The organism is Bacillus sp. RO1 (assembly GCF_012524115.1).
Classification (GTDB): Bacteria; Bacillota; Bacilli; order Bacillales; family Bacillaceae_I; genus Sutcliffiella_A.
Window position 1 is genome coordinate 1 of record NZ_JAAZWB010000044.1, and the last position, 57671, is coordinate 57671.

The following is a 57671-nucleotide window of genomic DNA, read 5'->3' on the forward strand; positions in this document are numbered from 1 at the left end:
CAATCAACAGCTGGTGCAACCCAAAAAATAAATGTATCTTTTAAACGAAAAAAGACCCGAACTAATTTAAGATTTTAAATTAGTTCGGGTTTTATTTAGACTAAAACACTTTTGTCCCAGCCTCTTTTTCGAAGTTATGGAAGTATATATACGATTGATTTCCGTTCCAGGCGCTTGGCTTGCCTGCGGGCGGTCCGTGAGCCTCCTCAGGCTTTGCCTTCCGGGGTCTCACCTGTCCCTTCCTCCCCCGGGCGTCTGCGCGCCTTCCACTCCAATCAATAGGATGCCTTCTTTCACCTTAAGGCCAAAAAGCTATTTTACCGAGAGGATATTGGTGATGAGGACCTCTCTCCTTCTGATTTCTAGTCACTAAGGTCCTCATATGGGCGATGAAAACCTTTCTCCTTCCGATTTCTTGTCACTGATGTCTTCATACGGTCAATGAGGACTTCTCTCCTCCTAATTCCTTGTTACCGAAGTCTTCATACGGATGATGAGGACCTCTCTCTTCCTGATTTGTTGTCACGGAGGTCTTCATAACAACGATGATGCCATTTCTTCTCTAATTTCTTATCACTAAAGTCTTCACCCCGACGATCAAGAATTTCACTGAGACTATCCACAATTTTATTATTTCTTAAGCAATAAAAAAGCCGGGCAGGTAACAGTTTGCCCCGGCTTTACTTATTTCGTGCTTTTTAATGACTGCGGTGGTTCTTCCATCCAACCATTCTTAATCATCAACTGTCCACCATCTTTTGCATAATCAAAAATATCTTTAGCAATCATGGTCATCTTAGTCGGCAGATCTGAACGAAGACTGAATGATGTACCAAGTGCATTACTTGTAAGCCCGAAGCTGCTGAGCAAGTTCGTCAGGTACATCATAAGCTTTTCTGAATAAGGCGATTCCGTTGACAAAGTTGGATTCCCCCATGCAACTATTGGTGGCTGTATATCACTCTTTAGAAGTATATCGCTGAAAGTATCTATAATTTGTTTAGCCAATTCTTTTCCTTTTTCAAAGTACTTCTTCACTTCTTTGTCCTCGCTTACCTGTTCAAATCCTCTTAACAACTGAAACCCAAGTACATTGGTTTCAATACCTTGATACAAGAGAGAGAGTTCTATTGCATTTAAAGGTCTTTTCTCACTGAAAATATTAAAACCTGCCATATAGCCTTCCCCCTTAACGAATTCCACCTTTTCCGGCATCGGAATCATTGGTGGACGAGTAAGAACCCCATCTTTCAATAAGAATTGAGTCGTTTCGTTATATGTATTTTGCGATACATCCAAAAATCTTTTATATAACTCGGTGATGTCTTGTCGATAAGACATGCTGACATTTAAGGCGTTAAGACCAATAGTTATTTTCATCATTACTCTTAGGAATAGTGCATCAAAGTACTGGTCATACAATGGCTTTGTCGACGGTTTTACATCACTTTCGACATACCCGACAGGCAAAACCATATTTTCTCGATTAAAGAGTTCTGTTAGTTCATTAATAAAATATATTTCTTGATCGTAGTAGGTTTGTACCAAATTGTGTACTTCATTATTTTGATTGTTCGCAAGGAAATGCTCTAATAGCCTGGCCAGCATCGTTTTCTGTTGAAACGTCATCCATAGATTACCTATTTCAGACGATGACAACTGCTTATCCATTTAGACCTGCCCCTCCCATAAATATTTTTTTTAGTATATCCTCCAAAAAAGATTGTTATTAAAATTATCATTACTTTTATAGATTGTAGACAACCCTCTCCCTTCCCTTGCATACACATTTAAATAGAAGACAAGCAAAGGAAAGGGTGAGGTTTTGATGAAATTTTTTGTCATAAAGAAAAGCTTTCTTATTACAATTGTACTTTGTATAATCGCTGGATTTGGAGGATGGTATGTTGTCAATACGGGAGGTGTTCCCACCACTGGAAAACCATCTGAAGAAGAAAAACTGGTATTTAACATGATCACTTCTGAATTTAAGACGAAATTGGAAGACGGTACAGAAATAGAAGCCTACCGTTTTGACCCTGGTACCATTACCGTACCGAAAGGCAAAGAAATAACTTTAAGTATTTTCGGGGTAAATGGTAGTGAACATCCATATTCAATTGAAGGAACAGATATTAATGGGGTTATTAAAAAGGGCGAGGAAACTCTAATTGATGTGAAATTTGATAAAGCAGGCGTATATAAACTAATTTGTTCCACTCATTCTCACCATAACGGACATCATAGCCCTCCAATGGTGGCTTATATTTACGTCTATTAAATTCACCAATGACCAGTCAAAATTGAGACTGGTCATTTATTATTTACATATTTATTGCTTCTATAGTAAATGAATCTTTTGCAACGTCCTCATTTAATGGTATAATTTCAACGACATTAATTTTGGAGGAAACTAATTACATGCTTACAGTTACGAATATAGGTTTACGCTATGGCGATCGAAAGTTATTTGAAGATGTTAATATAAAATTCACCCCTGGCAACTGCTACGGGTTAATTGGTGCAAATGGTGCTGGAAAATCAACGTTTCTAAAGATCCTTTCTGGTGAAGTAGAAGCTCAAACTGGCGACGTTCATATGAATAAGGATGAGCGTATGGCTATCCTGAAGCAGAACCACTTTGAATATGAGGAACACGAAGTTCTTAAGGTGGTAATCATGGGACATAGTCGTCTTTATGAAGTGATGCAGGAAAAAGATGCTATTTATATGAAAGAAGACTTTTCAGATGAGGATGGTATGAGAGCTGCAGAGCTTGAAGGCGAATTTGCTGAATTAAATGGTTGGGAAGCTGAATCAGAAGCAGCAATCCTTTTAAAAGGTTTAGGAATTTCTGAAGATCTTCATACAAAGAAAATGGCCGACATCACTGGTGGCGAAAAGGTAAAAGTACTTTTGGCACAAGCTCTTTTTGGGAAGCCAGATGTACTATTACTCGATGAGCCTACCAACCACTTGGACATTAAAGCGATTCAATGGTTAGAAGAGTTCCTTATCAACTTTGAGAATACTGTCATTGTTGTATCCCATGACCGTCACTTCTTAAATAAAGTTTGTACGCATATTGCTGACCTAGACTATGGTAAAATTCAAATCTATGTTGGTAACTATGACTTCTGGTATGAGTCCAGTCAGCTTGCAGCAAGAATGGCATCTGATGTGAACCGTAAAAAAGAAGAAAAAATTAAAGAGCTTCAAGCCTTTATCGCCCGATTTAGTGCAAATGCATCTAAATCCAAACAGGCTACTTCCCGTAAGAAGCTTTTAGATAAGATTTCTTTGGATGACATCAAGCCTTCATCCCGTCGTTATCCTTATGTGAATTTCACACCTGAACGCGAAATCGGAAATGACCTTTTACGTGTGGAAGGTTTGACTAAAACGATTGATGGCGAGAAAGTATTAGATAATGTCAGTTTCATTATGAATAAGGATGATAAAATTGCCCTTGTTGGTGGAAATGAAATTGCTAATACCACCCTTTTAAAAATTATTTCTGGTGAAATGGAACCTGATAGTGGAACCTTCAAATGGGGAATCACGACTACACAGGCATATTTCCCTAGAGACAACTCAAAGTATTTCGAAGGCGTAGACATGAATCTTGTAGATTGGTTGCGTCAATACTCCCCTAATGACCAAACCGAGAGTTTCTTGCGCGGATTCCTTGGAAGAATGTTATTCTCTGGTGAAGAAGTAATGAAAAAAGCAAGTGTTCTATCCGGAGGGGAAAAAGTACGTTGTATGCTTTCTAAAATGATGCTTTCAGGCTCAAACGTACTATTGCTTGATGACCCTACGAACCACTTGGATCTAGAATCTATCACAGCACTTAATAATGGATTAATCAATTTCAAAGGCTCCATTATTTTCACGTCTCATGATCACCAGTTCATCGAAACGATTGCAAATAGAATCATTGAAATCACACCTAAAGGTATGGTTGATAAACAAATGACGTATGATGAATATTTAGAGGATGCAAGCGTACAACAGCAGTTAGCTGATCTTCATTCCTAAAATTGTTAAAGGCCCTTTAGAATAAAAGGGCTTTTTTCAAATTTTGAAACCTTGTTGGCATAATTACGTATTAGTACTGTTCACTTTTTACTTATATTATAATGAAGTTATTAACTTTGAATGAATGAGGTGTAGGAATGCCGCAAACGAAGTGGTTTAAGGTTGGCTATGGAATTATTGTCATACTGTTAATTATTTTCTTAGCATCACTGGTAGATTTTATCTTCACCCCTCTTACCGTGATGATAAGCACATTATTTGCACCTATCATACTTGCTGGTGTTCTTTACTATTTACTTCGACCGCTTGTAAACCTTGCTGATCGATATGTTCCAAGAGGGTTAGCTATTTTGAGCATATACCTTATGTTTATTGGTCTTATTACCTTGTTATTGTTTTTCATTGGTCCTACCTTACAACAACAGGTTAATAGTCTTGTAAAGAATACTCCAGAAATTATTAATGATATTAGAAAATACACAATTGAATTGCAGGAAAATGAATATGTTTCAAGGTTTCAGCAGAATGAAATGTTTTCTCTAGAAGAAATATCTGCAAAGCTTGCTGATAATCTAAATGCTTATGTCACTGCATTTGGATCTAACGTAGTGAATGTGATTAGCGCAATAACCGGTTTTCTAATTTTACTGGTAGTAATTCCGTTCGTTTTATTTTACATGTTAAAAGATGGCGACAGATTGCCAGATCAAGTAATCAAAATAATACCCCGCCAACATGAACGGGAAGGTAGAAGTGTACTTAAAGATATGGATATTGCTTTAAGTTCCTATATACAAGGTCAAATTATTGTCAGTGTATTTGTTGGTGTTTTAATTTATATTGGGTTTCTAATTATCGGACTTGAATATTCCCTTGTCTTAGCTTTAATTGCCATGTTTACAAATGTAATACCCTTTATTGGACCATTTATCGGGACCATTCCAAGCGTCATCGTAGCCTTCTTTGATGAACCTATCATGGCCTTATGGGTACTCTTGGTTGTTGTAATTGTTCAGCAAATAGAGAGCAATTTAATTTCGCCACAGGTTATGGGCAAGAAATTGGATGTTCACCCATTGACCATCATTTTACTCTTACTAGTCGCAAGCAAATTTGCAGGTTTGCTTGGTCTACTGCTTGCGGTACCAACTTATGCAGTTTCAAAGGTAATTGTTCTGCATACCATTCGTTTTATCAAGCTTAGAAAAGTAAAAGTAACGGAAGATTCGCTCTATAAATAGGATAAATGGGGTCTTGAGCACGGATGACGGAGGTCAACGCTGGTCATGGGGACAGATATCGGGGGCAACGCGCCAATTGTCCGAAGTTTATTGAAAGTTGACCAAAGGTTATCCGATTTTGACCGAAGTTTTGGCAAAGTTGACCGAAGTTTTTCAAAAGTTGACCAAACGAAATTTTTAGTTGTCCAAAGGTAGTTGAAAGTTGACCGAACACGCATTTCAAATGTCCGAACCCCCTCCTAAACCATGAGAAAATTGTCCGAACAAAGACTCGAAATGACCGAACGATTCAAAACCCTCATCAAAGAGAGGGTTTCCACCTGTTTTTTGTACAAATTAGGTCCAATAACAACAATACCGGCACTCCCCCCAAAAAGCATGTCATGCAAAGTTTATCTCACTTTCATGGCATGCTTTTTTATTGGAAAAAAGTACTTATAGTTGTTATGATAGATAAGAACATTTTAGTTTAGTTCATTAAACGACAAAAGTGAGATGATAAACATGGCTCAAACACATACCTTTTCAAAAGGAGAAGAAATTGCCAATACAATAACTCATGGTATTGGCATATTAACCAGTATTGCAGCTCTAGTATTATTGATAGTGTTCTCTGCTATCAACGGGACTGCCCTGCACTTGACTACTTTTATCGTTTACGGTGTAACCATGATAATGCTTTATACAGCCTCTACCTTATTACATGCATTGCCTAAGGGCAAAGCTAAAAATGTTTTTGAAATTCTTGATCATTCATCGATTTACTTTTTTATTGCGGGAAGCTACACTCCCATTACCCTTATTATTATGGATGGTGCCCTAGGCTGGACACTTTTTGGAATAGTATGGGGCCTGGCTATAGCGGGAACGGTTTTTAAAGTGTTCTTTGTAAAAAGATTTATTCTGGCTTCTACCCTTCTGTATGTATTGATGGGCTGGCTTGCTGTGTTTGGTTGGAATGATATTACTTCTACTGTGGGGACTGGCGGTATAGCCTTTCTTGTTGCTGGTGGGGTTGTTTATAGTTTAGGAGCAGTTTTTTATGTTTGGCGAGCGTTTCCGTATCATCATGCGGTTTGGCATGTTTTTGTATTAGGCGGAACTGTTTTGCATTTCTTTTTTGTTTTGTTATATGTGTTGCCTATACAATAGGCTGTCCCATAAAAGAATCCACTGGAAAAGTTTAGACACCGCTGTTGATTTCCACAAATGGCTTCGCTTTCCTAGGGGCGGTGCTTGAGCCTCCTCGCTTTGCTGGAGGCCACTGAAAAAGTCTTGATTTTAGTATTTTTATAAACACCGCTGTTGATTTCCGCAAATAGCTTCGCTTTCCTAGGGGCTGACGTGAGCCTCCTCGGCTACGCCTGCGGGGTCTCCACCTAGCGCTATCCCCCTCAGGAGTCTTCGCCTTTTGCTCCAATCAACAGCTAGGAATCAATAAATACTTTACGTTATCAGTTTTTCAGTGGCCTCGCTTTGCTGCGGGGTCTCAAGCTACTGCTATCTCCCTTAGGAGTCTTCGCCTTTTACTACAATCCACAGCTAGAAAATACTAAGTACAAGATATTTCAGTTTATCAGGGGCTTCCCAAAAGCATTTTTTAGTAAGTTGTGAATCTGAATATTTTTTGTAGGCGGTACATGGCTTTTTTTACGATAGGCATTTCATCTTTATAGGTTTCGTAAGGGAGGGTATATATCTCGTCCTCGTTGCTCCATAACCTTAGGAAATAATCATCCATATCCTTCATTACTTGCTCCTTGTTATTGGCAGTTATCTTTATATCCGTTTCCAAATTGAGATCGTAGAGATTTCTTCTTGTAAAATTTGCAGACCCTCCGATAATGGTGGACTCTTCTGCTCGATTGAAATAGATCATTTTAGGGTGGTATTGTTCTCCTTGGGTGTTGTACCATTTTAATTCAATATTCCCTTGCCCTTCTTCTAACAGCTCTGCTGCAACAGGTCGATTCGGGAGACCTATTTTCTGTTGACCAAATGCATGTTCATTAGGATCAAGAATTAAATTAACGGTCACTCCCCGGTCTGCAGCGTCAATAAGTTCCTCAATAATCTTTCTTTCCGCCAGATAGAACATCCCTACCCAGATTTCTTCTTTATCTTTGGATTTTCTTATTTCTTTAAGGACATGATTTAATATTTTCCTCTCCGTTAACAGTTGAACTGCAATGTCACCTTCCTCTGTCTGTCCTCCATTGTATTTTGGTAAACCGCCACCCCCAGAAAAATCAAGGATTGCCTGTTCCGTTTTTAAAATATCAGCAATAATATTTCCAGAAACTTCAAAGGCGGTATTTGAATGCAGTCCACTAGCATCATGTGGGTTGGCTGAAGAGATGATGGCTGTTTTATCTGTCGCAATTACCTTTCTGTGGTTTGCTTTTATGTTTAAAAGTTTCAAATAAGAACGGACGGTTGTATCAGGTGCATCTTCTGCCATTGGGTTCTTGATCCAGCCAGAACCACCTTGACCAAACCATTGAAAGAACACTCGCCAGATTCCAGAATATAGCGGATTGGAATCTCGCAACACCTTCACATTCGTCTCGATGACTCTTATTCCGTTTTCTTCTAACATTGACAACTCTTCCGCCTCATGTGATCCGTAAGTTGTATTGATTTCATCGGTGATGAATACAATATCTACATCTGGGTTCTCCTTCTTTTTAGAAATAAGACTTTCCATCAAGTTGGAGCTTAACGGAGGGTAATCCATTTCTCCATCATGATATCCATTGAATAAGAACATGTCTATTACAATAAACTCTTCTGCATCATCAATTATTTGAAAAATGCGATCAAATATCTTATGTTCCTTTTGAAGGTTATCCTTGTCTCCATATGTAAGATCATAGAGAAAACTCACTTCAGATACGTAGTGGACATCACCTTCGTAGGATACTCCTTCTGGCAATGGCTTATAACTATGATAGACACTTGTAAGTATTACAATTAAGATGAGTATTAGTATAATGGTCAGAAGTTTATTTTTCTTTATCCAGTTCTTCATATTGTTCCCCCTAGAATATTGGCAAAAGATCAACTAAAAATCTTTTTTTAGTTAATCAAACGATAGGTCCAGTTTGATCAGTTGGTCATCTTCTGGGACAGGATTTCCTCTCCCATCTGTGTTATTGGTTATAAAGTAGATGGAATCCCCCTCCTTCCACACATCCCTAAGTCGGCCATTATCTTTCCAAATTACAGATTGTTGGTTGGAGCTAATGTCGAAAGCTCTCACCATTTCACCTCTTAGGTTTGCTACAAACAGAACTCCATTCTCAACAACAATGCCAGATGGAGCCCAAGTATCAGTACCAGAGTTAAATAGAGGCGGTTCTACTTCTTCAGCATGGTCTTCTCCTGTATAAGTTGGCCACCCATAGTTCTTGCCTTTTTTTATAATATTGATTTCATCAAAAGCAGATGGGCCATGCTCTGATGCATACATCTCACCTGTTTCTATGTCCCATGCTAACCCTTGAGGATTTCGATGGCCGTAACTGTAAACATAGGATCCTGTAAACGGATTATCTTCGGGAGCCGTTCCATCCAAGTTCATGCGGAGAATGCTCCCAGTGATCAGCTCTTTGTTCTGTGCAGTCTCGGGTTTATTGGCATCTCCGACTGTTATATATAACTTGTTATCTGGTCCGATTTTAACCCGTCCGCCATTGTGATAAATTGCTCCATCGATGTCTTCCAACAGAACTCCTGCTTCCTTCCATATTGTTCCGTCATATTTCAACGTTACAATCCTATTCTTCACTCTCTCTTCAGTCCCATATGAATGATAGGCAAACGCGAGTCCGTTCTCTTGAAAGTCAGGATGTAGTTCCATGCCAAGCAATCCGCCCTCACCATAGACCAATAACGGTTTTTTCAGCTGGATATCTTCCCTTGTCATGCCTTCTTTATTTATTTTTACAATCTTACCGGTTCTTTCAGTAATGAAAAATGTATCTCCTGATTTAGCAATAGACCAAGGTACGTTTAAATTGGTCGCTATTACTTCTTTATTCGTGATGCTGAATTCTTGATTTTCTACATCTTTTTCAGGTGATGTGTTCGTTTCTAGCACTTCATTTTCACTTTCCTTTTTCGGTTCCACCACAGGAGTACAACCTGTGAAAAACATAGACAGCAAGGTTATTGTTAACATAAAAACTCTCAAAATAAAGTCACCCCTCTACTCTTTTCCCCTCATCTTTCAAGTCTAATCCAAATAAAGAATGAAAATACAAAAAAAAACAAGACGTGTTTCCGCCTTGTCTCTTCGTGCCTTATGCTTTTTCAAAATAGGTTTTATAATATCCACCAATGTGGCCGCTGTTGTCTTTTACGAATATAAACTCTTCCGTTTCATTTTTCACTTCGTACGTTTTTCCAACAGTCAGCATATTGCTCACTAGATATTTTTTTGCATCTGTATGTACACAATTAACATGCTGTACAGTTTCTTTTTTATCCCAAGAATTATGTATCATTTGCTTTGCACCTCCACCATTATCTCTCAACTATTTTACCTCATCTTTTCTCAATGAACAAACACAACTGTTCCTTCATATGATTAGATGAGGTGAAAAATGAATGAACCATAGACCATATACAGATTTATTAGCATTGTTTGGAATTGGTGGTGCTCATCCTGGAGGATTGGAGCTAACAAAAAACATCCTATTAAAAGAAAACCTTTCAGAAAAAAAACTACTTGAAATTGGGTGCGGCACGGGACAAACGTCTTTATTTCTAAATGCTATGAATGTAAATATTACACCCATAGATAACCATTCAATTATGATTGAAAAAGCCAACAATCGATTTGCAGAGCATCAAGCAGGGATAACTGCCCTACAAATGGATATTGAGAAGACAGAATTTAGAGATAGCAGTTTTGATTTTATACTCTCTGAATCTGTTCTATCTTTTACCGATACAAACAAAACTCTTCCGGAAGTGGTTCGACTTTTGAACAAGGATGGAGTTTTGTTAGCGCTTGAGATGACGAAGAAAGGTACATTGCACCTTGATTTGGAAGACAGAATGAAGCAATTCTACAACATGCCTAATATATTCAGTAAAGAGGATTGGAAAGAGGCCCTTGAAAATCATGGGTTTAAGAAGGTAGAGATCTCTCCTCTCTCAGTAAGAGACTTGCAGCCATCCGAACCGGAAATGGACCCTTCTGAAAAAATAGAAGATAAGTATTTTGAAGTGATGCATGAACATGAAAAGCTAACTTATGAATCCCAAGAACATATTGAAATAAGTATTATACGAGCACAACGGTAAAAGCTGGAGCTACTTATGTATGCTTCAGCTTTCTTTAGTGATATTCGCTTTTGGTTGGACCAAATCTTCCTGACTTATGACAGAAATTCCGTTTTTCTTTCCAAAAAGATGTAATTGATCATACATATTATCAGGTTTAAAATTTATTAATCGGATAGGAAAAAGTTTATCTGTATAAATGAAAGCTCCCCTTGCTGACCATCCCACTCGTTTAAAGACTATTTTCCTTATGTCACTGGCTGTAATTTTCCTCGAATAAAATGTACGACCTAAAAACTGTATTTCGTAAAGAACTTTTGTTTCATCCAACTTTATTTGATATCGAATGAAATAGGAAAACAAGATGATCATACCTATGGAGAGCTGTACTATTCCTCTTCCATAATAAGCATGCAAGATTTGATAAGTTCCTTGAATTAACATCAAAGATAAAATGAAGCTGTGAACTGCTGTCGGATACTTTGCTATATACTGCATGACAACATCTCCCTTCAATTTAGATTAGGTTATACTTGCCGGTATGAACTTATTTTCCCATATTTATTCCATTTTCATCCTCAAAATTGTGAAAAGTAGGTAATATCTACAATATATATCATCCCATGCCAACATTTATACAGTGAAATAGTTGTATATACTTGTTAGGATATTTCTTAGAGCGTCCGAGAGTTGATGATTACCCACAACACAAGGAGGAATTCTTTTATGAAAAAACTTATTGCAATTACTACTGCAGCTGTGGCATTATTTGCCGGAACTGGGTTTGATGCACAAGCAGCTGGCTCACATAAAGTAAAATCTGGCGATACGCTTTGGAATATAGGTAAAACGTACGGCGTTTCCGTTAAAGAAATGAAGGAATTAAATAATAAAAACAATCATCTTATTTTCCCTGGTGAAGCATTACAGCTCCCAGAGAAAGTATCAGAGAAAGATAAAGAATTATTGGCACGCCTTGTTCATGCGGAATCTAAAGGAGAGCCGTATGAAGGAAAAGTTGCTGTGGCAACAGTTGTTCTAAATAGAGTTGATAGTGACCAATTTCCTGACTCCATTAAGGAAGTAGTCTATGAAACAAGTCCAGGTGGAGTATACCAATTCTCTCCAGTAGGAAACGGTCAGATTGATAAGGCCGCTGATGAGGAAGCCCAAAAAGCAGTTGAAGAAGCTATTGCATTCCGCGGGGATGGCAACAACTCACTTTACTTTTTTAATCCAGATAAAACAAGTGATGAGTGGATCCGTACAAGAAAGGTAACAAAGACGATTGGAAACCACGTATTTGCACAATAATTTGCCTTAAAAAAGACACCGGTTCAAGTCCGGTGTCTTTTACTATTTATAAAGCTTTATAATTCTTATGGTTTATGACAGTACGAATTGGTTCTCCTGTATTAGGATTTTTCCCAAGTTCAACAATTACAGAGCTGTCTCTAACAACAATAACGGTACCCTTACTACCTTTTTTGGTACCTTTATTAATTTGAATCGTATCTCCAACTTGAACGTTTGTTGCTTTTGTCTCTTCCATTTACTTATTCCACCTTTTTTTAATACTTTAGTCTCTTCTATCCTTATTATCCCCATTGGCTGATAAATATCTTTTAATATGTGTAAAAGTTATATCCCTAATTATTGCCGTTTCATTGAAAAGTTGATGATTGCCTCCATCAACAAGAACACACGTAGCATTTGGGTATTTTTTTAGAATGAATTTTATATTATACCTCCAATCAACTGTCGTGTCATTATTTCCCTGAATAATACATAGTGTCTTTTCACTTTTTGATAGTTGGTCAGAAAGACTACTGTTCCACCGCTCAAGAGACTGAAGCCATCTTACAGGTAATTTTGTGAATTGAAGTGGATCGTTTTTCACATGTGCTAGATACTCTGGATCTGAAGAGTTTTTTCTAAATGTTCTTTTTATATGAATTATTTTCTCCCCAATGAGTTTAACACCAAACTTTGAAAATGACCACAAATATGGTTGAATCAATGGAGCTACCAAAATCACCTTATCAAATAAGTATTTGTACTCGTTAATGTAACATAAAATGATGGCACCACCGGTACTATGTCCCATTATTGACCAACTTTTATGACATATCCCTTTATTTAAAATGTGAGAATGAACGGCATGCACTACTTTGACATACTCAGAGAAATCTTGAATATCTCCTCTTACCCCGTTAGAGTGCCCATGACCAGGCAAGTCAAAAGTAATTACACCATATCCATCGGATACTAACGTATCAATAATCTTCGAAAGTGACCCTGAATGATCGAGATAACCATGGACAATGGTAACTAAACCTCTAGTTTCTTCAGGCATAAATGTTTGGATAAATATCTCGTGATGATTGTGGGTAATCATTTCACTAGTATGTATGGAACCCCATTGTTCTAAACTATAAAAGTTTAAATAATCCTGCTTATCAAACGTTACCATAGTTGACCTCTCTTCATCCTATAAACAAAATTTCTAATTCTTATGTTACCTTATTTTCATTATAAAAACCGAATAATTCCCTTACTCTTGATAAAACATATATGTAAATATGATGAAAGAGGTGTAGAATGTTGAGAATTAATGGATTTTTAGTAACTGGCCTTATCATGACGATGGTGTTGACAGGTTGTGGCAATGTAGATAACTACGGTGCAAATCAAAATGATAACCCAGATAACGCTCTAAATGTTAATTACGATAAAATGGGGCGTTACAATAGAAATGTAAGAAATGGGGACATAAACCCACGGAGAGTTAATGACACAAATGAGCCAAGGCTTGATGTAGCGGATGAGGCTTCTAAGAAAATTACTGATTTGAAAGAAGTGGAATCTTGCAGTATTATCGTAACTAATCGAAATGCTTATGTGGCAGCTGTATTAGAAGGAGAAGGTAAGCAGGAATTAACGAAAGATGTGGAAGAAAAGATAGCAAATCAGGTACGTAAATCTGACAGTAGTATCCGAAATGTGTATGTTTCTGTAAATCCTGAGTTTGTCGATCGTATGGAAGGTTATACGAATGATATTAGAGAAGGCAGACCTGTTGCTGGAATTTTCGATGAGTTTACAGAAGTAGTACAACGACTATTCCCGACTTCAAGATAATACAAGGTCCCCTCTAAAAAATTATTTTTAAATCTATATATCCAAATCACTTTGTAAAAACCCAGATAAAGGAATCTGGGTTTTTTTTATCCTCACTAGTTGACTCTAAATATCTTTGCAATAAAAATCCAACCTAGAAGTTTTTCTGGTGATTTGTTAATATTTTTGTGTAAAAAAATGAATCACTCTGACGAAAGTCATTAACATTGAAACAGCGATACTTTTGGGCATTCAAGAAGCCCTTTAAACTATATATCGTATTGATCACCTTTAATACTTTACACTCAAGTTGGAACTGCACGTTGCACAAAGAAGCAGATTCGTTTGAATCTGCTTCTAAACAATATTTTTCCCTCTAATTTAACCCTAATTCTTTCTTTATACTTTCTAATGTTTGCCCTTTATACGTTTGTATAGGAGTAGGGGCCTTGTCAACTCCCGGATCTGTTTCAAGGTAATTGTATTCGACAAGCTCCAAGTCTTCTTCATTGATGATACCGTCAAAATTCAAATCCGCTTCTTGTTTATCTGTTCCCCAATGTTCTTTTATTGCTACCGCATCGAAGATATCAATCACGCTATCCTGATTAACATCGCCAGCATCTTGTCTTCTTAGAAGTATATCACGCCAAGTTCCAAGAATACGATCTTCCCGTTGTTCGTAGAGGGTAAACGAGCTATTTACTGGGAAGTGACCTGGGATCTTGACTTCAATTGAGAATGGTTTATCCGTTACAGGTAAGCCCTGTACAGTGAATGCATTCTTATTAACGGTCCCTTCGTATTTTTCACCATCTGCATCTGTTACAGTTAGAGAGATTGGCGCATTGGAGAAATCTTTATTATAATCATATTGTCCGTCCGTACCGTAAAACCCTTGTGGGATAATGCTGCCACGTGCTTCAGAATAACTGCGTAATAATTCTACATGATCACCGCTGTAATACCCCATGATATTCTTCGTCTCTTGTCCATCAGCGTTGAAATAAGAACTTGAAACTGCTGGTGTTTTCATCGAGTTCCGTTTACCAAATTTAACTTCTTTTGCTTCCAAAATGATATCAAAGATCGGTGTATCTCCTGTTACTTCAAGATTGGCATCTTCGCTAATGGAAACCGAAACATTCAAATTATCTTGGACGCTCGATTTTTCTTTGATCTCATGCGATATTGTTGATTCACTTTGAGGCTTGAAGTCTGGATTAAAGACAACATCCTTTACCATCATTTCGTTTTTATCATACGTAACAGTAAAGTTTCCTTTTTTGAATCTCTCCAAGTTATTTGCCGTGATTGTAAATTTGAACTCCTCTTCTGCCATCAATTCGTTCTTGTTACTTGAAATGGTGGTAAATGGCGTCCCTTCAAGCACAAACGCATTCATGATCGGCCCTTCTTCAGCCAGATTCCCCACTGAATCATATCCGAACAACGCAAATGGATAACGATCCAAACGAGGGTGCATGAGAACTTCTTCCTCTAAATCCCCAGAAGCATCGGTGAATAATGGCGTTGGACTCGGGAACGGTGATGCCCAAAAATATGTGATGAAATTGTTTGATTGATCGACATTGAAGCCCGCTTCCTTCATATCATCGATTTCTTTATCATACAGCTTCACAGAGAATGGAACGGTTTCTGTTCCTGGTGCATATTCGTATACTCCGTTCGGTAAGCTGCTTTTAATTTTTGGTGCTGTATTATCAATGAACGTATCGACTTCCTTTGAAAATATTTTTCCTTTTGCATTCACACCCACCAATTTTAATTTATAATGTCCTTCTGGTGCAAGGGTAGGATTGACAGAGAATGGATTCTTCTGATCCCCTGTGTAAGGATAATAGTATCCTGAGAACATCGAATAAAGGACGATTCTTTGTCCTTCTTTTATCCCTTTTGGATTTATAGAACCAACGAGGCCAAGGTCCTTATTCGTTTTCGGATCCACCAATACGAGGCTCAGCTTCTCCATTGGTGAACGTAAAACGAACGATCCAGGTGTAAAGTTAAATAAACTTCCGAACTGATTATTCTGTTTAGTAGAGAAGTTGAATGCCTCAATCTCTTCGATTCCTTCTGCGGAAACCCTGATTCCAAATGGAATTTGGTATTCTTCAGCAGGATCTTTACTATTTACATACTTAACGTATCCTTCGTAATATCCCTTTTCAGCTGTTGCCGGTACATCCAGGAATACTTTTGTCTTCTTGGACTTTCCAGCATTGATCGTTAATTTTTCATCAAATGAAAGAGTAACATTGTTTTCTGCTGCATCCAGAGATTTAGTTGTAAAATGGACACTTGCCTGGAACGTTTTGTTCGTATCACCGTGATTGGAGATTTCTAAAGAACGCTGTTCATGCAATGGCTTTCCATCAACATAACGGAGTCCGAAGCTCATCCCACCAGTACGCTCTTCAATCGTCACTTCTTCCCCGTTATTGATTGTTGCCGTTTCGTCCACAACCTGGAAGTTTACATCTGAGTGGAGAGCTTCATATGGATCCACTCTGCCTGATCCGATTTCATACACACTATAATCACCATTCATAGGGTCAGCTGTGTTCATCAATTTGGATTTAATATCTGCAGGTGTGTAGCTTTTATTCGATTGTAAAAGTAATGCTGCAATCCCTGCCACATGCGGAGATGCCATGGACGTCCCGGACAATCGATTATAGGCATACTGATATGTGCCGTTTTCTTTATCATTAATATAAGAAGGTACAGTGGACAATACTGAAACACCAGGAGCTACAATTTCAGGTTTGATATCATAGTTCATTCTAGAAGGTCCTCTTGAGCTGAAATCTGCCAGGCGATCCCCTTCTGTTTTGATTTCCCCTAAATTGCTGAAGGTGATTGTTTTGCCTTGTTCAAGACTATTTTTTAATTTTTCCCCTTCTTCTTTCGTTAAAGAGAAAGTCGGGATGTTATCTACACTCTCACCAAGATAATAAGGAATCTGCCCTTCCTTTTCGTTGTCGTTATAGATGATTATGGCTTTCGCTCCGTTATTTTTGGCGTATTTGATTTTATCAACAAAAGAAAGTGAACCTCGGGATACAAGAGCGATATTCCCTTTTATCTCTTCCTTGATCGGATAATAGTTAGAGTTCCCTCCAAGTCCTGCATCCACTAATTCAAAATTAGCACCCTCAAAGTCGGACAATTTATCGCTAAAGTTTTTGGCCATTAATTGCAGGTGTACTTCATCTGAACCATATTCCCCGTTAAAAGTCGGAATATCGAATGGGACGTCACTTGCACCTACCGTCAAAGCAAGTGCGGCTGTACCAGGAGACCCAAGTGTAAAGGTATTACTACCTGCATTACCCGCAGATACAACCGCTGTCACGCCACTAAGTACAGCATTGTTGACTGCCACGCTTGTTGGATAGAGAGGGTCATTTGTTATAGCACCTAAAGATAGATTCATGACATCCATGCCTTCTTCAATTGCCTTATCGATACCAGCGATGACATTTTCACTTGTCCCACTTCCGTATGGACCCAACACACGATACCCATATAAGTCTGCTTCAGGTGCCACACCCTTCACACTGTATTCCGATTCCTCATTATCACCTTCACCAACTATTGTGCCTGCCACATGTGTACCGTGTTGAGTGTAATAAGTATTGCCGCTGCGGATCTCTGATTGTCCCGAGGCCTGCCAATCCTTATAGGTGGTTTCCATTGGATCTTCGTCACCATCAACAAAGTCATATCCACCTTTATATACTCCGTCTAAGTCAGGATGATTGTAATCAATTCCCGTATCAAGGACTGCCACTTTGATCCCTTTACCAGTGAAGCCTTCACTATGTAATTGGTCAATTTTTAAATGAGGCATGCTGTCGACTACATACTCCCCATCTTGCACATTTTTTTCCCTTACCACAGGAGGTTCCAATTGTATCTCAACGTCACTCCAAATTGCCCTTACTACATCCAAACTTAATAATTCTTGAATTTTGTTGGCAGGCACCTCTAACGAAACACCATTCAAAGCATGGTTATAGCTTTTTCGTATCTTATAGCCTTCCTTATTTTTGGATTTAAAAACTTTATCAAGTTCATTCTTAAATTTCTTCTGATCCTTCTCCACATTTTCTTTGGCTTCTTGTTGAGAAAGGTTTTTACCTTCTAATTGTGCTTTTAGCAGAGCAACTTTTACAGGATGATGATCCAGTTGAACAATAACCTTTATATTATCGTTACTATTTAAATCAACAGTTGGGGATAAATATAGTCCCTCTTTCTCTACACTCTGCAGTTGTTTGTAGTTTTCGAGTTGTTCTGGAGTCATTTTTGAGAGAGTATCTTCGATGTAGACTGGCTTTTCTGCTAGAACATTAATACCGGGTATATTAGCCGAACTCAAGATCATACCGGCTCCCAATGCATAATACAGTATCTTCTTTTTCATGCTCATTTTTTACAGCATCCCCTTTTTGAGAATTTTCTAACAACTAAATGTTATCATGATATTTAAGGGGAATGTATTGGGGGAATGTATCGAAAAATATTTTACGGTTCACCAACACAAGATGGAAATTATGGTAAAAATTAACCACTTAGTATTTTATTAATTTCTCTATTTGTTCATTAAACAAGGGTAATTTTATTCATTTTTTCCAATCAAGTGAATATAGTCGCATTAATTCCCTTTAATTTATTGGGAAAATTTTTGTGATATCGACATATTTTTTAATAAATACTCTATTTATTAAACGATAGAGCAATAATTTCTCTTTGGTGAAATTTAATCGTATAGGGTATGATGGCATTCCCATAAAAAAAACAGGTCTAATCCTAAAAGAATCAAACCTGTTTTTCTGATATAAATGTTATTTTGGGTATATTTTTTAGTACCGTTTAGCTTTAGAACGTACTTCTAGTAGTTTGTTTTTGAGGTCGTTTTCCATTTGGACAAGTTCTAGTTCTACTTGATGGCGTTTTTCTCGGCCTTCTTGTTGAATTTGTAGGGTTTCCTCTAGTGTCTCAATTAGGTTTTCTTGTGTTTTCTTCAGCGTCTCAATGTCGACTAGACCTCGTTCGTTTTCACGTGCAGCAGAGATTGTGTTTTGTTTAAGCATTTCAGAGTTTCGCAACAACAATTCATTGGTAGTCTCTGAAACATTTTTCTGTGTATCCACTGCCTTTTGCTGATTATATAGAGAAACTGCTATAACAAGCTGGTTCTTCCATAAAGGTATGGCGGTTAGGATGGAAGATTGTATTCTCTCAACTAGTGTCTGATTGGTATGTTGAATCATTCGTATTTGCGGTGCCATTTGCAGGGTAATTTGACGGCTGATTTTCAGATCATGTGTCCGCTTTTGCAGGCGGTCTGCAAATTGCATCATATCACTAACTGCCTGTACATCCATTTGATTATTCGTTTGTCTTGCTTTCTGTTCTAGCTCCGGAATGATGGTTGCTTGAATTTCATCAAATTTGTGCTCCGCTGCTGCGATATAAATATTTAATGCCTGGAAGTAATCTTTGTTTTTGTCGTATAAAGATTCCAGCATGATATTGTCACGTTGTAACACCTTTTTGAAGCTTTCCAGTTGATCAGAAATTTTATCGATTTCAAAGCCAATTTTACGGTACTTTGCGAAAAGTTGTTGTACCGAATTATTTACATTCCCGAAAAGTTTACCAAAAAATCCTTTTTTCTGAGGCTCCAGCTCTCCGGGTTTCACTTCTTTGATCTTTCTCATCAAATCAGAAACTACTTCTCCTACCGGTCCAGCGTCCTTAGCCTGAACATGAGACAAAATGGAATTAGAAAAAGTAGACAGTTCGTTCTGTGCGGTAATTCCGTAAGAAGATATAGCCTGTTGATCTGTAGGGTCAATTTGTTTTGCAATATCGATTGCTTTGGCTTTGTATTCATCAGAAAGTGTATCCATTACCTTTTCTTTTTTAGGTTCAAGTTGAACTTCCTTTAAATCTTGATTCATCATTTCGCTTTCCATTTTAGGTGTTGCGAATGGATTGCTCAATAAGTCATTCAGTGTATCTTCTTTTACTTGGTTTTTTAACTGGTCATTGTTTTTCATCGTCACTCACCCCATAAGCTACTTCTTCTCAATTATTCTCTGATCTGTATCAAGCTGTTGATAATTCATCAGTTTAATTTCTGCCGTAAGATTATTCATATCCCCTGAAAGCACTGCCATCAGCTCTTTTTCCATACTGCGTTCTAATTGTTTTAAAGCACTTTCTGTTTCTCGAAGCGCTTGAGAAACTTCGTGAGTCCGCACTGGCTGATTTAATAAATGAACATATTTTTCAGTGATGATAGCCGAAGAATCAAGGTGATGATGAAAGAAATTTTGTGCTGTACGGTACCTTACCGGCTCCTTTTCCACCATCTTAATGATCTTCGTGGAGATCTTTGATAATTTTGTTATCGTTTGATAAACAAAAATCGAGCGAACGCGAAACCTTGAACTATTAATTTTCTTTGCCTTTTCTTTTGCTTCCTTCAATTGAGCATTAACATATTTTTTCTCTTTTCGTTCTATCTTTTCCAGGTCGTTATTGGGAAGCAGTTTTCTCTTCAACGCCCAGTAGCTTCCTAGGAAGCCACCAAAGGCGCCAAGGATACCAAGTTGAATTTGATTACCTGCTAAAAGAAATACTATTAAAAAACCAACGGCAGCTAAATTAAACGAAAGTATGATAATAAAACTTTGCAGTAAGAACCGTTTCATATTTTCACTCCTCACCTTTTTTAAAGGCTTAAGATAAACTATACCTTTCTTACGTATTTAACAAGGTAAAGGTTTCAGTTATTTATAGTTTTATTATATAGGAAAGAAGTCGGAATACGAAATATTTTATGAATCAGCAACTAGCATTTATGAAAAAGGCCCTTGATTGTGTAGAAATCAAGGGCTCTTAAAAGTATATTAAATTCCTATGGAAACATATTTCACTTCTAAATATTCTTCCATTCCGTGATGTCCGCCTTCTCTGCCGATACCACTTTCCTTTAATCCTCCAAAAGGTGCCTGAGCAACAGATGGCGCCCCATCATTGACACCGATAATGCCATAATCAAGCCCTTCTGTCACTCGATAAATCCTGGACATTTTCTCCGTGAATACATACGCTGCCAAACCATACGGAGAATTATTAGCTCTCTTGATTGCCTCTTCTTCCTCTTTAAACGTGGTAATTGGGGCAAGTGGGCCAAATGTTTCCTCATTCATGCAAAGCATTTCATCTGTTACTCCAGTTATGACTGTCGGTTCCATGAAGGTTTTATCCTTCACTTCGCCACCAAAAGCAACTGCTGCACCTTTTTCTTTAGCATCACTTAAATGCTCTTTCACTTTTTCTAGTGCATCCTCATCAATCAGTGGTCCAAGATCCACTCCGCGTTCCATTCCATTTCCTACTTTAAGTTTAGAAACCTCTTTGACGAAAAGAGATGTGAATTCTTCGGCCACACTCTCTTGGACATATATTCTATTGGCACAAATACATGTCTGCCCAGCGTTTCTGAATTTGGACTGAACCAGTCCCTTCGCTGCCTTTTCCAGGTCCGCATCTTCAAAAATAATAAATGGGGCATGACCGCCAAGCTCCAATGACAGTTTCTTGACAGTATGAGATGCTTGTTCCATCAATCTCTTACCTATTTCTGTCGAGCCTGTAAAGGTAAGCTTCTTCACATCATTATGTTTCATTAATATTTCGCCAATAACGGAGGACTTCCCAGTGATGACTTGAAGAACACCTTTGGGGAGCCCAGCTTCATCTGCATATTTTGCCAAAAGTAAAGCAGTCAGTGGTGTCTGTCCAGCTGGTTTAACAATTACCGTACATCCAGCAGCAAGTGCAGGAGCAACTTTCCTTGTAATCATAGCAGCAGGAAAATTCCAAGGAGTGATTGCAGCAACAACGCCCACCGGCTGCTTTTGAATCAGTATTCTTTTGTCCTTGGAAGAAGAGGGAATGGTCTCTCCATATATTCTTTTGCCTTCCTCTTTATACCAATCTACAAAACTATTCGCATACCCAACCTCTCCCAGTGCTTCACGGAACGGCTTACCTTGCTCCTTTGTAAGAGTTTCTGCAATTAGCTTTTTATTTTCCTCTAATAAAAGGAACCATTTATTCAAAATGTCTGCACGCTCATATGCTGTATAGTTCCTCCATGTTTGAAAAGCTTCTTCTGCATGATGAACCACTTTTTCCACTTGGTCCTCAGAGATACTAGGTACCGTAGCAATCACTTCTCCTGTTGCTGGGTTTGTCACCTCTATTACTTCCTCTGTATTTACCCATTCCCCGTTTATGTACATCGAAAATCTTTCCATTCTGTTCCCTCCAATAAAAAGTTTTCAGGACATTCTACCTTAATATATTCACTCTTTATGGAACATTCCCTTTATTGAACACAAAAAAACACCCGTTAAGGTGTTTTTTGTTCGGCAACTGCCACTGGTTGGCGAAATAGTCTTAAACCATATATCAAAATTAATGTTAAAGACAACATACCAAAAACGATTGCCATCATTTGCAGTCCAATAGTATCGAGGAAAAGTCCGGTTCCAAGAAGAACTACCTGGAACAGCACGCGATCCAGCATATTCCTGAATGAAAAAAAGCGTCCATGGTACTCTTTCGGTATTTTTGTTTGAAAGATGGTTGCTGCAATCGGGAAGAAACATCCAACAGCCAAGCCGAATAAACCGAAAGAAAATAATGTCATCCATTTAATATCTGCAAAATACAAACTCAAGTGAGAAATGGCGATCAATGTAACAAAGAAAAACATTAAAGGTACCATATTTTTATCATTGGAAATGCGCTTTACGGCAAATGCTCCAATCATAAAGCAGACACCTTCAATCGTGTAAATTAAACTTTTAATCGTTTGATCATCTTGAATTTCACTGATGTTGATGACCATCAGATTGAAACCGCCAATGAACAAGAAAGGGATAAATGTTAGAATTAATACGGTAAGAGCTATCGGCGTTTCTTTTAAAACGGGCAGGACCTCTTTGAAATCTCCAGATTTTTTGTTCTTACCTTCTAGTGCCTCGTTATGGTTTGGTTCTTCAAAATTCAGTAAAAAAGTAAGTAAGAATAGTATTCCATATGCAACCATGGATGCCATATACAAAGAAGATAAACTCATGATAACTAGCATTGCTCCCGCAAGTGCTGTACCTGCTATCCTAGAAACGGTGGATACATTCATATGGACGCCGTTCATTTCTAATAAGTCTTTGTCCTTCACAATCAAAGGAATCGATGATTGAAGTGCAGGGAAATAAAATGCGGCAGACAACTGAATGGCAATCATAAAAACAATCATGAAAAGAATTGATTGATATTCAATCGCTAAAAACATAAATACCACGCTAAGCATCCGTCCAAATCCTGATACTAACATCACTCGCTTTTTACTTGTTGAGTCAATAATTTTACCGGCTAAAGGGCCTACCATTACTCCTGCAAGTAGCCCTGCAAACAAAATAAGAGACTTGGCAAAGTCAGAAGGAACCAACGCCTGCATAAACTCCAAGTTTCCGATAATACCAGTCCATAAGCCTAGTCCTGCAATAAATTCACCAATTAAGATAATCCATACGTTCCGATTTTTCCACATGATAGTTTCTCCGATCAGTTGTGTTGTTGTAAGAAAACTATACCATGGAACGGATTAATTCGCTACACGAAATTTTTGTTAGCTTACACTCAGCACAAAACGGTTACCCTCAGGATTGAGGTATTTATTGGGGATGAGGACTTCCCTCGTCTTTTTTCCTCATCATTGAGGTCTTCATCTTGGTGATGAGGACTTCTCTCGTCCCTTTTCCTCGTCACCGAGGTCTTCACACCGACCATGAGGACTTCCTTCTTCCTTTTTCCTCGTCACTGAGGTCCTCATACCGCCCATGACGACTTCCTTCTTCCTTTTTCCTCGTCACTGAGGTCCTCATCTCGGTGATGAGGACTTCTCTCGTCCCTTTTCCTGGTCACCGAGGTCCTCATACCAACCATGAGGACTTCCCTCGCCCCCTTTTCCTGTTCACTGAGGTCCTCATCTCGGCGATGAGGACCTCCCTCGTCCCTTTTCCCGATCACCGAGGTCTTCACACCGACCATGAAGACTTCTTTCGTCCTTTTTCCTCGTCATCGAGGTCTTCCAACAGACCATGAGGACTTCCCTCGTCCCCTTTCCCCGTCACCGAGGTCCTCATACCGACCATGAAGACTTCCTTCGTCCCTTTTCCTCGTCACTGAGGTCTTCTTACCGACCATGAAGACTTCCTTTTTCCTCGTCACTGAGGTCCTCATCTCGGCGATGAAGACTTCCCTCGTCCCTTTTCCTCTGCACCGAGGTCTTCACACCAACCATGAGGACTTCCCTCGCCCCCTTTTCCTGTTCACTGAGGTCCTCATCTCGTCGATGAGGACCTCCCTCGTCCCTTTTCCCTTTCACCGAAGTCCTCATACCGACCATGAAGACTTCCTTCGTCCCTTTTCCCCGTCACTGAGGTCCTCATCTCGGCGATGAAGACTTCCCTCGTCACTTTTTCTCTTCACCGAGGTCTTCACACCAACCATGAGGACCTCCCTCGTCCCTTTTCCCGATCACCGAGGTCTTCACACCGACCATGAAGACTTCCCTCGTCCTTTTTCCCCGTCACCGAGGTCCTCACACCGATCATGAAGACTTCCCTCGTCCCTTTTCCTCTTCACCGAGGTCTTCACACCGACCATGAGGACTTCCCTCGTCCCCTTTCCCCTTCACCGAGGTCCTCATACCGACCATGAAGACTTCCTTCGTCCCTTTTCCTCGTCACTGAGGTCCTCATCTCGGTGATGAGGACTTCTATCGTCCCTTTTCCCGATCACCGAGGTCTTCATACCGACCATGAGGACTTCCCTCGTCCTTTATCCCCGTCACTGAGGTCTTCATCGCAGTCTTTTTGTTATGTACAATTTTTAAATAAATCACACTTAAAAACAGTAACCATGAAGCACCCATTGAAAATCCACCCAATACATCAAGCGGGTAATGTACCCCTAAATAAATTCTGCTAAATCCTATTAGTCCTATGAGAACAAAACAAACAGTCATAAGTGTATTCCTTAGCCAGTTTTTATTGATTATAAAGTAACATAAAAATGCGATTGCCCCGAAGAATGCCATGGAATTCATCGAGTGTCCGCTTGGAAAGCTATAGAAGCCTGCTTCTACTACATGATCTAAGCTTGGTCTGTCTCTTGAAAAAATCTTCTTGATCAATGTATTTAACAACCGAACTCCTACAAGATTAATCCAAAGAAATAATGCCAAATACCAGTTTCGCTTTAGAAGAATGAATAGGGTCATGACAACAAGTGCTGGGTAGAAAAACAGCTTTGACCCTATGTAGGATAAAATGATAAAAAATCCGTCGATATCACCCATTCTATAAAGGCTTTCACCAACCATCTTGTCCCACGATTCCGTTACTTCTATACTTGTCAATAAAGCTACAAATAGAAAAAGAAAAAAAAGAATACCGCTTGCTTTAAACATAGTGTTAGGTTTTAGGTAACTATTCATGATGTCACTCCCAAAAAAATAAGGCTAACTCCTTGTATCTTAGAGTTAGCCTTAATCCTAGTTTTATAAGCTTTTTAACAATAACTTTTTCAATAGGGGGAAGAGCACGTCTGGTAACTCTTCAATATCCGGAACTAAAATACTATACTTGCCATACATATTTTGAATGGTTTTGACCTGTCCCTCATCAATTTCTCCGTTAGCTAAAAATACATTGATCACTTCAAGTCCATTTTTCCTTGCTTCCATAACAGCTTGATGTGTATCTACTATCCCGTTCTTTTCATAATCCATCGCTGCAGGTTCCCCGTCGGAAAATACAAGAAGGAATTTTTGTTTTTCGCTCCGATGCACAAGTCTTTTGGTCATATGTCTGATTGCATAACCATCCCTGTTATCTTCTTCAGGTTCAAGCTGGAGAATCTCTGGACCAGAAGCAGGTCTGAGGCTTGCGTTGAAATCAATGACTGTTTTAAAATAGTTTGGTTGGCTTGTCTTCGTTGCATCATTCGTATCTTCCCAGAAGCCTACCACTTCATGTGGGACAAATACAGATTTTAACGCTTCATGAAAAAGAGTTATCCCATATTTGGTCTGTTCCATTTTATCGAACATGGAAGCCGAACAATCAACAAGTAGGGAAAAAACAGCATCGATCTCAATAGATGGATTATCTTTTTTATAAAAAACTCTTGGGTTTTCTTCTGTAAACCACGGTAAGAGCTTTTTGCTTAATCTACCGAATGGAAGATCACTTCTTGGCATGATCTTTTTGTGCTCCAACGTTTTCTGTATCAGTTGTTTTAATTTCTTTTGGTAGGTGGAGACAAACAGTTTGTATTCCTCATAATCTGAATAATGTTCCGCTGAAATCTTCTCCGGTTTTAAGAAGACAGGGTACGCGAATTTGTTCTCTTTTCCAAACTCGGCACCGCTTCCTCCTTCTTTTTTTGTATCATTAAGAACGTCCAGCGCTTCTAGCTTGGAATAATCATTTTTATTCGTCTGCTGACTCTGGCCTTGGACAAAGCCCATAGCCTGGTCTCCATCTTCCCCTTCTCGAATGCCTTCCCCCATTAGATCGGTTTTCGTTCCTTGCTCCATATCGAATTGGAGGAAGCTTTTATTGTTGCTTTCTGATTCACGGTGCCAAGTTGGAAGCTTGTCCTCATGTACATCTTCTTCTTCGTCTTCATTATCCTTTTGCTTAATATCGTCATTTTTCAGTTCGCTTTTTCTCTTCATCTCATCAAAGCTTGGGGACTCGGCTTCTTCGGGTATCTCTGAAAAGTCCGGAAGGAAAAAATACGTATTAAGCATATCCTTCTCCAAGAGGTCCTCTAGTACCTCTACGATATTTTTGACACTTCGAAAGATATCTTTAGTATTTTTAGCTTCATAAGCTTTAGCGATTTCGTCCCGAAGGAATGGGAGAGCAAGGTCTAACTCCTCATTTAGTTGAGGTACTTCCTCCAACGGATTATCAGTGGTCAAAAGGAGATACAATAGATTGTACAGCGCATCTGTCATAATATTTCTTTCCAAATTGACTGTAAGTTGGCTTCTGAAATATTTGCGATACTCCACTCTTCTCACCATAAAGGTTTTAGTGGTGCCTGGGCGCTCTCGTTTGCAAAGTTCCTCAAGCCTTATGTCTTCCATCAGGATAAACAATTGTCTACTAAAGCTTGATAAGTGTGTTTTTTTCATAAAAGCAAAAAGTTGTTTAATTACTTTATAGTCTGTATGAACAACAGATCCAACACTGCGCAAATACACATCGCTCTTAATACCGTGCAGTTTTTCGAAAGTGGGATGATTATCCCAAAATAAACTGATATACATTTTATTCATATAGGGGTCATAGTAGGACTTGAACGCATATTCCACTTCAAGGTCCTTCTTCTTTGAAAGGGAAGTCGCTAAGTCTGATAACTCCATAAATAGAAAGGAATCTATTTTTTTATCATTAAAAACGATAGGTCTCAAGTTAATCTCCTCATTCAAACAAAGTTTGTGCGATGTTTAAGATAGCGGCTTTTTCTCTATCATCTTCCAATTTTTCAACAATACCACGCTTAATAGCTCTAAGCGGTGGCAAATATACACTTAGATCACAAGTGTCTAATAGTGCTCGTACCGACGCAGCTTCTTCGGATAGATTTCCGTTTTCAACAAGCGCGATAAGGTCAGCAGATAATGTTACATACTTGCTTAGTAGCTTTTCATCTTCCAACTTGGATTGACTTTTCAATACTTGAAGTAATACTTCTCCCTGTACATAAGGTACATCAATGACAACAAAACGATTTTTTAATGCTTCATTTAATGGTACCGTTCCCACATACCCTTCATTGATGGCAGCGATCACGCCAAAGTCCTGATTTGCTTTCACTACTTCACCTGTAAAAGGATTCGTAATGGTTTTACGGTAATCTAATACTCCGTTCAAGATTGGCAAGGTTTCAGGTTTCGCCATATTTATCTCATCTATATATAAAAGGTTTCCTTGTTTCATTGCATTAATAACTGGACCTGGCACAAACTCTATCGTCGCTTTTCCATCATTATTATGAATGGTCTTAAAGCCAAGTAGTGCCTCAGCATCTAAATCTACCGAGCAGTTAATACTGTGCATCGGTTGATGAAAAATGGAAGATAATGTTTCTGCCAACTTCGTTTTTCCTGAGCCGGTTGGTCCCTTTAAAAGAACGTTCTTCCCCATAGATAAAGCAATGATACAATCAAACAGCACATCATCATCAGCTGATGTATACCCTGCAGCCCCAATAAGGGAGCTGATACCTTCTTTTTCTTTATTGCTTTTTATCTTTTCTTGAATAGCTGTAGGTAATTGATCTATAGCAAACATCTTTAAGTCTCCTTTTAACTTATTCCATTTAGTATCCCACATTATGGGCGTAGATATCGAAGTATTGAAAAAGGCTGCTGACATTAGATTGTCAACAGCCTAGTATATTATATCAATTATTGCATGTTACTTGAAGTAAAAAGAGTTAACTTACTTAATGCTATCCACTTCTTGAACTGTTTTGTTTTTCCCAGAAACAATCCAGCCACCAACAGCGATACCAATTAAGACAATCCAGAACATCGCTTTAAATAGCGGGCTGTGCGGGAAGTGGTATGGAAGCACGCCAACACTTGGATGTGCCAGTGTGTACATAGCCAGTTTAAAACCTACCCAACCAACAATTAAAAATGCTGCTGTTTCCAGACTCGGTCTTTCTTTTAACAATTTGACAAACAAGGTAGCTGCAAAACGCATGATAACTACCCCGATAAATCCACCAAGGAAGATGATGATGAATTGGCCTCCATCAATACCTCCGATTGGAGGCAGGTTTGTTTTTGGCAACGTCATGGCCAATGCGAAAGCCGCAAGGATAGAATCCACTGCAAACGCAATGTCTGCAAGTTCAACTTTGAATACTGTCATCCAAAAACCGGACTGTTTTTTTGGGGTATCAACGGTAGCTGCATGCTCCACTTTTGCGACTGCAAACCGTCGCCATATATGGTTGAGCGCGATAAACAGCAAGTAAGCAGCACCAATCGCCTGCACCTGCCAAATACCTACTAAAAATGAAATGGCAAACAAAGATCCAAGCCTAAAGACGAGTGCCCCTGCCAGACCGTAGAATAAAGCCTTTTTACGTGCCTCTTCCGGTAGGTGCTTAACCATAATTGCTAGTACTAATGCGTTGTCAGCCGCTAAAATACCTTCAAGTGCAATCAAGACAAGAAGAACCCAGCCGTATTCCAATAATAATGATATCTCCATGGTTTCCTCTCCTTTATACATAACAAAAGCCTTTCCTAAAAAACAGGTAAAGGCTTTTATGAACACATAAAAGACCTTTACCTAGAACTGTCCAATTTCCAGTTTAGGCAAAGGTCTTGCTAACAACATAATCGTTGCCGATAAAGCCGGTGCTGATTGATTCAGTCACGTCATGACGGCAATATCGTTCTCATAGCTACTCCCCTTTGATTGGGCTTGTGCATATGTAATTTTAATATATAACTATTCTAGTAGGTTTATAGAAGAGTGTCAACACATTATTTTTTCGGAAGCAAGTAGGTATTAGAAGGCCAATATCTTAAATTTCAAACAATTTATTTCTACACTCTAAATATTTTTTTTGTGATATAATCCATAACATTATTATCTATTTCTATATTAAAGGTCGTGGGATTAGTATGCATCAAGTATTTTCTTATAAAGAACGTCTCCATCTTTTCATTAAAATTGTCGTACCTATTCTGATAACACAACTTGGCTTATTTTCCATGAATCTCTTTGACATCATGATGACTGGAAACGTAGGGGCTACCGATTTGGCTGGTGTTGCAATCGCTTCTGGACTTTGGGTCCCAGTTTATACTGGTCTAAGCGGAATACTACTCTCTATTACTCCAATTGTCGCACAACTTGTTGGAGCTAAAAAGACAAAAAGTGTTCCATTTTCCATTACCCAAGGTACGTATGTCGCATTTGTCATGAGTATTCTTGTTATTTGTATTGGGGCAGTGTTAATCAATCCGATTCTTACTGGTATGAACTTAGAAGCAGAAGTTAGATATGTAGCAAAATACTATTTGATTGCACTTGGTTTCGGAATAGTACCGCTCTTTGTTTATACTGTACTTCGATGTTTTATTGATGCGCTAGGGCACACAAGAACGTCTATGATCATCACTCTTCTGTCCTTACCTATTAATGTCTTGCTAAACTACTTATTGATTTTCGGCAAACTTGGACTCCCTGCCCTTGGCGGTATTGGTGCAGGAGTGGCATCTGCTTTGACTTATTGGCTCATTATGATCATTTCGTTATATATTGTCCTAAAGAAAAGACCATTTACCAAGTATCCTCTTTTCAAAAAACTATATCCCGTATCTTTTTCTAAGTGGAAAGAAATATTACTGATCGGGGTTCCGATAGGGCTTTCCATTTTCTTTGAAACGAGTATTTTTTCAGCTGTGACTCTTTTGATGAGTTCTTTTGACACTGTGACAATCGCCTCTCACCAAGTAGCACTGAATTTTGCTTCCCTTCTTTACATGATACCGCTCAGTATTTCTATGGCCTTAACCATTTTGGTCGGATTTGAAATTGGAGCTGGACGTATTAATGATGCCAAACAATACACCATTATGGGAGTAGTTTCTGCCGTCCTTCTTTCTTCCATTTGTGCTGTATTTTTATATTTCTTTAGAACAGAAGTCGCATATCTTTACACAAAAGATCCAGAAGTTATTACCCTAACGACCGCTTTCCTTTTATACGCCATTTTCTTTCAGCTTTCTGATGCCATCGCTGCACCGATACAGGGGGCTTTGCGAGGATATAAAGACGTAAATGTTACGTTTATGCTTGCTTTTGTATCTTATTGGATTATAGGTTTACCGATTGGGTATGTATTGGCAAACTATACTGATTTCGGAGCGTTTGGTTATTGGATTGGTTTAATTTGCGGTTTAGCAGCAGGAGCAATCGGTCTTTCTTGGCGATTAAGCATACTCCAGAATAGATATATGGGTATGTCTGCAACTGCAAAATAATTATAACTATTCTTATAGGAATAAAAAGAGGAGTTGTGTAGTAAATTGTCGAAAAAAGTCATATGATAATTTTTTAAGTGAGGTAATACCGATGAATGATTATGATATGGAAAAAGTCCGTGCTTCTTTACATTATTTTCGACATGAGCTTAAAATTCTTCTTGATTTGTTAGAAAGCTATGAAATGGCAAACTATGAGCAGAAGACAATATTACATGAAGAGTTAATCCTACATTTCAAAAAATACAAAGTAAAGTTGAAAAGAGAAATTAAAATCTTGATTGAATACGATGCCAACCTTTTGAGTTCAGACTTTCTCTTACCTTCTTTAGCTGTTGTTTTTGCTTATTTGCAGGATATTGGAGTTAACCGCATCAACCCTAACAGCATTCAAAAAGTGGTCCAACAAATAAAGAAGGCCTACTTTTTTATGGAACGATGTGATCAACGCTTTAAAATAGAGACATAAGAAAAAGGCAGCCGATTGGCTGCCTTTTCATAGTGCCTATATTATTTTCCAATAAACATTTGTGTCCAGTAGTTACCTTCTTCTACATGACCTACACCGATGTGAGTGAAGTTTTCGTTCATGATATTAGCACGGTGTCCTTCAGAATTCATCCATGCATTTACTACCTCTTCAGGGCTTTGTTGACCTTGTGCAATGTTTTCACCAGCTGTACGGTATTCTACTCCAAATTGTTTCATCATATCAAATGGAGATCCGTAAGTTGGGCTGTTATGAGAGAAGTAATTGTTTTGTTGCATGTCTTTAGACTTCTCTTTTGCTACTTTACTTAATTCTTCATCTAATTCTAATGGAGCTAGACCTTGTTTTTCACGCTCCGCGTTTGTTAATTCTACTACTTTCTTTTCAAATTCACTAACAGCACCTGCTGCTTGTTCAGTTGGTTTTTCAGCATTTTGTTGTGGTGCTTGTTGTTGTGGTGCTTGAGCTTCTTGCTTTGGTGCTTCAGCAGGAGCTTCCGCTTTTTCTTCCTTAGGAGCTTCTACTTTTTCAGCAGGTTTCTGTTCAGCTTGCTTTGCAGCTTCTTGCTTTGCTGTTTCTTTTTCAGCTGCTTCTGCAGATGGTGCGCCATTTAAGTTTACTTGTACACCGTATTTTTCTTCAAGCTCTTTTACATAACCATCTAAGAATGCTTTTGCATCTTCTTGATTAGTAAAATTTTTATTTATATTAAATGAAGTGACCTTATTTGTCAGATCACAAGTTGAATTTGTTGGAGCGTTGTTTGATTCGGCTTTTGCATTCATTCCGAATGGAGCCGCTGTTAATACAGCTGCAGTAGTTACAGCAGTGATGATAGACTTTTTGTTGATTTTCATAGGTGTGTTTCCCCCTTGAAAGTTTTTTGTGTTGCTTTCTTGCTACACGAAAATCATATCATGGGTTTTGTGTAATATTAGAGGAATAATATGGGGAATACACCTTAATAATTTCAATAAATATCCATATACTTCAAAACTCTTTATGTATCAACGGATTACACGGAAGTGATAATTAAACCGTTTGGTCAGGATTTTTCCAGTAAAATGAAATGAATTAAAATTATACTAAAATAATGGTGTTGACAAGATTTTATTCAGCCCTTTTTATTACAATTTAGTTCGGTTATGTTACATTTTTTACAGGAAATCTTACTTTTTTGGATGAAAATTCCTATAAAATCAAACAAAACACCAAGCTCTACTATTAAGCCTGGTGTTCATCTTCAATAACTATTTTTATAACCAAGTAAACATATACTTTTTATCTTCTATAGTGTGCGCTTTTTTAACCACTTTTAAAGGCTTGAATGTATCAATCATAACAGCAAGCTCCAATGTCTCTTTCTTCCCAATGCTAGCTTCGGTTGTACCGGGATGGGGACCATGTGGAATTCCCGATGGATGTAATGTAATGGAACCTTCTTCAATTCCTTTGCGGCTCATGAAGTTACCTGCAACGTAATAGAGCAGTTCATCACTGTTCACGTTACTATGATAATATGGCGCCGGAATCGCTTCAGGGTGATAGTCGTATAATCTTGGCACGAAGGAACAAACAACAAAGTTATGTCCTTCGAAGGTCTGGTGAACAGGAGGTGGCTGATGCACCCTGCCTGTTATTGGTTCAAAATCTTCTATATTAAATACCCAAGGATAGAGATAACCGTCCCAACCTACAACATCAAGCGGATGATGCCCAAGTATGTGAGAATGCAAATAACCCCTTGTTTTGGTTATTACTTCGTACTCTCCTTTTTCTGTGTATGTTTCCAACGTTTCAGGACCTCTGAAGTCACGCTCACAAAATGGACTGTGTTCTAGCATCTGGCCATACTCATTGCGGTACCTTCTAGGTGTGGTTAATTGACTGAATGATTCAATAAAGAGGATTTTCGTTTCTTCAATTGGAACGACTCGGTAAATGGTGCCGATCGGTATTGTTACATAATCACCAGGGCGGTATGTAATCGTTCCAAACATGGTTTCTACTTTACCAGAGCCGTAATGAATGAAAAGAAGTTCATCTCCGTCTCCATTCCGATAATAATTCTTCATGGGCTCCGTTACCAAGACTGTACCAATCAATAGATCACTGTTTCCTAACAAGTATTCTCTGGCATCGAGTGCATTGCCTTTGGTCTCAATGGATGTAGTAAGTAGGTGCCTGTGGTTCAGAGCTTCTTGTTCTTCATATTCAGGCATATAGCTACCAAGCACATTTGATTTTACTACTTCTGTAGGCAGGTAGTGATGATAGAGAATGGATTGTGTACCTGAGAAACCTTTTGTACCCATTACTTGTTCCCTATATAATGTGCCGTCTTCTTTTTTAAACATGGTGTGGCGTTTGTGTGGTATTTCTCCCATTTTACGATAATACATGAGCTCACCTCATTATATGTTTAGTTGTTACTTAAAGTTTGATCGTTCCTTTTCGCTGCAGGCACTCGCTTTCCGCGGGGCGGTGCTTGAGCCTCCTCACTTCGTTGCGGGGTCTCAAGTCTACCGCTACCTCCCGCCGGAGTCGAGTGCCTTCCGCTCCAATCCACTAGTTGCTGGATATTACTTTCTGCAACAACACACTTATTTTATTGTGTTTTTCAACGTCCCTAAACCTGTGATGGATAATTCTACTTCATCACCAGGTTGTAGCCAGTGGTGTACTTCTGTTCCGAGTTCTAGGATGCAGCCTGTTCCAACTGTCCCAGATCCTATAACTTCTCCAGGGTATAATGTAACATCTGCTGATGCTCTTTCAATCATTTGAGCAAATGTATAGTGGATCTGCTCGAAATTCCCTTTAGAAAGAAGAGTTCCATTAACAGAAGCGGTCATTTCTAAGTTGTAGCCTTTATTTGTCTTTAACGATTCAAGTTCATCTGGTGTCACAATGACAGGACCTAAAGATGTGGCAAAATCTTTTCCCTTTGCAGGACCCAATCCTACCTTCATCTCTTTTGCTTGAAGGTCCCTTGCACTCCAGTCATTCATGATGCAATAGCCGAAAATGTATTCCTCTGCATCCTTTGCTTTGATATTTCTGCCTTCTTTCCCAATGATGCAGGCGATTTCCAGCTCATAATCTAGCCACTCGCAAGCTGCTGGTTTATCAATAGATTCACCAGGACCTTTAATGGCCAAGTGGTTGGTAAAATAAAAAACGGGAATCTCATACCACTCCGGAATTACACCAAGCCCCCTTTTTGCCCGTGCAGTCTTTACATGTTCCTCAAATGCATAGAAATCCCGAACGCTTACAGGTCTTGGTAAAGGTGCAAGAAGGGTGACTTCCTCTCTTTTGTATCTACCTTTTTTGCTGTCACTACTTAAATGAAGGGAAACTATATCTCTAAATTTCTCATAATGGTTTATCAATGAAAGAAGGTCGCTTGGTAATAGACCATCTGATGCTTCGTTCATATCGACAACAATGTCATGATTTATCCAGCCGGCTTTTATTTCACCAGAGCTATTTTTAAAAGTAATATACTTCATGACAAACCCTCACATTTCCTTATTTACGTTGAAGTTCAAACATATCACTTATTGCCTTGGTGTACATACTCCCTGCCATTCTACCTACAGGATTCAATTTCTTTGTGTCAATCTTTCCATCGAAATAAAGATTATCTGATATGTGGAAACTCTCTACTTTTCCTATAACAAGGCTACCTGAACCTGGTACATCACCGAAATGCAACACTTGGTGAAGAGTGCATTCCATTTGTACGAGGCTTTCCTTCACTCGTGGAGGTGTAACTATGAGACTTGGTTCTTTCGTGAAACCCGATTCTACAAATTCATCCACTTCGCTTGGGAATTCCGTTGCGGTGATATTCATCTGTTCTACAATTTCCTCACTGACAATATTGATGACAAACTCCTTCGTACATTCAATATTCAATAAGGTATCTTTTTTGGACCCATCTGTCCCTCTTCTCATAGGAGAAAAGCAGACAAGCATCGGCTCTGCACTAATAGCTGTAAAAAAGCTGAAAGGAGCGATGTTTGCAACTCCTTCCTTATTAATAGAAGAAACTAGTGCAATGGGTCTTGGCAAGATAGAACCCACCATCAGCTTGTATGCATCTTTCCAGGCAAGATTGCTTGGTTGGATATCCATGTTTGTCACCTGCACTTTGCTACAAATTTTTTAACGTTTCAATAAAATAACGGTTATCTTCCATGGAGCAGATGGTGACCCTTATACTGTTTGGATACCCCAAGACTGCTCCTGATTTAACCATGATCCCATTTGTTAATAATTTTTGTATAATCTCATTTCCATCTCTGCCGATATGTATCATCATAAAATTCGCTTGTGTAGGGAAATAGGTATAACCTAGTTCATCTAGTTCTGACTCCAAGTACACTCTTCCTTCTTCATTGCGAAGGATACACACTCTTCTGAATTCCTGATCCGTAATGGCTTCCATCGCAGCTGCTTGAGCAAGCTGATTTACATTGAAAACCTCTTTCACTTTGTTTAATTCTGCTGATATGGAAGGATCCATGATGCCATAACCAATTCTTAATCCAGCCAGTCCATAAACTTTAGAAAATGTTCGTAATATAACAAGATTGGAATGTTTTTTCAATAGAGGTATCGATTGAAGGTATTCCTCACTTGTTGCATATTCATAGTACGCCTCATCCAACACAATTAAGATATGTTCTGGTACTTTTTCAATGAAAGAAATAAGTTCAGCTTTTTGTACAATTGTCCCTGTTGGATTATTGGGATTGCAGACAAAAATCATTTTCGTCTGTTCTGTAATATTAGCAAGCATGGCTGTCAAATCATGCACACCATTTTTTAATGGAACGATCACCGGCTTGCCGCCTTCAATGGAGACATTGGTTTTGTATCTCGGGAATGTAATATCAGCCATAATCGCTTCTTCCTCAGTATTCAGAAAAGCTCTGATAAGCAGCCTGATTATTTCATCTGAACCATTTCCGATGAACAACTGATTTTGTGCTACTCCCAAAAAATCCGCCAATTTGGTAGAGAGAGCTCTTGCCGAACCATCAGGGTATGTAAATAAATGATCTAGCCTTTGCATTAATTGTTTCTTTACAAGCGGTGAACATCCAAACACATTTTCAATTTCAGACATATTTTTTATGGTCGCAATCCCTAATTCTGTCTGTATATCCTGCAAGCTTTTCCCTAAAGGGTAGGCAGCAATATGCTGGAGAATTTCTCGGCTTTTTACTTTTACCGCCATGCTTAAATCTACCTCCTATAAAAAAGGGAGGAAACTGGTCCTCCCCTTAGTGACGTACTTACAAATTCCCTCTTAATTCTTGCTCTCTTTCAATGGATTCAAATAACGCTTTGAAGTTTCCTTCCCCAAAGCCTTTTGCCCCCTTACGTTGGATAACTTCAATGAAAAGGGTTGGTCTGTCAACAATAGGTTTTGTAAAAATTTGTAGTAGATATCCCTCATCGTCCCGGTCAACCAGAATGCTCAGCTCGCGAAGCTTTGCAATTTCCTCATCAATTTCTCCAACTCTTTCTGACAACATTTCATAGTAAGTGTCAGGCGTATTAAGGAACTCTACACCATTTTCTTTTAGTTTGCTTACTGTCTGAACAATATCTTCTGTCAAAATTGCGATATGCTGAACACCGGCCCCATTATAGAATTCCAAGTATTCTTCAATTTGTGATTTTCTTTTTCCTTCTGCAGGTTCATTGATCGGGAATTTGATTCTACCACCATTGTGCATTACTTTTGACATTAGCGCGGAATATTCTGTGTTAATATCTTTATCTGTAAAATGAGTCATTTCTTTAAAGCCCATTACTTTTTCGTAGTAAGCAACCCATTCTTCCATTTGCTCTACGTTCCCCACCACATGATCGATTCCAATAATGCCAGCGTCCTTAACAGGAGTGGAGTTCGTGTATGCTTTGAATCCAGGCATGAATACCCCATTATAATTTTTGCGTTCAACCAATGTGTGAATGGTATCTCCGTATGTACCAATTACCGCTTTTTTCAATGTTCCGTGCTCGTCTGTCAGCTCTTGTGGGGGCTGTATAGCTATTGCTCCTCTTTCCACCGCTCCGTTGTAAGCACTTTCAACATCTTCCACGACAAGCGCAATATCCTTTACTCCGTCTCCATGCTTTTTAACAAACTCAGAAATCTTTGTATCTTGCTTAAGGGAACCTGTAATGACAAGTCGTACATTACGTTGTTTTAAAACATAGGAGACGGTTTCCCTGTTGCCTGTTTCTAAACCGGAATAGGCTATAGGTTGAAAACCGAATGTGGTTGCAAAAAAGTGTGATGCTTGTTTAGCGTTGCCAGTGTAAATCTCCAAATAGTCGACATCTTTCACTGGAAAAACTTCTTCTGCTTGATCTTTTTTTTGCATTGTTTTTTCTACGTTCATAAATACCCCTCCTAATTTATATCTAAAAAATATTATTATTCTGAATATAATATAATCTAATATTTTCAAAGTCTGCAAGAGTCTCGTTTAAAGCTAGAATGCTTTGACGCGCCAACGTGTCATGACGAAGTTACTTTTTGCTTTGTTACTTTCGGGGCCTTATGAATTGCTTTTCCTTCTAAATCCTCCACCGACTCCCATATGGCTTCATTTACACTCGGGTGCGGATAGGAAGGAAACAGCAAATCCTCTTTCCTTGCAACCATTTCCAAAGCAAGCGTTCCAGTACTGATCATTTCTACCGCTTGGGATCCCATCAAATGAATACCCAATACCAGATCTGTTTTGGCATCAGTAACAGTTTTAGTGAAACCCTCTTTTTGGCCAAGAATGCTGGCATAACCATTTGATTGCAGGGTGCTTTCTCCTATCTTCACTTCAAATCCATTTTCAATCGCTTCTGTTTCCGTCATTCCGACAGATGCAATTGGAGGGATGGACTGAACGATTCTAGGTAGAAACGTAAAATCGCACTCGGATTGTTGGCCTGCAATGTTTTCCGCCGCCACTTTTCCCTGTTTAATTGCTTTAACTGCCAAGGCAGGACCTTCTGTAATATCGCCAATTGCATAAATCGATGGTACATTTGTACAGCATGCTTCATTAGTTTTAATAAAACCTTCATCACTCAAATGAATGCCAGCCCGCTGAATACCAAGTGATTCTGTTGACGGTTTTCTTTCTTCAGCACAATAAAGATGTGAACTCTCCAAATTAACTGATTCATTCTTACCGTGCTCAAATGCCACTTTCCACTGATTCTCATCGTACCTGAACTGAGGAGTTGTATCAGCCTTATAGAGCTTTATTTTTTGCTTTTTTAATTGCCTCTGCAGTTCCTTGTTGATAGAAGGATCGAATGTAAATTCATGCTGGTCTGGCGGAAGAATCCATGTCACCTTTGAACCTAAGCTGTTAAAGGTGGTTGCAACTTCAATGGTAACATCATCGTTTCCATATAAAATAAGCTCATCTGGTAATATTTCCAGGTTCCATATCGAAGTAGGTGTTAGAGCATGATGATGTATTTCTGCAATCGGCTTTTTATTGCAACCGGCAGCAATAATGACATCATTAAAAGTGAAAGTATCATATTGATGCCCATTCTCCACCCCTATTTTACTGGCGGATATAAAGGAGGCTTCACCCTCTATGATCTCGATTTTATTTGCCTTACATAATGCAACGACACCTTGAAGTAGTTGCTCCACTACCTTCTTTTTATGTTCCTGTAACCTTAGTAGATCGAATGTTACACCGCTAGTTTCCAGCCCAAGCTGTTGAAAAGAACCCATCCGTTGAAAAGACTGCGCAGCTGCAGTATGTACTTTGGATGGAATGCATCCTTCATTTAAGCAGACTCCACCAAGCTTGTTTTTCTCTATGATGGTAACCTGTCTGCCTAGCTGAGCCGCTCTTATTGCAGCGTGATAACCACCCGGGCCTCCGCCGATTACCATTACATCACGTTCTTGAGTAAGTTCGCCAACAACCATTTAAACCAGCTCCAGCATTAATAATTTTGGTTCTTCTAAAAGTTGAGTCAACCTGTTGGTAAAGGCGACTGCTGTAGCTCCATCCGCCACACGATGATCGAAGGACATGGAAATGTTCATAATGGAACGTATTACAATCTCATCCTGCTCATTTACAACTGGACGCTTTTTGGTTTTATGGAAGGAGATCAAGCCCACTTCCGGCTGATTTATGATTGGTGTAGCGCCAATACTTCCTCCAAGTGGACCGACATTACTGATGGTAAAACTGCCTCCGGTCAAATCCTTCATGGAAAGCTTATTGTCCTGGGCCTTTTTTGTAAACTCTTTTAAATTGGCGTGGATTTCTTTTAGTGACTTTCTCTCTACATTACGGATCACAGGGACAATTAGTCCATCTTCTGTATCAGTAGCTATTCCTATGTGATGTTCTTTCATTAACTCGATCGTCTCTTCCTGCTCATTCAATCTGGCATTAAAGATTGGATAATCTTTTAGGGCGATGGAGATGGCTTTTAGGAATAAAGCAGTTGCTGAAATGCTTTGATTGCTTTTTTTCCAAATCTCCCTGAGTTCTAAAATATTTGTCACATCTACTTCTTCAAAATGAGTGCAATGAGGAATCGTAAGCAGGGACTGTGACATTTTTTTGCCGATTTGTTTTCTTCGTCCTCTGTATGGAATAATCGTAGAAGATTCTTGATGATTATTAGATTCCGTTTTTGGTTGAAGTTGTTGAACTGCCTCTTCTTTCACTTCCAATTTAGTTTCAGGTTGCTTTTTACTTTCTATGAATCTATATACATCTTCATCTGTGATTCTACCAGCTGGACCGGTTCCTTCGATTTGTTCAATATCAACCCCGGCGTCCCTCGCAATTTTTCTTGTATAAGGAGCAGCCATGATTCTAAATGAATGTAACTTTGTTGGAGGTTGATGCTCTCTTGTTGTTTCAACAGGTTTTGTGGAAGTGTTTGTATGTGCTGGGGTGGGAGGAGTGATGGATTCCTTCCCAGCTGATTCAGTCTCTAGTATAAATAAGGTAGTACCAACTGGAATGGTTTCTCCTTCTTTTACCAATATTTCTTTAATGACTCCTGCATATGGTGCTGGTATTTCAGCAGTCATTTTATCTGTTTGTACCTCAACTAGAGGCTCATCTGGCTTCACCTTATCTCCTTTTTTAACAAAAAAAGATAAAATATCAGCCTGCGTCATGCCTTCCCCAATATCATGAAGTTTGACCTCGATCATATTTTGAACCCCCTTTCGCTAAAACTTCATCACTTTGTTTACTGCCGCAACCACCCTGTCAGTAGTTGGCAGGTAGTAGTCTTCAAATCCGAAATAAGGAACAGGTACATCATATCCCGTTACTCGCTCCACCGGCGCCTTTTGATAGAGGAACGATGTTTCATTGATGATGGCAAGAACGTCCCCACTAACACTTGTCGCCGCATGCGCTTCGTGCACAATAATCGTTCTACCCGTCTTCTGTACAGAATCTGCAATGATATCTTTGTCAATGGGGTATAGGCTTCTCAGGTCGATCACTTCGCAGCATACACCCTCAGACTCTAGTTTCTTCGCAGATTGAAGGGCTACGGGAACCATCGCTCCCCACGCGATAATGGTGACATCCTCGCCTTCCCTGCAGATCTTTCCTTTTCCGATTTCCACCGTATATTTTCCTTCAGGCACTTCTTCTCTGACAGATCGATAACAGCGCATCGGCTCTAAAAATAGTACAGGATCTGGATCCTCGATGGCAGCAATCAATAATCCTTTGGCGTCATATGGATTAGATGGACAAACCACTTTGATTCCCGGCATATGGGTGAAAATTGCTTCTGTACTATCTGAGTGGATTTCTGGTGCCCTAACCCCTGCCCCATAAGGTGCACGGATGACCATAGGCACGGTGTAATGACCCATCGTTCTAGCTCTAATCCTTGATGCATGCGTCATTATCTGTTCGTAGGCAGGATAAATAAATCCAAGAAATTGTATCTCTGTTACCGGACGGAAACCATTTATCGCCATTCCGATTGCAGCTCCAATGAAACCAGCTTCACTTAAAGGTGTATCCATGACACGGTCTTCGCCATATTTTTGTTGTAGGCCTTCTGTAGCCCGGAAAACACCACCATTTACCCCAATGTCTTCGCCCATGAGAAGTACATTTTCGTTTTCTCGAAGCATGGTATCTAACCCATCCGTAATAGCTTGAACCATAGTCAATGTTTTCGTTTTCAATGCCGTTTCCACTATGCTTCACCTCTCATCAGTTGAAGAAGTTCCTTTTTCTGCTGCTCAATTCCCCAAGTCGGTTGTTCAAATACATAATCGAACATGTCAGCAGGATTTGCCTTTGGAAAACTCTCCATTTCTTCTATTGCTGTATCGACTTCTTGAGACAAATCCACTAACATTGATTCTTTCCAGTCTTCTGTATACCAGCCTTGATTTTTCATAAAGCGTTCCAAACGAAGAACAGGGTCATTCTCGCGTCTTTTCTCACTTTCAGATTGATCCCGATATTTGGTAGGGTCATCAGCTGTCGTATGAGCACCATATCTCCATGTTACCGCTTCGATTAAGGTTGGCCCATCGCCGTTTCTTGCTTTCTCTAAAGAATCCAACGTGTGAAAATACACGGAAAAAATATCATTTCCGTCAATACGAACACTTCTCATATCATAAGCAAGTGCTTTCTGGGCAATTGTTTCGGTATTCATTTGTTTGGATAGGGGCACAGAAATGGCAAAATGATTGTTCTGGTTAAAAAACACAACCGGCGCCTTAAGAACGCTTGCAAAGTTTAACCCTTCATGAAAATCACCTTCAGATGTTGCACCATCCCCGAAATAAACTATACTTGCATTTTTCGTTCCTTTTCTTTTCTCTGCATAGGCTGCGCCTACCGCATGTGGTAGCTGTGTTGCTATTGGAATCCCCGGTGGAAATACTTTCTTCCCATTTGCCGGAATACACCCTTCATTTCTCCCATTCCAAAACAGGAGAATATTACGAAGGGAGTGACCGAACGTCATGGTAGCACCATGGTCCCTATAAGAAGGAAATAGCCAGTCTTCATCATTCAATGCCATCGCACTCCCTACTTGGGAAGCTTCTTGCCCTTCATATGGAGCATAGGTACCGATGCGACCTTGTCGTTGAAGACTGATACATTTTTTGTCAAAGGTGCGAATTCTAAGTAAATGTCTATACATGGACTTTGCCAAATCTTCGGTGATTCTTTCTTCGTACGTTTTATCAAGGAAATTGCCCTGATTATCGATAATCTGAATGATAGGAAATTGATTGTTCAACTTATTTCCCCCTCTATTAAACTCGTACTGACCATTTTGGTCGCTTGGAATGGGTAAAGAAGCTGTTCCTTCTGCTTCTGTCTACCAATCTCTGTTCACAGAAATTATTTGCCGCTTCCACTGTCGTAATATTCATTTTCTCTGCTTCTTTATATACATCCATTAAAGAATTGTAGATAGCCATGGTTTTGCGAAGAACACGTTCTTTGTTTGGTTCATATAGTTCATCTGCCACTTGAATCAGTCCACCGGCATTGACGATGTAATCTGGAGCATAAAGAATCCCTTTTTCTTGCAGCATCGCACAGTGATGATTTTCAATCAGCTGGTTATTGGCAGAACCTACTACCGCTTTTACCTTCAACTGTTCTATAGTCTGATCATTGATGATTCCACCCAATGCGCACGGTACAAACACATCCGCCTCAACTGAGTAAATTTCATCTCCGCCAACCACTTTGATTCCTGCTCCAATTTCTTTTGCTTTGGACACCAGTTGGTTTATGGCGATTTCATTAATATCAGAAACATAAATGTCAGCGCCGGCATTCATCAACTGCTCTGCCACTTTTGCCCCGACCTTCCCAAGTCCTTGGATGGCATAACTTTTTCCGTAAAGGTTTTTGGAACCCCATAGTGTAAGGTTTGTTGCTTCGATTCCGTAAATAACCCCTTGAGCTGTTGGAACGGAAGAATCCCCACTACCGCCATACACCTCATCAACACCAACAATACAATTTGTTTCTTTTAATGCATGAACAAAATCCTCAGGAGAAGTGCCCATATCAGTACCGGTATAAAAGCGCCCATTTAACGACTCTACAAACTGACCAAAAGCTCTAAATAACTCAGGAGTTTTATCTTTATTAGGGTCACCAATGATGACCGCTTTCCCCCCACCAAAGTCAACGTCAGCTGCTGCGCATTTATAGGTCATCCCTTTTGACAGACGAAGAACATCATACAGTGCGGCATCTACTGATTGATATGGTTGCATACGGCATCCGCCCAAAGCAGGTCCTAGAGTTGTGTTATGTATGGCAATAATGGCTTTAAGTCCTGTATCTGGATCGTTACAAAATACTACCTGTTGGTGTTGTTGAATTTTATCAAACATTTCCATTCCTCCAACTTCAGAAGTAAGCGTTTTCATATTTGTCAAAGCAACCACCCTTTTTCCATTATTCTTTTAGTCTATCATTTTTTTAATTTTACTTTTTGGTAATATTACTTGCGTAACTTCACCTTCACCAACAACACGATCATCAGAAAATATTAGGACTTTTGTGATGATGAAGTTCTTCTTAAGACCCACTACCGTTCCTTCTAACGTCAAGATTGTACCTTCTGTTGCAGGTGCCAAATGCTTCACTTTAACTTCTGCACCCATTCCTTCTTCCGTCTCTTCCAAAACCTTTAAAATTATTTGGCGTGAAACCCACTCCATGTGATAGACCATCGTTGCTGTGGAATATACGGGATGCACTAGTTCCCCTTCAAACTGGGCAAACATTTTGTTGGAAACGGTGATTTGAATAGAATGTTTCGTACCTAAGGTAAGTTCCGGCTTCATGTGTTCACCCCAAAACGTATAACGTTTATTCAACGCTATAATAACATTTCGTTAAATGAACAGTCAATAAATTGTAGAAATTTTATAAATAGTCAATCATAAATGGCTAAGTCTATCTTTGAAAACAAAAAATAAAGACCGAGCAAAATGCTCTAGGTTTTATAAAACCTATAAATTTTAGTTGATTTTTTTTCACCGCTGTTCCTTTCCCCAAATGGCTTCGCTTTCCGCGGGAGGAAGGGACAGGTAAGACCCCGCAACGGAGTTCGTAGGCTTACAGGGCCGCCCGCAGGCAAGCGAAGCGCCTAGAACGAAAATCAACCGTTTTATATAGGTTGTTACACGAAATTTTAATCTCTTGAGACGTTTTCTCGCTTTCGCATAGCTTTCTAATATTGGACTTGGCCGGATCTTCCCTTTGCGCTCATCTGTGACTATTTCAATAAAATCCCTTGTAACCAAGGGCTTCATATTGGCGATGAGGACCTCTCTTCTCCTGATTTCTCGTCACTGACGTCTTCATAACGTCGATGAGGACCTCTCTTCTCCTGATTTCTAGTCACTGAGGTCTTTATTACGGTGATGAGGACTTCTCTTTTCCTGATTTCTCGTCACTGATGTCTTCATAACGGTGATGAGGACCTCTCTTCTCCTGATTCCTCGTCACTGAAGTCTTCATAACGGTGATGAGGACCTCTCTTCTCCTTTTTCCTTCTCACTGAAGTCTTCATTACGGCGATGAAGACATCTCTCCTCCTTTTTTCTCGTCACTGATGTCTTCATACAGGCAATGAAGACATCTCTTCTCCTTTTTCCTCGTCACTGAAGTCTTCATAACAGCATTCCCTCAAACAATAAAAAGAGGAAGATGCACAAGCCATCTCCCCCCTTCACATATTCAACTTAACAATGCTCTGTCGTTGGTCATTGCTTGGCCGCGTATTCGCTGGAATTCAGTTAACAATCGTTCAATGGTAAGAGATTTCTTTTCTTCCTCTCCTACTTCCAGAATGATTTGCCCCTTATCCATCATAATTAAACGGTTCCCAAGATCTAAGGCCTGCTGCATGTTGTGGGTTACCATCAATGTCGTCAACCCTTTATCTGCAACAATTTCTTTTGTGATATTGGTGATCAACTCTGCACGGGATGGATCAAGAGCCGCCGTATGCTCATCTAAAAGCAGTATGTCAGGTTCTGTGAACGTTGCCATTAAAAGTGACAATGCTTGCCTTTCCCCACCTGAAAGCAATCCAACTTTTGCGCTCAATCTATTTTCCAAACCAAGGTGCAACGTTTCCAGCACCTCTTTAAAATATGCTTTTCTCTTTTTGGTCACGCCCATTTTTAATGTGCGATTTTTATTCCGCGAAAATGCCATTGCTAAATTCTCTTCAATCGTCATCGTAGGAGCCGTTCCTGCCATTGGGTCTTGGAACACCCTTCCTATATATTTTGCCCTTTTATGTTCTGCCATAAAAGTGACATCACGCCCATCAATCTCTACTTTTCCGGTATCAGGCGTTAGCACACCAGAAATCATATTCATTAGCGTTGACTTACCGGCACCGTTACTACCGATGATGGTAACAAAGTCCCCTTGTTTCAAGGAAAGGTTGATGGTATCAAGCGCATTTTTTTCATCTTGAGTTCCTTCATTAAAAATTTTGTTAATCTGTGTTAAGTGTAGCACGTTGATCCCCCTTTTCATTGGCAGAATGAAGAGTTTCTAGCTTTAACAGCTTCTGTTTCTTCCGCTTTCTATCTTTATAACTCTCAATGAATTTAGGGGTGATAAGCGCCAAAATAACAATCGTTGCCGTTATGGCTTTCAAGTCACCTGTTTCTAAGAACTCCACCCTTAATGCAAGCGTCACGACAATACGATAAATGATGGCGCCACCGATAACGGCAAAAGTCGTCCATGCAATCGTTCTAGTACCGAAAATTGCTTCTCCGATAATAACAGATGCCAAGCCGATGATAATCATCCCAATCCCCATTCCGACATCTGCATACCCGCCATGCTGGGCAATCAGTGCACCAGAAAAGGCAACCATAGCATTTGAAATCCCAAGACCAAGAATAACAAGTCCACTTGTATTGGCAGAAAGGCTTCGAATCATCCGCTTATTATCACCAGTCGCTCTGATAGCCAAGCCTATTTCTGTTTTTAAAAACAAATCTGTTAAGATTTTTATCGCGAACGTGACAATCAACATAATGAAGATGATTCCCCATGTTCTAGGAACAAAAGCTCCTAGTCCGATAGTGGAGAATAGATTATTTAAGAATTCATCTATTCCGGTATTCCCCCACCAGGAACGGATGTTGGTGAAAAAAGTATCACTATTCAATAATGGTACATTGGACCTTCCCATTATTCGCAAATTGATAGAATAAAGAGCAATCATCATTAAAATACCAGATAAAAGTGGATTGATTTTACCAAACGTATGTAAGGAACCGGTAATGCAGCCTGCGATAAATCCTGCAATCATTGCCACAACTGTAGCTGTGATAGGACTATATCCGCTGACAATCATTGTTGCAGCAACTGCAGCGCCAGTTACAAAGCTACCATCTACCGTCAAATCGGGAAAATCAAGGACCCTAAAGGAAAGATATACCCCTAGGGCCATGATTGCGTAGATGATTCCCAATTCGACTGAACCAAAAATTGCTGTTATCATGTCAGAATCATCTCCTTGTTGTCTTAAAAGTTCTTATTTTTTATCGTAGAACTCTGCAAATTCAGTCCAAGCATCTTTCACTTCCAAGCCTTGAGCTTCTGCAGCGTCTGTGTTAATAGTTAATTTCAAGCTTTGAGGGTAAGATACTGGAATTTCAGAAGGATCTTTTTCCCCTTTAAGAACTTGAACAGCCATTAAGCCTGTCTCATAACCTAAGTCATAATAGTTAAATCCACTTGCTGCCACTGCTCCTGCTTCCATCGAATCAAGATCTCCTGCAAACAAAGGAATCTTTTCATTCGTTGCAACTGTAATAAGTGATTGAATAGCTGAAACAACCGTGTTGTCTGTTGGCATATAGATAGCATCTACTCTTCCAATTAAAGATTCAGCAGCCTGCTGAACTTCTGCAGATGTAGAAACAGAAGCTTCTACTAGAGTTCCGCCTTTTTCCTCAACAAGACTTTTTACTGTTTCGACCTGAACAACAGAGTTTTGCTCCCCGGTATTATAGATAACACCAATATTTTTCGCACCAAGCTCGTCTACCATGAAATTGATAGTAGTGGCAATAGCATCAGGATGTGTATCTGAAGTACCTGTAATGTTATCCCCTGGTTTTTCGAAGGACTCTACCAACTGGGCACCAACAGGATCAGTTACAGATGTAAAAATGATTGGAATATCTTTTGTCGCCTGTAAAGCACTTTGCGCACTTGGAGTGGAGTTAGCAAAAATCATATCCACTTCATCTGCAACAAATTTGTCTGCAATAGGCTTGTTATTATTTGGATCTCCTTGGGCATTTTGAACATCATATTTAACATTCTCGCCTTCTTTATAGCCATTGTCTTCTAATGCCTTCTTAAATCCTTCGAATGCTGCATCCAAAGAAGGGTGTTCAGCAATTTGGGTTACCCCAACAACTACTTGATCCTTTGCATCTCCGCTAGTTGAATCGGAGCTACAGCCGACTAGTAGGGCTGCGCATGCCATGCTTGCCAAAATAGATTTCATCTTAAACTTTTTCATCCTTATCCCCCTTATATATGTTTATAAGCTACATATAATTATGTAAGCTTTTGAAACCGTTTACATATGCTGATATCTATGATGGGCAAATCGTTATTCGTTTTTTCAACGTTATATTAACACCAATAAACAAATAGTGTCAATATATTCGAAAAATTTAAATAAATTTATTATTTTACAATAAATACGCCATTTTTCCCTAAAACCCTTTTTCTTTTTTTAAATTAATAAAAGAAACCTCTGAATGGATAAGAGGTTTCTTGACATTATAATTTGGCAACTGCTTTATGAAGTTGCTTTCTTGCTTCCGTCACCATCTGTTCAAATAGTTCACTAACAGTTGGTATGGTTTTAATGATACTTGATATTTGACCACCATTGATAAAACCTTGTTCCAGCTCTCCCTCTACTGCGCCTTTGATATGGTGATCTTCCGTGGTCAGCAAATTAAACTCTTCAAGCGTTATCCCTTCTGTCTCTTTTTTTAGAAGTAACTCAGCATATGGAGTACGGAGGACCCTTCTAACTCTCCCGACTGTTCTGCCAACAACGACAGTGCCCTGATCATCAGCCGCTAGGATGGAGTTCTTATAATGATTATGGAACGGTGCTTCTTTTGTTGCAATCAGTCTTGTCCCCATCTGTACTCCAGAGGCACCAAGGGCCAAAGCTGCAGCAAGCCCTTTTCCATCCCCGATTCCCCCTGCGGCTACAACAGGAATGGATACAGCCTCTACCACCTGTGGAATCAAGGTCATAGTGGTTGTTTCTAGATTTGAATTTATGCCAGCAGCTTCATATCCTTCTGCCACAATAATATCAGCGTCAGCATTTTCTGCTTTCATTGCCTGTTTAGGTGAAGCAACCACACATATGACCGTTACGCCATGTTCTTTTAGCTTAGGAATGTAAGGAGCCGGGTTCCCTGCTGAAAGAGAGACCACCGGTACCTCGTGCTTAATAATCAGTTTCAGAACCTCTTTTGTGTAAGGAGAAACAGACAATGCGACATTCACTGCAAATGGTTTATCGGTAAGTTTTTTCGTTTGTTTGATGATTTCATCCACTTCTTCGGGCTTCATCGTTCCTGCCCCTATTGTACCAAGACCTCCTGCGTTGGAGACTGCGGCAGTTAATGGCGCATTACTGATGTTTCCCATTCCACCTTGAATGATCGGAAAGTTTATATTGAGAATTTCTTGTAGTTTATTCATCAATTAATTCACCCCTCGTAAAAATAATGTTATACTAATTTTAATATTTAGACAATAATAATTAGGGAGTGAATGATGAATGATTTATCCTTTTGGCGGGAAGAAACCTCAACTTCATGATTCAGTATTTGTAGCACCTGGCGCACGGATTATTGGTGACGTAACGATTGGGGAAGAATCGACAGTTTGGTTTAACGCGGTTCTTCGGGGTGATGAAGGACCAATAACAATTGGGAAAAGATGCAGCATCCAGGATAATGTAACTGGGCATTTATACGAAGGATTCCCATTAGTGGTGGAGGATGAGGTAACAGTAGGTCACACTGCCATTCTTCATGGCTGTACAATTAGAAAACGATGCATTGTAGGCATGGGTTCTACGATTTTGGATGGTGCTGATATTGGTGAAGAAAGTATCATTGGTGCCAATACTTTGATTCCTTCCGGTAAAAAGATTCCACCACGTTCATTGGTTGTTGGGTCCCCCGGTAAGGTTATTCGTGAATTAACTGACAGGGATTTGGAGCTAATTCAGCTATCCATTGATACATATGTGCAAAAAGGGAAAGATTATCAGAAGGAATTAGGAGATTAATAGACGTAAGTTGCGTGCGGAACCGGGCTAGGTAGATTGCTCGGTTTTTTTGTTTGTGGAAAAATCATTTGGGTAATTTTTGATCGTCGTGTTGAAGACTTCAGTGACGAGAAAATAGGAGCAGAGAGGTCCTCATGGGCGTGATGAGGACCTCGGTGACGAGAAAATAGGAGTTGAGAGGTTCTCATGGGCGTGATGAGGACCTCAGTGTCGAGAAAATAGGAGTAGAGAGGTACTCATGAGCGTGATGAGGATCTCGATGTCAAGAAAATAGGAGTAGAGAGGTACTCATGAGCGTGATGAGGATCTCGGTGACGAGAAAATAGGAGTAGAGAAGTCCTCATGAGCGTGATGAGGACCTCGGTGACGAGAAAATCATGCATGGACGTCCATGAGGACCTCAGTGATGAAAAAAATGAGTAGAGAGGTCTTCATTATGCTTTTTGATTTGATTGATATTTGATGAAATTATTTTATTGATACTGTCTTTTTGGATTTAGTTGACTAGCTTCTACAATTTTATGATGATCTTCTACTTTAATATATGAAACTTTTACACTTTATTAAGAACCTTCTACACTTTTCGGCCCACCTTATACCTTCCAACAAAAATCGACACAGCCTATATGTATCATAATAATGTTATGTAAACTCAAACTAAACGAAAACAAAGCACTTCCACCCTCTAAAGTGGAAATGCTCCATCACTCCATAATATAAGGATGATTCATCACATCATACTTCTTATCCTTCAATTCCAGCTCATTTCCATCCTCAAAGACTTCTTCAAAAAAGCGGGAAGCAGGCTCTGCCAATTCTTTATAATACTCACTAAATAAAGATGCGGCATGACTGCCTAGCCACATATCTGGTAACAGCTCTTCTGGCAGTCCCGGATCAACGAACAAAAACTTTCTGTATTCATGTACAAGCTTGGTACGCTCCACGAAACATTCTGCGTCTGTCATCTGGCCTTTCCCTATCTTATTCTTATCGATAATGTATTTCTGGCTGTATTCTTGAATAAATTGTTGATATCTGCCATTAATCTCATTAAGATCCCAGCTTTTCATGACAAGTCGTTCATTTTCATATGGCCCATGATATTCAGAAATGAAAAAGTCTACATACTCTTCTATTTCGTATTTTGCAATAAGGTCGTGTACCTGTTTTTCTAATGAGTTGGGCGAAATCCAGCAGCTGTTGGATAATGTCCCAAATCCACTCCAGACTAACTCTTTACGTAGCTCGTCCCGAACACTTCTAATTTCTTCTGGTATAGTATACATGAGCATTCGCCATTTCCCATCCCAGCTATCCGTCTTCAGCTTAAAAATACGTTTCGCCGCTTCGTCAATTCTTTTTACGCCGCGTTCTGTTAAAAAATAATAACTTTTGTTTCCCTTTTTCTCCGCTTGGACCCATCCCTGTTTATTCATACGCGATATCGCTGCACGTACCGCTTGATCATTATGACCAAATTCATTTAATAATTTGATTAAGCTTCCAATCCAAATTTTATTCCCATAATGTCTAACATAGTCACCATATAAAGTAAAAATCATTGATCTTGTATTCATTTCCTGCATCCTCTTTCTACCACATAAGATAAATCGCTATATTACAGTAATTTTATTTTAACAGAGTAACGCGTTATAGAAAAGATGGAAATGGAAAACGCACCCACACATCTAAATGCACCTCAAAGAACCATAGAGCGTTATGCCCTACGATTCTTGTGGTCTCTCAATTATCGTCGCAATTCCCTGACCAACCCCTACACACATCGTTGCAAGACCGTATCGCACACCCCGTTTGTTCATTTCATGCACAAGCGTAGTTAGAATCCTTGCCCCGCTGGCACCAAGAGGATGGCCAAACGCAATTGCCCCCCCGTTAACATTGACTCTGCTAGGGTCTAATTCCAGTTGGCGCATACATTCCAGCGATTGGGATGCAAATGCTTCATTTAACTCAATGAGGTCCATATCTTCGACAGACAATCCTGCCCGCCCAAGAGCTTTTCTGGTAGCATAAATCGGTCCGATTCCCATAATGGATGGTGTAAGACCTGCAGCGGCCGACGTGACATACCTCGCTAACGGCTTTAAGCCAAGCTCTTTCGCTTTTTCTGCACTCATCAAAAGCAGTGCCGATGCGCCGTCATTCACACCGGACGCATTGCCGGCAGTGATTGTCGTACCTTCGCCAAAAATAGGTTTCAAGTTGCTCAGTTTCTCCAAAGTTGTCTCAGGACGAGGATGCTCATCGCACTCAACAATTGTTTCTTTACCTTTTCTATCCACAATCGTGACTGGTACCATCTCTTCTTTGAAACGGTCGGATTCCATTGCTACTTTGGCTTTTTGCTGGCTTTCATAGGCAAATGCGTCTTGATCCTCACGGGAAACGGAGAATTCTTTTGCCACGTTTTCTGCCGTTTGCGGCATCGTGTCCACTCCGTACATCTTTTCAAGCTTTCTGTTTGTAAATCTCCAGCCGATAGTGGTATCCATGAGTTCCATATTACCACGGGGGTAGTCCATTTCTGGCTTTGCCATGACAAAAGGTGCCCTTGTCATGCTCTCGGTCCCTCCGGCGATGAAAATGTCTCCTTCTCCTACCATAATGGCACGTGCCGCATAATTTACCGCATCAAGACCCGATCCGCATAAACGGTTAATCGTGGTGCCGGCCACTTCTACCGGAAGACCAGCCAATAGAGCACTCATCCTTGCGACATTGCGGTTATCTTCTCCCGCTTGATTGGCATTGCCGAACACGACTTCTTCTATTTCATTGACCGGCACATTCGGGTTTCTTTCTACAAGTGCTTTAATTACAATCGCCCCAAGGTCATCCGGTCGGACAGCCTTTAAAGCGCCTTTATACCTTCCAATCGGTGTTCTGCAAGCATCTACTATTACAACTTCCTTCATTTTCTACGCCCCTCTCGTTGTTTATTGGTACTCATAAACTCCTTTTCCACTTTTCCTGCCCAATCTTCCGGCTTTCACATACTTTTCCAGTAGAGGCGCCGGGCGATACTTTTCGCCTAACTTTTCATGAAGATATTTCAGGTTATTCAGGCGTGTATCCAATCCTACCAGGTCTCCAAGTTCGAATGGACCCATCGGATAATTGAGTCCAAGTTTGATTGCTTTATCAATCTCTTCTGGTGTTCCTACCCCTTCTTGCAACATATAAAAGGCTTCATTCCCGACAAGGGCACTGATTCTGCTTGTCACAAAGCCAGGAAACTCATTTACAACAACCGTTTCTTTCCCCATTTTTTCTGCTGTAGCACGAATAAATTCTGCCGTTTCATCGCTTGTTTCCAAACCACGGACAATTTCTACCAGTTTCATTTTATGTACGGGGTTGAAAAAGTGCATCGCGATTACTTTTTCTGGTCGCGATGTGAAACTACCTATTTCAGTTGGACTCATCGTAGAGGTATTGGAAGCAAAATAACAATGTGCAGGAGCTACCTTGTCTATTTTTTCATAAACGGATTTTTTGATTTCCATGTTTTCGGGTACTGCTTCTATAATAAGACTGGCTTCCTTCACGGCTTCCTCAAGTTCAGTAGAATAAAATAGACCATCTCTTAATTCCCCTGCTGCTTGCTCTGTTAATTTCCCTTTTTCCAACCCTTTAGAGATGATGACCTCGATTTCTTTTCTAGCTCCTGCAAGTTGTTCTTCTTTTACATCGATCAACGTTGTTTGGTACCCGCCTAGCGCGCTTACATATGCAATTCCACGCCCCATAACTCCTGAACCGATGACCACTACTTTTTCCATGTAGACTCTCCTCCTTCATCATGCTGTAAAAAAAGCAAAGAGGACCATGCCCCTTTGCTCCAGAATGAAAATATATTCTATTTATACACCAAACGGATTGAGCGGACGGTTTCCAAAATAGGAAATGATGCTCTTCGTTTCTGTGTAAAGATCAAGCGTTTCAATGCATAGCTCACGTCCAAAACCGGATTGCTTGTATCCTCCGAACGGCGTTCCTGGGAATGCGGAGAATGGGCAGTTGACCATCACAATACCTGCTTGAATTTGTTTTGCAACACGGGTTGCGCGGCCATGATCTTTTGTCCAGATAGCTGAACCAAGTCCATATTCGCTGTCATTCGCAAGCTTAACTGCCTCTTTCTCATCACTAAATGGCATAACAACCACTACAGGTCCGAAAATTTCTTCTTTTACCACTTTCATTTCGTGTGTAACACCGGTGATAATGGTTGGCTCATACCAGAAACCATTTTCATGGTCTTCCACTTTAGCCACTTTACCGCCTAGAACGATGTTAGCTCCTTCTTCTTTTGCTGATTGAACATACCCATCGATTACATCTAACTGACCTTGGTTGATGATGGCACCAATATGGGTTTCTTTTGCAAAAGGATCGCCAAGGGAAAGCTTTTTCGCTTTTTCTACGAATTTCTCCATAAACGCGTCATAAATATTTTCGTGGACATACAGACGAGAGCGTGCCTCACAAGATTGACCTGTGTTATAGAAAATTCCAAACAAAGATCCGTCTACAGCTGCATCAATGTCTGCATCTTCAAACACTAGGTTAGGAGACTTACCGCCAAGTTCTAAAGTTACTCGTTTAAGTGTTTGGGAAGCTTTCTCCATGATGTCTTTTCCGATTGGAGTAGAACCAGTGAATGCTACTTTGTCTACATGAGGATGCTCAACCAAGTAGTTTCCAACATCTGATCCAGCACCTGGAATGATATTAACAACTCCCTCAGGTACTCCTGCCTCTACGCATATTTCACCTAATACGATGGCAGTCAGCGGAGTTAATGTAGCTGGTTTTACAACAACGGAACAGCCTACCGCTATTGCCGGGGCAATCTTCCATGCTGCCATCATTAATGGATAGTTCCATGGGATGATTTGTGCACAAACACCTACCGGTTCTTTTTCTGTGAAGTTATGGAATTGTCCAGGAACATTATTCACTGATCCACGGTGACCAACGATTGCGCCTGCATAAAATTCAAAGTCTTCGATTGCTTGCATCACTTGCCCTTGTGCAGCTGCAAGAGACTTACCAGTATCCAAAATCTCTAACTCTACCAGCTCGTTGAAACGGGAACGCATGATAGAGGCAATATTATTTAATGTTCTTGCACGTTTGTTTAAAGGAAACAGCTTCCACTTTCCTTTATCAAATGCTTGACGCGCGGCTTGGACAGCTTTTTCTGCATCCTCTTTAGAAGCTTTCGCGATTGTTGCAACTGCTTCTCCTGTTGCAGGATTGTAAGTAGTAAACGTTTCTCCTGTGGAACTGTCCATTCGTTGACCTGCGATAATAAGTTGATAAGTGTCTCGTTTCATATCAAGTTGTTCCATCTTTTGCTCTTTAACTGTAGACATACTCTCATCTCCTTTAAGCTTTTTTTATCTTCCTTTAAATGCCGGTTTTCTTTTTTCTATAAAAGAAGTTACTCCCTCTTTATGGTCTTCTGATAGACCGGCAATTCGCTGACCATATGCTTCTTGCTCCAAGTATTCTTCATACGTAACATTCCAACTTGCTTGTATGGATCGTTTAATGAGTCCAATTGCTTGTGTTGGCATGTTAGCAAGTTTGTTTGCAAAAGCTTCCACTTCTTCGTTCCAACTGTCTACTGGAACTACTTTCGTAACAAGCCCAAGGTTTTTTGCTTGATCTGCCTTAATTTTCTCTCCCAATATAGCTAGCTCCAAAGCTTTTGCATTTCCTACTAACTTAGGGAGAAAATACAGATTACCTGAGTCAGGAATTAACCCGACATGAATAAATGCTTGAACAAAGCTTGCTTTCTCAGAGGCAATGCGAAAATCACATGCTAAGGCAAGGCTGAACCCTGCGCCTGCTGCAACTCCATTAATCGCTGCAATGACAGGCTTTTCACAACGGGCTAACTGCTTCATCATCGGGCCATACCTTGTACGCAAGACATGCCCGTGATCCATATTTTCATCCACTTCTGCAAGGTCCTGACCGGAGGAGAATGCCCTTCCTTCCCCAGTAATGACAATCGCGCGAACGCTCTCATCCGTACTTGCCTGCTTTAATGCTTTTGTAATCTCTTTGTTCATCTGTTCTGTAAACGCATTCAATTTGTCCGGCCGGTTCATGATAATCCATGCAACCTGGTTCACAATTTCATATTTAATGGTTTCAAACATGATATATCCCCCTTATTCCCCTTCAAATTTAGGCTTGCGCTTTTCCTTAAATGCACGCATGCCTTCTTTTTGATCCTTGGATGCAAACAAAAGATAAAAATTCTTTCGTTCGTATTGCATTCCTTCATAGACAGAATAGTCCACTGCCTTATGGACAGATTCTTTGATCAAACGAAGGGAAAGAGGTGGTTGTTTCGCTATTTTTTGTGCAAAAGTCATCGTTTCTTCCATTAATAGTTCTTTCGGAATAACACGGTTGATTACTCCATAGTGCAATGCTTCCTTTGCAGTCATTCTGTCACCGGTAAGCAACCATTCCATTGCTTTGGATTTCCCCATCAGTTTCGTCAATCTCTGGGTTCCCCCAGCCCCAGGCATTACCCCAAGGCTAATTTCAGGAAAGCCGAACTCGGCATCTTGTGCGGCAAATAAAATGTCACAGCACAGAGCTAATTCAAAGCCTCCCCCAAGGGCAAACCCTTGAACTGCACCGATAATAGGCTTCTTTACCCAAGCAAGGCGGTCCCATTCGGTGAATTGATTTAAGAGCTCAAGTTCAATGGCTGTAGCCTCTGCCATTTCATCGATATCCGCTCCCGCTGCAAACGCGCGTCCATTTCCGGCCAGTATTATTGCTTTGACTTCATCGTTTCGGTCAAAATCTTCTAATACTGTTACAATTTCTGTCACCATCGGTCTGTTGATGGCGTTCAACACTTTAGGTCTATTGAGTTTGACGATGCCTATCGAGCTTTCAATGGAAACTTCGATATATTCGTACGTTTTACTCATTCACTTCTTCACCAATCATCAAAGTGACAAGATTACCGGCGAAGCTCATTAAATCCTTTCCAGATGCTTTCGCTTCATCCGTTCTCATCGCTTGCTTTAAAGCGTCATGGCTATCATAGTACATTTCACACATTAAATAGTACTTGCCTTCTCCGCCCATTGGACTGCCTACTACTTTCGTAACTTCCATTTTGCGTAAACCAGGGATTTTAGCAGTGATTGGCGCATGTGTATCAAAATAGTGCTGATCGAAAGCTTCCTTGTTTTCCGGGTGTTTGTAAAGCGCGATTAATTTTACCATCCTAAATCTCTCCTTTTATGGGCTCTGATTTAACCCTTGTTGATTTCCGTACATGGCTTCGCTTTCCGCGGGGCGACCTTGAGCCTCCTCGGGCTGCGCCCTGCGGGGTCTCAACATTGTCGCTACTCTCCCGCTGGAGTCTTCGCCCTGTACTCCAATCAACAACTAGGGTTTTAACAGGCCGGTTATTTATGTAATTGCCTGACAGAAGGTTTTTCTGTAAGGCAGTGGTACTTACATCATGGTTGATACGGGTTTCATTGCTTCGAAAGGATTTTTGCATCCTTTGCAGTAAAGAATACTTCTACAGGCGGTCGGACCAAAGATGTTATCTAATGCTGTATAGGTCGATCCGCAGTAAGGGCAATCCACATGCCATTCCCCGGAGTCATCCAGTGAGGGTGGTGGAGCAATTCCAAATTCTTTCAAATGAATTCTGCCTTGTGCTGTAATGCGATCAGAAGTCCATGGTGGCTGATAAATGAATTGAACGTCCACCTTTCTGAATAACCCTAAGTTAGTAATCTCGTTTTCTACATTCTTTTTTATAATCTCAAGAGCT

Annotated in this window: 50 protein-coding genes (1 of these 50 running past the window's edge); 10 read left to right on the forward strand and 40 right to left on the reverse strand. The window is 39.7% G+C overall.

Annotation, left to right across the window (positions count from 1 at the left end):
• Positions 1-684: 684 nt before the first annotated feature.
• Positions 685-1671, reverse strand: a complete 987-nt coding sequence (locus HC179_RS04030) for a DUF3231 family protein (protein WP_168863169.1) — start codon at positions 1669-1671, stop codon at positions 685-687.
• Positions 1672-1828: 157 nt separating this feature from the next.
• Here HC179_RS04030 and HC179_RS04035 point away from each other — a divergent pair, with 157 nt between their 5' ends.
• From HC179_RS04035 to trhA, 4 genes are all read left to right on the forward strand, one after another.
• A complete protein-coding gene (locus HC179_RS04035; RefSeq protein ID WP_168863170.1) occupies positions 1829-2281 on the forward strand; it encodes a cupredoxin domain-containing protein in 453 nt (150 codons plus the stop codon).
• A gap of 140 nt (positions 2282-2421) precedes the next feature.
• Positions 2422-4041 (forward strand): ABC-F family ATP-binding cassette domain-containing protein, encoded by a 1620-nt coding sequence (locus HC179_RS04040; RefSeq protein WP_148989988.1) that lies wholly within the window; start codon positions 2422-2424, stop codon positions 4039-4041.
• Between the two features lie 137 nt (positions 4042-4178).
• On the forward strand, positions 4179-5282 hold the full coding sequence (locus tag HC179_RS04045; RefSeq protein WP_168863171.1) for an AI-2E family transporter: 1104 nt from the start codon (positions 4179-4181) through the stop codon (positions 5280-5282).
• Positions 5283-5786: 504 nt separating this feature from the next.
• Positions 5787-6434, forward strand: a complete 648-nt coding sequence (trhA, locus tag HC179_RS04050; RefSeq protein WP_168863172.1) for a PAQR family membrane homeostasis protein TrhA — start codon at positions 5787-5789, stop codon at positions 6432-6434.
• A 448-nt stretch (positions 6435-6882) separates the two neighbouring features.
• Here trhA and HC179_RS04055 read toward each other — a convergent pair whose 3' ends face one another.
• The 3 genes from HC179_RS04055 to HC179_RS04065 all read right to left on the reverse strand — a co-directional run bounded on the left by HC179_RS04055 (position 6883) and on the right by HC179_RS04065 (position 9790).
• Positions 6883-8313 carry a phospholipase D family protein gene (locus HC179_RS04055; protein WP_168863173.1) on the reverse strand — a complete coding sequence of 477 codons (1431 nt, stop codon included), beginning with the start codon at positions 8311-8313 and terminating at the stop codon, positions 6883-6885.
• A 51-nt stretch (positions 8314-8364) separates the two neighbouring features.
• Positions 8365-9477 (reverse strand): PQQ-dependent sugar dehydrogenase, encoded by a 1113-nt coding sequence (locus HC179_RS04060; RefSeq protein WP_205825216.1) that lies wholly within the window; start codon positions 9475-9477, stop codon positions 8365-8367.
• 109 nt (positions 9478-9586) lie between these two features.
• On the reverse strand, positions 9587-9790 hold the full coding sequence (locus HC179_RS04065; protein WP_168863174.1) for a DUF6501 family protein: 204 nt from the start codon (positions 9788-9790) through the stop codon (positions 9587-9589).
• A gap of 103 nt (positions 9791-9893) precedes the next feature.
• Between HC179_RS04065 and HC179_RS04070 the strand changes: the two genes are divergently transcribed.
• Positions 9894-10595, forward strand: coding sequence for a class I SAM-dependent methyltransferase (locus HC179_RS04070; protein WP_168863175.1), 702 nt, complete (start codon positions 9894-9896; stop codon positions 10593-10595).
• Between the two features lie 24 nt (positions 10596-10619).
• Here HC179_RS04070 and HC179_RS04075 read toward each other — a convergent pair whose 3' ends face one another.
• Positions 10620-11072 carry a hypothetical protein gene (locus HC179_RS04075; protein WP_168863176.1) on the reverse strand — a complete coding sequence of 151 codons (453 nt, stop codon included), beginning with the start codon at positions 11070-11072 and terminating at the stop codon, positions 10620-10622.
• Positions 11073-11300: 228 nt separating this feature from the next.
• Here HC179_RS04075 and HC179_RS04080 point away from each other — a divergent pair, with 228 nt between their 5' ends.
• Positions 11301-11888, forward strand: coding sequence for a cell wall hydrolase (locus tag HC179_RS04080; RefSeq protein WP_168863177.1), 588 nt, complete (start codon positions 11301-11303; stop codon positions 11886-11888).
• A 46-nt stretch (positions 11889-11934) separates the two neighbouring features.
• Here the strand turns inward: HC179_RS04080 and HC179_RS04085 are convergent, their stop codons facing one another.
• Both HC179_RS04085 and HC179_RS04090 read right to left on the reverse strand, forming a co-directional pair.
• Positions 11935-12126, reverse strand: coding sequence for a DUF2187 family protein (locus tag HC179_RS04085; RefSeq protein WP_060663773.1), 192 nt, complete (start codon positions 12124-12126; stop codon positions 11935-11937).
• 27 nt (positions 12127-12153) lie between these two features.
• The gene (locus tag HC179_RS04090) at positions 12154-13047 is read right to left on the reverse strand and encodes an alpha/beta hydrolase (protein WP_168863178.1); all 894 of its coding nucleotides are present in this window, start codon (positions 13045-13047) and stop codon (positions 12154-12156) included.
• Between the two features lie 128 nt (positions 13048-13175).
• Here HC179_RS04090 and HC179_RS04095 point away from each other — a divergent pair, with 128 nt between their 5' ends.
• Positions 13176-13715: a YhcN/YlaJ family sporulation lipoprotein gene (locus HC179_RS04095; RefSeq protein WP_168863179.1), complete on the forward strand. Its 540-nt coding sequence runs from the start codon at positions 13176-13178 to the stop codon at positions 13713-13715.
• A gap of 355 nt (positions 13716-14070) precedes the next feature.
• Here HC179_RS04095 and HC179_RS04100 read toward each other — a convergent pair whose 3' ends face one another.
• The 9 genes from HC179_RS04100 to HC179_RS04140 all read right to left on the reverse strand — a co-directional run bounded on the left by HC179_RS04100 (position 14071) and on the right by HC179_RS04140 (position 29116).
• Positions 14071-18153, reverse strand: a complete 4083-nt coding sequence (locus HC179_RS04100; RefSeq protein WP_168863180.1) for a S8 family serine peptidase — start codon at positions 18151-18153, stop codon at positions 14071-14073.
• 433 nt (positions 18154-18586) lie between these two features.
• Positions 18587-19789 (reverse strand): toxic anion resistance protein, encoded by a 1203-nt coding sequence (locus HC179_RS04105; protein ID WP_168863181.1) that lies wholly within the window; start codon positions 19787-19789, stop codon positions 18587-18589.
• A gap of 18 nt (positions 19790-19807) precedes the next feature.
• On the reverse strand, positions 19808-20446 hold the full coding sequence (locus HC179_RS04110) for a 5-bromo-4-chloroindolyl phosphate hydrolysis family protein (RefSeq protein WP_168863182.1): 639 nt from the start codon (positions 20444-20446) through the stop codon (positions 19808-19810).
• A gap of 198 nt (positions 20447-20644) precedes the next feature.
• Positions 20645-22045, reverse strand: a complete 1401-nt coding sequence (locus HC179_RS04115; RefSeq protein WP_277351298.1) for an NAD-dependent succinate-semialdehyde dehydrogenase — start codon at positions 22043-22045, stop codon at positions 20645-20647.
• A 110-nt stretch (positions 22046-22155) separates the two neighbouring features.
• Entirely contained in the window at positions 22156-23361 is a 1206-nt protein-coding gene (locus HC179_RS04120; RefSeq protein WP_168863184.1) for an MFS transporter, read from the reverse strand.
• 1230 nt (positions 23362-24591) lie between these two features.
• On the reverse strand, positions 24592-25311 hold the full coding sequence (locus tag HC179_RS04125) for a phosphatase PAP2 family protein (protein ID WP_168863185.1): 720 nt from the start codon (positions 25309-25311) through the stop codon (positions 24592-24594).
• 63 nt (positions 25312-25374) lie between these two features.
• Positions 25375-27300, reverse strand: a complete 1926-nt coding sequence (locus HC179_RS04130) for a vWA domain-containing protein (RefSeq protein WP_168863186.1) — start codon at positions 27298-27300, stop codon at positions 25375-25377.
• 10 nt (positions 27301-27310) lie between these two features.
• The gene (locus tag HC179_RS04135) at positions 27311-28183 is read right to left on the reverse strand and encodes an ATP-binding protein (RefSeq protein WP_168863187.1); all 873 of its coding nucleotides are present in this window, start codon (positions 28181-28183) and stop codon (positions 27311-27313) included.
• 150 nt (positions 28184-28333) lie between these two features.
• A complete protein-coding gene (locus tag HC179_RS04140; RefSeq protein ID WP_168863188.1) occupies positions 28334-29116 on the reverse strand; it encodes a TerC family protein in 783 nt (260 codons plus the stop codon).
• A gap of 419 nt (positions 29117-29535) precedes the next feature.
• Between HC179_RS04140 and HC179_RS04145 the strand changes: the two genes are divergently transcribed.
• Together HC179_RS04145 and HC179_RS04150 are read left to right on the forward strand one after the other, a co-directional pair.
• On the forward strand, positions 29536-30900 hold the full coding sequence (locus HC179_RS04145) for an MATE family efflux transporter (RefSeq protein WP_168863189.1): 1365 nt from the start codon (positions 29536-29538) through the stop codon (positions 30898-30900).
• 91 nt (positions 30901-30991) lie between these two features.
• A complete protein-coding gene (locus tag HC179_RS04150) occupies positions 30992-31369 on the forward strand; it encodes a hypothetical protein (RefSeq protein WP_168863190.1) in 378 nt (125 codons plus the stop codon).
• 41 nt (positions 31370-31410) lie between these two features.
• Here HC179_RS04150 and HC179_RS04155 read toward each other — a convergent pair whose 3' ends face one another.
• The 16 genes from HC179_RS04155 to HC179_RS04230 all read right to left on the reverse strand — a co-directional run bounded on the left by HC179_RS04155 (position 31411) and on the right by HC179_RS04230 (position 49218).
• Complete coding sequence (locus HC179_RS04155; RefSeq protein ID WP_168863191.1) at positions 31411-32247, reverse strand: CAP domain-containing protein; 837 nt, start codon at positions 32245-32247, stop codon at positions 31411-31413.
• A 399-nt stretch (positions 32248-32646) separates the two neighbouring features.
• A complete protein-coding gene (locus HC179_RS04160; RefSeq protein WP_168863192.1) occupies positions 32647-33792 on the reverse strand; it encodes a homogentisate 1,2-dioxygenase in 1146 nt (381 codons plus the stop codon).
• Between the two features lie 201 nt (positions 33793-33993).
• The gene (locus HC179_RS04165) at positions 33994-34905 is read right to left on the reverse strand and encodes a fumarylacetoacetate hydrolase family protein (RefSeq protein ID WP_168863193.1); all 912 of its coding nucleotides are present in this window, start codon (positions 34903-34905) and stop codon (positions 33994-33996) included.
• A gap of 19 nt (positions 34906-34924) precedes the next feature.
• Complete coding sequence (locus HC179_RS04170; RefSeq protein WP_168863194.1) at positions 34925-35533, reverse strand: flavin reductase family protein; 609 nt, start codon at positions 35531-35533, stop codon at positions 34925-34927.
• Positions 35534-35552: 19 nt separating this feature from the next.
• A complete protein-coding gene (hisC, locus tag HC179_RS04175; protein ID WP_168863195.1) occupies positions 35553-36641 on the reverse strand; it encodes a histidinol-phosphate transaminase in 1089 nt (362 codons plus the stop codon).
• 58 nt (positions 36642-36699) lie between these two features.
• Positions 36700-37818: a 4-hydroxyphenylpyruvate dioxygenase gene (gene hppD, locus HC179_RS04180; protein WP_168863196.1), complete on the reverse strand. Its 1119-nt coding sequence runs from the start codon at positions 37816-37818 to the stop codon at positions 36700-36702.
• A gap of 119 nt (positions 37819-37937) precedes the next feature.
• Complete coding sequence (lpdA, locus tag HC179_RS04185) at positions 37938-39374, reverse strand: dihydrolipoyl dehydrogenase (RefSeq protein WP_168863197.1); 1437 nt, start codon at positions 39372-39374, stop codon at positions 37938-37940.
• Entirely contained in the window at positions 39375-40628 is a 1254-nt protein-coding gene (locus HC179_RS04190; RefSeq protein WP_205825217.1) for a dihydrolipoamide acetyltransferase family protein, read from the reverse strand.
• Positions 40629-40646: 18 nt separating this feature from the next.
• Complete coding sequence (locus HC179_RS04195; protein WP_205825219.1) at positions 40647-41609, reverse strand: alpha-ketoacid dehydrogenase subunit beta; 963 nt, start codon at positions 41607-41609, stop codon at positions 40647-40649.
• 32 nt (positions 41610-41641) lie between these two features.
• On the reverse strand, positions 41642-42706 hold the full coding sequence (pdhA, locus tag HC179_RS04200; protein ID WP_168863199.1) for a pyruvate dehydrogenase (acetyl-transferring) E1 component subunit alpha: 1065 nt from the start codon (positions 42704-42706) through the stop codon (positions 41642-41644).
• A 16-nt stretch (positions 42707-42722) separates the two neighbouring features.
• Positions 42723-43859 carry a Leu/Phe/Val dehydrogenase gene (locus HC179_RS04205; RefSeq protein WP_205825220.1) on the reverse strand — a complete coding sequence of 379 codons (1137 nt, stop codon included), beginning with the start codon at positions 43857-43859 and terminating at the stop codon, positions 42723-42725.
• Between the two features lie 36 nt (positions 43860-43895).
• On the reverse strand, positions 43896-44279 hold the full coding sequence (locus tag HC179_RS04210) for a thioesterase family protein (RefSeq protein WP_168863200.1): 384 nt from the start codon (positions 44277-44279) through the stop codon (positions 43896-43898).
• Between the two features lie 898 nt (positions 44280-45177).
• On the reverse strand, positions 45178-45972 hold the full coding sequence (locus HC179_RS04215; protein ID WP_168863201.1) for an ATP-binding cassette domain-containing protein: 795 nt from the start codon (positions 45970-45972) through the stop codon (positions 45178-45180).
• Positions 45950-46972: an ABC transporter permease gene (locus HC179_RS04220; protein ID WP_168863202.1), complete on the reverse strand. Its 1023-nt coding sequence runs from the start codon at positions 46970-46972 to the stop codon at positions 45950-45952. The genes HC179_RS04215 and HC179_RS04220 overlap by 23 nt, the downstream gene beginning before the upstream one ends.
• A 33-nt stretch (positions 46973-47005) precedes the next feature.
• A complete protein-coding gene (locus HC179_RS04225) occupies positions 47006-48004 on the reverse strand; it encodes an ABC transporter substrate-binding protein (RefSeq protein ID WP_168863203.1) in 999 nt (332 codons plus the stop codon).
• A 266-nt stretch (positions 48005-48270) separates the two neighbouring features.
• Positions 48271-49218 (reverse strand): NAD(P)H-dependent flavin oxidoreductase, encoded by a 948-nt coding sequence (locus HC179_RS04230; RefSeq protein WP_168863204.1) that lies wholly within the window; start codon positions 49216-49218, stop codon positions 48271-48273.
• Between the two features lie 79 nt (positions 49219-49297).
• Between HC179_RS04230 and HC179_RS04235 the strand changes: the two genes are divergently transcribed.
• Positions 49298-49813: a gamma carbonic anhydrase family protein gene (locus tag HC179_RS04235; RefSeq protein WP_168863205.1), complete on the forward strand. Its 516-nt coding sequence runs from the start codon at positions 49298-49300 to the stop codon at positions 49811-49813.
• 704 nt (positions 49814-50517) lie between these two features.
• Here HC179_RS04235 and paaX read toward each other — a convergent pair.
• The 8 genes from paaX to paaD all read right to left on the reverse strand — a co-directional run.
• On the reverse strand, positions 50518-51393 hold the full coding sequence (gene paaX / locus HC179_RS04240; protein WP_168863206.1) for a phenylacetic acid degradation operon negative regulatory protein PaaX: 876 nt from the start codon (positions 51391-51393) through the stop codon (positions 50518-50520).
• A gap of 147 nt (positions 51394-51540) precedes the next feature.
• On the reverse strand, positions 51541-52752 hold the full coding sequence (gene pcaF, locus HC179_RS04245; RefSeq protein ID WP_168863207.1) for a 3-oxoadipyl-CoA thiolase: 1212 nt from the start codon (positions 52750-52752) through the stop codon (positions 51541-51543).
• 21 nt (positions 52753-52773) lie between these two features.
• The gene (locus tag HC179_RS04250; protein ID WP_168863208.1) at positions 52774-53619 is read right to left on the reverse strand and encodes a 3-hydroxyacyl-CoA dehydrogenase; all 846 of its coding nucleotides are present in this window, start codon (positions 53617-53619) and stop codon (positions 52774-52776) included.
• 81 nt (positions 53620-53700) lie between these two features.
• Entirely contained in the window at positions 53701-55218 is a 1518-nt protein-coding gene (locus HC179_RS04255; RefSeq protein WP_168863209.1) for an aldehyde dehydrogenase family protein, read from the reverse strand.
• A 24-nt stretch (positions 55219-55242) separates the two neighbouring features.
• The gene (locus HC179_RS04260) at positions 55243-56016 is read right to left on the reverse strand and encodes an enoyl-CoA hydratase-related protein (RefSeq protein WP_168863210.1); all 774 of its coding nucleotides are present in this window, start codon (positions 56014-56016) and stop codon (positions 55243-55245) included.
• Positions 56017-56028: 12 nt separating this feature from the next.
• Positions 56029-56808 (reverse strand): enoyl-CoA hydratase/isomerase family protein, encoded by a 780-nt coding sequence (locus tag HC179_RS04265; protein ID WP_168863211.1) that lies wholly within the window; start codon positions 56806-56808, stop codon positions 56029-56031.
• A complete protein-coding gene (locus HC179_RS04270) occupies positions 56801-57109 on the reverse strand; it encodes an EthD family reductase (RefSeq protein WP_010193977.1) in 309 nt (102 codons plus the stop codon). The genes HC179_RS04265 and HC179_RS04270 overlap by 8 nt, the downstream gene beginning before the upstream one ends.
• Before the next feature lie 234 nt (positions 57110-57343).
• Positions 57344-57671, reverse strand: the 3' portion of a protein-coding gene (paaD, locus tag HC179_RS04275) for a 1,2-phenylacetyl-CoA epoxidase subunit PaaD (RefSeq protein WP_168863212.1). The gene runs 164 nt beyond the window's last position; only the last 328 of its 492 coding nucleotides appear in the window; its start codon lies off the right edge, out of view; the stop codon is at positions 57344-57346.

Bases quoted from the DNA above. Each gene is read 5' to 3' on its own strand.
- HC179_RS04030 (WP_168863169.1), bottom strand. From the start codon at position 1,671: ATGGATAAGCAGTTGTCATCGTCTGAAATAGGTAATCTATGGATGACG.
- HC179_RS04035 (WP_168863170.1), top strand. From the start codon at position 1,829: ATGAAATTTTTTGTCATAAAGAAAAGCTTTCTTATTACAATTGTACTT.
- HC179_RS04040 (WP_148989988.1), top strand. From the start codon at position 2,422: ATGCTTACAGTTACGAATATAGGTTTACGCTATGGCGATCGAAAGTTA.
- HC179_RS04045 (WP_168863171.1), top strand. From the start codon at position 4,179: ATGCCGCAAACGAAGTGGTTTAAGGTTGGCTATGGAATTATTGTCATA.
- trhA (WP_168863172.1), top strand. From the start codon at position 5,787: ATGGCTCAAACACATACCTTTTCAAAAGGAGAAGAAATTGCCAATACA.
- HC179_RS04055 (WP_168863173.1), bottom strand. From the start codon at position 8,313: ATGAAGAACTGGATAAAGAAAAATAAACTTCTGACCATTATACTAATA.
- HC179_RS04065 (WP_168863174.1), bottom strand. From the start codon at position 9,790: ATGATACATAATTCTTGGGATAAAAAAGAAACTGTACAGCATGTTAAT.
- HC179_RS04070 (WP_168863175.1), top strand. From the start codon at position 9,894: ATGAACCATAGACCATATACAGATTTATTAGCATTGTTTGGAATTGGT.
- HC179_RS04075 (WP_168863176.1), bottom strand. From the start codon at position 11,072: ATGCAGTATATAGCAAAGTATCCGACAGCAGTTCACAGCTTCATTTTA.
- HC179_RS04080 (WP_168863177.1), top strand. From the start codon at position 11,301: ATGAAAAAACTTATTGCAATTACTACTGCAGCTGTGGCATTATTTGCC.
- HC179_RS04085 (WP_060663773.1), bottom strand. From the start codon at position 12,126: ATGGAAGAGACAAAAGCAACAAACGTTCAAGTTGGAGATACGATTCAA.
- HC179_RS04090 (WP_168863178.1), bottom strand. From the start codon at position 13,047: ATGGTAACGTTTGATAAGCAGGATTATTTAAACTTTTATAGTTTAGAA.
- HC179_RS04095 (WP_168863179.1), top strand. From the start codon at position 13,176: ATGTTGAGAATTAATGGATTTTTAGTAACTGGCCTTATCATGACGATG.
- HC179_RS04100 (WP_168863180.1), bottom strand. From the start codon at position 18,153: ATGAGCATGAAAAAGAAGATACTGTATTATGCATTGGGAGCCGGTATG.
- HC179_RS04105 (WP_168863181.1), bottom strand. From the start codon at position 19,789: ATGAAAAACAATGACCAGTTAAAAAACCAAGTAAAAGAAGATACACTG.
- HC179_RS04110 (WP_168863182.1), bottom strand. From the start codon at position 20,446: ATGAAACGGTTCTTACTGCAAAGTTTTATTATCATACTTTCGTTTAAT.
- HC179_RS04115 (WP_277351298.1), bottom strand. From the start codon at position 22,045: ATGTACATAAACGGGGAATGGGTAAATACAGAGGAAGTAATAGAGGTG.
- HC179_RS04120 (WP_168863184.1), bottom strand. From the start codon at position 23,361: ATGTGGAAAAATCGGAACGTATGGATTATCTTAATTGGTGAATTTATT.
- HC179_RS04125 (WP_168863185.1), bottom strand. From the start codon at position 25,311: ATGAATAGTTACCTAAAACCTAACACTATGTTTAAAGCAAGCGGTATT.
- HC179_RS04135 (WP_168863187.1), bottom strand. From the start codon at position 28,183: ATGTTTGCTATAGATCAATTACCTACAGCTATTCAAGAAAAGATAAAA.
- HC179_RS04140 (WP_168863188.1), bottom strand. From the start codon at position 29,116: ATGGAGATATCATTATTATTGGAATACGGCTGGGTTCTTCTTGTCTTG.
- HC179_RS04145 (WP_168863189.1), top strand. From the start codon at position 29,536: ATGCATCAAGTATTTTCTTATAAAGAACGTCTCCATCTTTTCATTAAA.
- HC179_RS04150 (WP_168863190.1), top strand. From the start codon at position 30,992: ATGAATGATTATGATATGGAAAAAGTCCGTGCTTCTTTACATTATTTT.
- HC179_RS04155 (WP_168863191.1), bottom strand. From the start codon at position 32,247: ATGAAAATCAACAAAAAGTCTATCATCACTGCTGTAACTACTGCAGCT.
- HC179_RS04160 (WP_168863192.1), bottom strand. From the start codon at position 33,792: ATGTATTATCGTAAAATGGGAGAAATACCACACAAACGCCACACCATG.
- HC179_RS04165 (WP_168863193.1), bottom strand. From the start codon at position 34,905: ATGAAGTATATTACTTTTAAAAATAGCTCTGGTGAAATAAAAGCCGGC.
- HC179_RS04170 (WP_168863194.1), bottom strand. From the start codon at position 35,533: ATGGATATCCAACCAAGCAATCTTGCCTGGAAAGATGCATACAAGCTG.
- hisC (WP_168863195.1), bottom strand. From the start codon at position 36,641: ATGGCGGTAAAAGTAAAAAGCCGAGAAATTCTCCAGCATATTGCTGCC.
- hppD (WP_168863196.1), bottom strand. From the start codon at position 37,818: ATGAACGTAGAAAAAACAATGCAAAAAAAAGATCAAGCAGAAGAAGTT.
- lpdA (WP_168863197.1), bottom strand. From the start codon at position 39,374: ATGGTTGTTGGCGAACTTACTCAAGAACGTGATGTAATGGTAATCGGC.
- HC179_RS04190 (WP_205825217.1), bottom strand. From the start codon at position 40,628: ATGATCGAGGTCAAACTTCATGATATTGGGGAAGGCATGACGCAGGCT.
- HC179_RS04195 (WP_205825219.1), bottom strand. From the start codon at position 41,609: ATGGTTCAAGCTATTACGGATGGGTTAGATACCATGCTTCGAGAAAAC.
- HC179_RS04205 (WP_205825220.1), bottom strand. From the start codon at position 43,859: ATGAAAACGCTTACTTCTGAAGTTGGAGGAATGGAAATGTTTGATAAA.
- HC179_RS04210 (WP_168863200.1), bottom strand. From the start codon at position 44,279: ATGAAGCCGGAACTTACCTTAGGTACGAAACATTCTATTCAAATCACC.
- HC179_RS04220 (WP_168863202.1), bottom strand. From the start codon at position 46,972: ATGATAACAGCAATTTTTGGTTCAGTCGAATTGGGAATCATCTACGCA.
- HC179_RS04225 (WP_168863203.1), bottom strand. From the start codon at position 48,004: ATGAAAAAGTTTAAGATGAAATCTATTTTGGCAAGCATGGCATGCGCA.
- HC179_RS04230 (WP_168863204.1), bottom strand. From the start codon at position 49,218: ATGAATAAACTACAAGAAATTCTCAATATAAACTTTCCGATCATTCAA.
- HC179_RS04235 (WP_168863205.1), top strand. From the start codon at position 49,298: ATGATTTATCCTTTTGGCGGGAAGAAACCTCAACTTCATGATTCAGTA.
- paaX (WP_168863206.1), bottom strand. From the start codon at position 51,393: ATGAATACAAGATCAATGATTTTTACTTTATATGGTGACTATGTTAGA.
- pcaF (WP_168863207.1), bottom strand. From the start codon at position 52,752: ATGAAGGAAGTTGTAATAGTAGATGCTTGCAGAACACCGATTGGAAGG.
- HC179_RS04250 (WP_168863208.1), bottom strand. From the start codon at position 53,619: ATGGAAAAAGTAGTGGTCATCGGTTCAGGAGTTATGGGGCGTGGAATT.
- HC179_RS04255 (WP_168863209.1), bottom strand. From the start codon at position 55,218: ATGTCTACAGTTAAAGAGCAAAAGATGGAACAACTTGATATGAAACGA.
- HC179_RS04260 (WP_168863210.1), bottom strand. From the start codon at position 56,016: ATGTTTGAAACCATTAAATATGAAATTGTGAACCAGGTTGCATGGATT.
- HC179_RS04265 (WP_168863211.1), bottom strand. From the start codon at position 56,808: ATGAGTAAAACGTACGAATATATCGAAGTTTCCATTGAAAGCTCGATA.
- HC179_RS04270 (WP_010193977.1), bottom strand. From the start codon at position 57,109: ATGGTAAAATTAATCGCGCTTTACAAACACCCGGAAAACAAGGAAGCT.